Annotated in this window: 53 protein-coding genes and 1 pseudogene (2 of these 54 running past the window's edge); 30 read left to right on the top strand and 24 right to left on the bottom strand. The window is 72.9% G+C overall.

From position 1 onward, the window contains the following. Positions 1-1057: the 5' portion of a pitrilysin family protein gene (locus IRY44_RS13255; protein WP_194800680.1), read on the bottom strand. It extends 233 nt beyond the left edge of the window; only the first 1057 of its 1290 coding nucleotides appear in the window; it begins with the start codon at positions 1055-1057; its stop codon lies beyond the left edge, outside the window. Positions 1058-1142: 85 nt separating this feature from the next. Here IRY44_RS13255 and IRY44_RS13250 point away from each other — a divergent pair, with 85 nt between their 5' ends. Beyond that, positions 1143-1856 carry a phosphodiesterase gene (locus IRY44_RS13250; protein WP_194800679.1) on the top strand — a complete coding sequence of 238 codons (714 nt, stop codon included), beginning with the start codon at positions 1143-1145 and terminating at the stop codon, positions 1854-1856. Here the strand turns inward: IRY44_RS13250 and IRY44_RS13245 are convergent. After that, positions 1831-2052 (bottom strand): hypothetical protein, encoded by a 222-nt coding sequence (locus IRY44_RS13245; RefSeq protein WP_013288141.1) that lies wholly within the window; start codon positions 2050-2052, stop codon positions 1831-1833. The genes IRY44_RS13250 and IRY44_RS13245 overlap by 26 nt on opposite strands. Positions 2053-2307: 255 nt before the next feature. On the opposite strand from IRY44_RS13245, the gene IRY44_RS13240 reads away from it, so the two are divergent. Genes IRY44_RS13240 through IRY44_RS13230 form a run of 3 tightly spaced genes read left to right on the top strand, consistent with a single transcriptional unit; the run spans position 2308 to position 3915 of the window. Continuing rightward, entirely contained in the window at positions 2308-3405 is a 1098-nt protein-coding gene (locus IRY44_RS13240) for a 3-deoxy-7-phosphoheptulonate synthase (RefSeq protein WP_194800736.1), read from the top strand. A gap of 40 nt (positions 3406-3445) precedes the next feature. After that, positions 3446-3679 (top strand): hypothetical protein, encoded by a 234-nt coding sequence (locus tag IRY44_RS13235; protein ID WP_018786980.1) that lies wholly within the window; start codon positions 3446-3448, stop codon positions 3677-3679. Between the two features lie 26 nt (positions 3680-3705). Then, positions 3706-3915, top strand: a complete 210-nt coding sequence (locus tag IRY44_RS13230) for a hypothetical protein (RefSeq protein WP_194800678.1) — start codon at positions 3706-3708, stop codon at positions 3913-3915. Between the two features lie 60 nt (positions 3916-3975). Here the strand turns inward: IRY44_RS13230 and IRY44_RS13225 are convergent, their stop codons facing one another. Genes IRY44_RS13225 through IRY44_RS13215 form a run of 3 tightly spaced genes read right to left on the bottom strand, consistent with a single transcriptional unit; the run spans position 3976 to position 5160 of the window. Beyond that, complete coding sequence (locus tag IRY44_RS13225; protein WP_013288145.1) at positions 3976-4515, bottom strand: DUF1360 domain-containing protein; 540 nt, start codon at positions 4513-4515, stop codon at positions 3976-3978. A 34-nt stretch (positions 4516-4549) separates the two neighbouring features. After that, complete coding sequence (locus IRY44_RS13220) at positions 4550-4867, bottom strand: SRPBCC family protein (RefSeq protein ID WP_030502250.1); 318 nt, start codon at positions 4865-4867, stop codon at positions 4550-4552. After that, positions 4867-5160: a DUF6158 family protein gene (locus IRY44_RS13215; protein WP_135241715.1), complete on the bottom strand. Its 294-nt coding sequence runs from the start codon at positions 5158-5160 to the stop codon at positions 4867-4869. Before IRY44_RS13215 ends, IRY44_RS13220 begins: the two co-directional genes overlap by 1 nt. A 124-nt stretch (positions 5161-5284) precedes the next feature. Here IRY44_RS13215 and IRY44_RS13210 point away from each other — a divergent pair, with 124 nt between their 5' ends. Together IRY44_RS13210 and IRY44_RS13205 are read left to right on the top strand one after the other, a co-directional pair. Then, the gene (locus IRY44_RS13210; protein WP_194800677.1) at positions 5285-5716 is read left to right on the top strand and encodes a hypothetical protein; all 432 of its coding nucleotides are present in this window, start codon (positions 5285-5287) and stop codon (positions 5714-5716) included. 25 nt (positions 5717-5741) lie between these two features. Beyond that, entirely contained in the window at positions 5742-6071 is a 330-nt protein-coding gene (locus IRY44_RS13205) for a DUF3817 domain-containing protein (RefSeq protein ID WP_194800676.1), read from the top strand. Positions 6072-6078: 7 nt separating this feature from the next. Here the strand turns inward: IRY44_RS13205 and IRY44_RS13200 are convergent, their stop codons facing one another. Beyond that, complete coding sequence (locus IRY44_RS13200) at positions 6079-6597, bottom strand: DUF6232 family protein (RefSeq protein ID WP_194800675.1); 519 nt, start codon at positions 6595-6597, stop codon at positions 6079-6081. A 414-nt stretch (positions 6598-7011) separates the two neighbouring features. On the opposite strand from IRY44_RS13200, the gene IRY44_RS13195 reads away from it, so the two are divergent. Next, positions 7012-7977, top strand: coding sequence for a C40 family peptidase (locus IRY44_RS13195; RefSeq protein WP_194800674.1), 966 nt, complete (start codon positions 7012-7014; stop codon positions 7975-7977). 72 nt (positions 7978-8049) lie between these two features. On the opposite strand, the gene IRY44_RS13190 is transcribed toward IRY44_RS13195, so the two are convergent. From IRY44_RS13190 to IRY44_RS13180, 3 genes are all read right to left on the bottom strand, one after another. Next, positions 8050-9039: an RNA polymerase sigma factor RpoD/SigA gene (locus tag IRY44_RS13190; protein WP_194800735.1), complete on the bottom strand. Its 990-nt coding sequence runs from the start codon at positions 9037-9039 to the stop codon at positions 8050-8052. A gap of 503 nt (positions 9040-9542) precedes the next feature. Then, entirely contained in the window at positions 9543-10490 is a 948-nt protein-coding gene (murQ, locus tag IRY44_RS13185) for an N-acetylmuramic acid 6-phosphate etherase (RefSeq protein WP_135241720.1), read from the bottom strand. Beyond that, positions 10487-11401 (bottom strand): MurR/RpiR family transcriptional regulator, encoded by a 915-nt coding sequence (locus tag IRY44_RS13180; RefSeq protein ID WP_194800673.1) that lies wholly within the window; start codon positions 11399-11401, stop codon positions 10487-10489. The genes murQ and IRY44_RS13180 overlap by 4 nt, the downstream gene beginning before the upstream one ends. A gap of 268 nt (positions 11402-11669) precedes the next feature. Between IRY44_RS13180 and IRY44_RS13175 the strand changes: the two genes are divergently transcribed. Further along, on the top strand, positions 11670-12347 hold the full coding sequence (locus IRY44_RS13175) for an SDR family NAD(P)-dependent oxidoreductase (protein ID WP_194800672.1): 678 nt from the start codon (positions 11670-11672) through the stop codon (positions 12345-12347). Here IRY44_RS13175 and IRY44_RS13170 read toward each other — a convergent pair. Next, complete coding sequence (locus IRY44_RS13170; RefSeq protein WP_194800671.1) at positions 12332-13045, bottom strand: dTMP kinase; 714 nt, start codon at positions 13043-13045, stop codon at positions 12332-12334. The genes IRY44_RS13175 and IRY44_RS13170 overlap by 16 nt on opposite strands. Positions 13046-13194: 149 nt before the next feature. On the opposite strand from IRY44_RS13170, the gene IRY44_RS13165 reads away from it, so the two are divergent. From IRY44_RS13165 to IRY44_RS13145, 5 genes and pseudogenes are all read left to right on the top strand, one after another. Then, the gene (locus IRY44_RS13165; protein WP_194800670.1) at positions 13195-13776 is read left to right on the top strand and encodes a nucleotidyltransferase; all 582 of its coding nucleotides are present in this window, start codon (positions 13195-13197) and stop codon (positions 13774-13776) included. A 56-nt stretch (positions 13777-13832) separates the two neighbouring features. Further along, positions 13833-14042, top strand: a complete 210-nt coding sequence (locus IRY44_RS13160; protein WP_225853111.1) for a hypothetical protein — start codon at positions 13833-13835, stop codon at positions 14040-14042. A 10-nt stretch (positions 14043-14052) separates the two neighbouring features. After that, positions 14053-14833: pseudogene (locus tag IRY44_RS13155) on the top strand (metallophosphoesterase). Continuing rightward, positions 14824-14970 carry a GPGG-motif small membrane protein gene (locus tag IRY44_RS13150; protein WP_013288160.1) on the top strand — a complete coding sequence of 49 codons (147 nt, stop codon included), beginning with the start codon at positions 14824-14826 and terminating at the stop codon, positions 14968-14970. Before IRY44_RS13155 ends, IRY44_RS13150 begins: the two are co-directional and overlap by 10 nt. Positions 14971-15115: 145 nt before the next feature. Continuing rightward, positions 15116-15613 (top strand): TspO/MBR family protein, encoded by a 498-nt coding sequence (locus tag IRY44_RS13145; RefSeq protein WP_194800667.1) that lies wholly within the window; start codon positions 15116-15118, stop codon positions 15611-15613. Between the two features lie 43 nt (positions 15614-15656). On the opposite strand, the gene IRY44_RS13140 is transcribed toward IRY44_RS13145, so the two are convergent. Then, positions 15657-16433, bottom strand: a complete 777-nt coding sequence (locus IRY44_RS13140; RefSeq protein WP_194800666.1) for a M23 family metallopeptidase — start codon at positions 16431-16433, stop codon at positions 15657-15659. A gap of 237 nt (positions 16434-16670) precedes the next feature. On the opposite strand from IRY44_RS13140, the gene IRY44_RS13135 reads away from it, so the two are divergent. From IRY44_RS13135 to IRY44_RS13115, 5 genes are all read left to right on the top strand, one after another. Then, positions 16671-18011, top strand: a complete 1341-nt coding sequence (locus tag IRY44_RS13135) for an ABC transporter substrate-binding protein (RefSeq protein ID WP_194800665.1) — start codon at positions 16671-16673, stop codon at positions 18009-18011. A gap of 71 nt (positions 18012-18082) precedes the next feature. Continuing rightward, positions 18083-19129, top strand: coding sequence for a carbohydrate ABC transporter permease (locus IRY44_RS13130; protein ID WP_194800664.1), 1047 nt, complete (start codon positions 18083-18085; stop codon positions 19127-19129). A gap of 1 nt (position 19130) precedes the next feature. Then, on the top strand, positions 19131-20090 hold the full coding sequence (locus IRY44_RS13125; RefSeq protein ID WP_194800663.1) for a carbohydrate ABC transporter permease: 960 nt from the start codon (positions 19131-19133) through the stop codon (positions 20088-20090). Between the two features lie 61 nt (positions 20091-20151). Next, the gene (locus IRY44_RS13120; RefSeq protein ID WP_194800662.1) at positions 20152-21222 is read left to right on the top strand and encodes a LacI family DNA-binding transcriptional regulator; all 1071 of its coding nucleotides are present in this window, start codon (positions 20152-20154) and stop codon (positions 21220-21222) included. A 41-nt stretch (positions 21223-21263) separates the two neighbouring features. Further along, positions 21264-22907, top strand: a complete 1644-nt coding sequence (locus tag IRY44_RS13115) for an alpha-amylase family glycosyl hydrolase (protein WP_194800734.1) — start codon at positions 21264-21266, stop codon at positions 22905-22907. 21 nt (positions 22908-22928) lie between these two features. Here the strand turns inward: IRY44_RS13115 and IRY44_RS13110 are convergent, their stop codons facing one another. Genes IRY44_RS13110 through xylA form a run of 3 tightly spaced genes read right to left on the bottom strand, consistent with a single transcriptional unit; the run spans position 22929 to position 27042 of the window. Next, positions 22929-24365 (bottom strand): MFS transporter, encoded by a 1437-nt coding sequence (locus IRY44_RS13110; RefSeq protein WP_194800661.1) that lies wholly within the window; start codon positions 24363-24365, stop codon positions 22929-22931. A gap of 56 nt (positions 24366-24421) precedes the next feature. Further along, entirely contained in the window at positions 24422-25843 is a 1422-nt protein-coding gene (gene xylB / locus IRY44_RS13105; protein WP_194800660.1) for a xylulokinase, read from the bottom strand. 11 nt (positions 25844-25854) lie between these two features. Then, positions 25855-27042, bottom strand: coding sequence for a xylose isomerase (xylA, locus tag IRY44_RS13100; RefSeq protein WP_194800659.1), 1188 nt, complete (start codon positions 27040-27042; stop codon positions 25855-25857). A gap of 53 nt (positions 27043-27095) precedes the next feature. On the opposite strand from xylA, the gene IRY44_RS13095 reads away from it, so the two are divergent. From IRY44_RS13095 to IRY44_RS13085, 3 genes are all read left to right on the top strand, one after another. Continuing rightward, the gene (locus IRY44_RS13095; RefSeq protein WP_194800658.1) at positions 27096-28355 is read left to right on the top strand and encodes an ROK family protein; all 1260 of its coding nucleotides are present in this window, start codon (positions 27096-27098) and stop codon (positions 28353-28355) included. A gap of 139 nt (positions 28356-28494) precedes the next feature. Continuing rightward, positions 28495-30162 (top strand): PP2C family protein-serine/threonine phosphatase, encoded by a 1668-nt coding sequence (locus tag IRY44_RS13090; RefSeq protein ID WP_281600022.1) that lies wholly within the window; start codon positions 28495-28497, stop codon positions 30160-30162. Beyond that, positions 30159-31196 (top strand): B12-binding domain-containing protein, encoded by a 1038-nt coding sequence (locus IRY44_RS13085; RefSeq protein WP_194800657.1) that lies wholly within the window; start codon positions 30159-30161, stop codon positions 31194-31196. Before IRY44_RS13090 ends, IRY44_RS13085 begins: the two co-directional genes overlap by 4 nt. A 1-nt stretch (position 31197) precedes the next feature. Here IRY44_RS13085 and IRY44_RS13080 read toward each other — a convergent pair whose 3' ends face one another. Further along, a complete protein-coding gene (locus IRY44_RS13080) occupies positions 31198-31713 on the bottom strand; it encodes a MarR family winged helix-turn-helix transcriptional regulator (protein ID WP_194800656.1) in 516 nt (171 codons plus the stop codon). Positions 31714-31808: 95 nt separating this feature from the next. On the opposite strand from IRY44_RS13080, the gene IRY44_RS13075 reads away from it, so the two are divergent. Continuing rightward, positions 31809-32939 (top strand): PP2C family protein-serine/threonine phosphatase, encoded by a 1131-nt coding sequence (locus IRY44_RS13075; RefSeq protein ID WP_194800655.1) that lies wholly within the window; start codon positions 31809-31811, stop codon positions 32937-32939. 9 nt (positions 32940-32948) lie between these two features. Here the strand turns inward: IRY44_RS13075 and IRY44_RS13070 are convergent, their stop codons facing one another. The 7 genes from IRY44_RS13070 to IRY44_RS13040 form a co-directional block, all read right to left on the bottom strand. Next, the gene (locus IRY44_RS13070) at positions 32949-34430 is read right to left on the bottom strand and encodes a sugar transferase (protein ID WP_135241737.1); all 1482 of its coding nucleotides are present in this window, start codon (positions 34428-34430) and stop codon (positions 32949-32951) included. 212 nt (positions 34431-34642) lie between these two features. Then, positions 34643-36397 carry a substrate-binding domain-containing protein gene (locus IRY44_RS13065; RefSeq protein ID WP_194800654.1) on the bottom strand — a complete coding sequence of 585 codons (1755 nt, stop codon included), beginning with the start codon at positions 36395-36397 and terminating at the stop codon, positions 34643-34645. Positions 36398-36574: 177 nt separating this feature from the next. Further along, positions 36575-37609: a lactonase family protein gene (locus IRY44_RS13060; RefSeq protein ID WP_194800653.1), complete on the bottom strand. Its 1035-nt coding sequence runs from the start codon at positions 37607-37609 to the stop codon at positions 36575-36577. 101 nt (positions 37610-37710) lie between these two features. Continuing rightward, entirely contained in the window at positions 37711-38313 is a 603-nt protein-coding gene (locus IRY44_RS13055; protein ID WP_194800652.1) for an ATP/GTP-binding protein, read from the bottom strand. After that, positions 38294-38683 (bottom strand): DUF742 domain-containing protein, encoded by a 390-nt coding sequence (locus tag IRY44_RS13050; protein ID WP_194800651.1) that lies wholly within the window; start codon positions 38681-38683, stop codon positions 38294-38296. Before IRY44_RS13050 ends, IRY44_RS13055 begins: the two co-directional genes overlap by 20 nt. Beyond that, positions 38673-39095, bottom strand: coding sequence for a roadblock/LC7 domain-containing protein (locus tag IRY44_RS13045; protein ID WP_013288181.1), 423 nt, complete (start codon positions 39093-39095; stop codon positions 38673-38675). Before IRY44_RS13045 ends, IRY44_RS13050 begins: the two co-directional genes overlap by 11 nt. After that, positions 39095-41443, bottom strand: coding sequence for a nitrate- and nitrite sensing domain-containing protein (locus IRY44_RS13040; RefSeq protein WP_194800650.1), 2349 nt, complete (start codon positions 41441-41443; stop codon positions 39095-39097). Before IRY44_RS13040 ends, IRY44_RS13045 begins: the two co-directional genes overlap by 1 nt. Before the next feature lie 305 nt (positions 41444-41748). Here IRY44_RS13040 and IRY44_RS13035 point away from each other — a divergent pair, with 305 nt between their 5' ends. The 5 genes from IRY44_RS13035 (at position 41749) to IRY44_RS13015 (ending at position 46042) form a co-directional block, all read left to right on the top strand. Next, positions 41749-42354, top strand: coding sequence for a hypothetical protein (locus IRY44_RS13035; RefSeq protein ID WP_194800649.1), 606 nt, complete (start codon positions 41749-41751; stop codon positions 42352-42354). Between the two features lie 13 nt (positions 42355-42367). Further along, positions 42368-43456 carry a hypothetical protein gene (locus tag IRY44_RS13030; RefSeq protein ID WP_194800648.1) on the top strand — a complete coding sequence of 363 codons (1089 nt, stop codon included), beginning with the start codon at positions 42368-42370 and terminating at the stop codon, positions 43454-43456. A gap of 126 nt (positions 43457-43582) precedes the next feature. Further along, entirely contained in the window at positions 43583-45241 is a 1659-nt protein-coding gene (locus IRY44_RS13025; RefSeq protein ID WP_194800647.1) for a sodium:solute symporter family protein, read from the top strand. A 17-nt stretch (positions 45242-45258) separates the two neighbouring features. Next, positions 45259-45582 carry a hypothetical protein gene (locus tag IRY44_RS13020; protein WP_194800646.1) on the top strand — a complete coding sequence of 108 codons (324 nt, stop codon included), beginning with the start codon at positions 45259-45261 and terminating at the stop codon, positions 45580-45582. A 76-nt stretch (positions 45583-45658) separates the two neighbouring features. Beyond that, positions 45659-46042: a hypothetical protein gene (locus IRY44_RS13015; protein WP_194800645.1), complete on the top strand. Its 384-nt coding sequence runs from the start codon at positions 45659-45661 to the stop codon at positions 46040-46042. Between the two features lie 108 nt (positions 46043-46150). Here the strand turns inward: IRY44_RS13015 and IRY44_RS13010 are convergent, their stop codons facing one another. Further along, positions 46151-47962, bottom strand: a complete 1812-nt coding sequence (locus tag IRY44_RS13010) for a glycoside hydrolase family 6 protein (RefSeq protein WP_194800644.1) — start codon at positions 47960-47962, stop codon at positions 46151-46153. 593 nt (positions 47963-48555) lie between these two features. Here IRY44_RS13010 and IRY44_RS13005 point away from each other — a divergent pair. Together IRY44_RS13005 and IRY44_RS13000 are read left to right on the top strand one after the other, a co-directional pair. Continuing rightward, entirely contained in the window at positions 48556-49716 is a 1161-nt protein-coding gene (locus IRY44_RS13005; RefSeq protein WP_228531968.1) for a hypothetical protein, read from the top strand. A 79-nt stretch (positions 49717-49795) separates the two neighbouring features. Further along, positions 49796-50596 (top strand): class F sortase, encoded by an 801-nt coding sequence (locus IRY44_RS13000; protein WP_228532043.1) that lies wholly within the window; start codon positions 49796-49798, stop codon positions 50594-50596. A 63-nt stretch (positions 50597-50659) separates the two neighbouring features. Here IRY44_RS13000 and IRY44_RS12995 read toward each other — a convergent pair whose 3' ends face one another. Further along, positions 50660-55723 (bottom strand): NAD-glutamate dehydrogenase, encoded by a 5064-nt coding sequence (locus IRY44_RS12995; RefSeq protein ID WP_194800641.1) that lies wholly within the window; start codon positions 55721-55723, stop codon positions 50660-50662. Positions 55724-56011: 288 nt separating this feature from the next. Here IRY44_RS12995 and IRY44_RS12990 point away from each other — a divergent pair, with 288 nt between their 5' ends. Continuing rightward, positions 56012-56272: the start of a penicillin-binding transpeptidase domain-containing protein gene (locus tag IRY44_RS12990; RefSeq protein ID WP_194800640.1), read on the top strand. The gene runs 1707 nt beyond the window's last position; the window shows 261 of its 1968 coding nt (coding positions 1-261); it begins with the start codon at positions 56012-56014; its stop codon lies beyond the right edge, outside the window.

Genomic DNA, 56272 nt, shown 5'->3' with positions numbered 1-56272 from the left:
GCTCGGCGGCGGTCACCGGCACGGTGGCCAGTTCGTCGACCACGTCGGCGAGCCCGTCGCGCAGCCGCTCGGCGCTCACCCCGGGCCGGGCCGTGGCGGTGGCGATCAGCGGGGCGGGCGCGTGCGCCAGGTCCACCCCGTACGCGCCGACCAGGTCCGGCTGGGCGATCCGCTCACCGTCGGCGAGTCGCTGGTAGAGCCGGCTGCCCCGGCCGCTGCCGAGCACCGTGGCCAGCACCGTCGTCACGTCGTACCCCTGGGTGCCGAACGGGTGGGTGCGGTGCGCGACGTAGACGCGGGGGGCGGGCACGTCGGCGGTGACCATCTCCACCGCCGGGCTGCCGGTGGCGGGCACGGTGCGGCCGTCCGGCGCGGCCGGGATGTCGGCCCGCGCGGCCAGGCCGCCGAAGTACTTGTCGGCGAGCCCGAACACCTCCGCCGCCTCGGTGTCGCCGACCACGGTGAGGACCGCGTTGTTCGGCGCGTAGTAGGTGCTGTGGAACTCCTGGAAGGTGGCCAGGTCGGCGGCGTTCAGGTCGGCCATCGACCCGATCGTGGCGTGGTGGTACGGGTGGCCCGGCGGGTAGAGCAGCGGCAGCAGGCGCAGCCACGCGTCGCCGTACGGCACGTTCTCGTAGCGCTGGCGGCGCTCGTTCTTCACCACGTCGCGCTGGTTGTCCAGCGTCTCCTGGGTCAGCGCCGGCACCAGCCCGCCCATCCGGTCGGCCTCCAGCCAGAGCGCCAGTTCCAGGTGCTCGGCCGGGACCGTCTCGAAGTAGTTGGTCCGGTCCGGGTTGGTGGTCGCGTTGAGCGAGCCGCCCGCGCCCTGGATCAGCTTCATGTGCTCGGTCTTCGCCACGTTCACCGAGCCCTCGAACATGAGGTGCTCGAAGAGGTGGGCGAAGCCGGTCTGTCCCGCCGGCTCGTGGCGTGAGCCCACGTCGTACCAGAGGTTGACCGCCACGGCCGGGGCGGTGCGGTCCTCGCTCACCACCACGCGCAGGCCGTTGTCCAGTCGGGTCGTCTCGATCGGCCAGGGGAAACCGCTGTCGGGCATGAGACGACGCTATCCGATCCCGGCGGCGGAAAGGTGACACGCGCGCCGGAGCATCGTCGGTGCGCGCCGGGGTACCCGTGCGGGCATGGCCGCCACCACACCCTCCGCCGTCGAGCGCGCCGCCGCCGCGCTGGCCCGGCTCCGGCACGCCCGGCTGCTGCACCCGGCCGGGCGCACGTTCGCCGGCGAGACCCGGATCTGGGGTACGCCGGGACCGCCGACCGGGGTGCCGCTGCTCGACCTGCCGGGCCGGTGGCCGGCCACGATCCGCCTGTCCAAGGGCGTGCCGACGCCGGGTGGCTGGCCGGACGTGCTGGGCGTGGCGGTACGGCTGCACCGCGACCCGGAGCCGCCGGTGGACCTGCTGTGGAGTTCCAGCGGCGCCGCGCCGGTGCTGCGGAACCTGCCGCTGCCCCGGCGGCGCTTCACCGGGACGTACACGTCGATCATGCCGTTCCGGGCCGGCGGGCGGCGGCTGTTCCTGGCCGTGCTGGCCGACCCGGAGTCACCCGACCTGGGTCGCGGCCTGGCCGGGGTGGGCGCGGCGGTCGCGGCAGACGAGCCCCGGCTGGTGCTGGCGGTCGCCTCGGCGGTGGGCCGGTGGCGGCCGTTCGGCGAGGTACGCCTCGACGACGAGCGCGGCGCCGCCGAGGACGCCGCGCTCGCGTTCGACCCGATCGGCAACGTGCCGCCGGGATTGCGTCTGGCCGGCCCGCTGGCCCGGCTGCGGGACGACAGTTACCGGGGTTCCCGCCGGGCCCGGGGCGCCGGGCTCAGTCGGGCGGCTCGACGGGGGTGACGGTCTGCTCGGAGGTGCGGTGCTCCAGCACCGTGTCGGGGGCGGCGTTCTGGTCCGCCTCGCGGATGTCGGACTCGGTGAGGATCGCGTCGGCCTGCGCCTCGGCGTCGTCGCTGCCCGCCGCCGCCTCCTCCGGCAGCAGATGCGCTCGGGACTCGATCCGTTCCTGGTCGCTCGGGTCATGGCTCGTGGTCATGCCGATCACATACCCCGCGTTCCGCACTTCGGAACGACAGCGGGCTTTCCGCCGCGCGTCGGGTACGCTGGCCGACGTGACGCGGTCGTATCGATGGTTTAGGCAGCCGGCTGGAGGAGCCGGTGACTCGACCATGAGCTGACGTCACTTACCTCTTCGAGCCGGCCGGGCAGGGATTCTTTTCCCTGCCCTTTCGTATGCGAGCAGCCGGCTCGATCCCCCGGACCCGGCACGGGGGCACGGTCGGCGGAAGGAATCCCCACCGTGACCACGTCCCAGGACGCCCATCGGGTCATCGACCAGCGCATCGACCGTGTGGTGCCGCTGACCACCCCGGCCCTGCTGCACCACCACCTGCCGCTCGAGACCCCGCTGGCCGAGGCCGTCGTGGCGGGCCGCCGTGCCGTCGGCCGGGTGCTGGACCGCGCCGACGACCGGCTGCTCGTCGTCGTCGGCCCCTGCTCCGTGCACGACCCGGCCGCCGCCCTGGAGTACGCGGGCCGGCTGCGCGAGGCCGCCGCCCGGGTCGCCGACGACCTGCTCGTGGTGATGCGTGTCTACTTCGAGAAGCCGCGTTCGACTGTGGGCTGGAAGGGCCTGATCAACGATCCGGCGCTGGACGGCTCCGGCGACGTGAACACCGGTCTGCGTACCGCGCGGGCGCTCCTGCTCGACGTGCTGCGGCTGGGCCTGCCGGTGGGCTGCGAGTTCCTCGACCCGATCACCCCGCAGTACATCGCGGACACGGTGGCCTGGGGCGCGATCGGCGCGCGGACGGTGGAGAGCCAGGTGCACCGGCAGCTCGCCTCCGGGCTGTCCATGCCGATCGGCATGAAGAACCGCCCGGACGGCAGCATCGCCACCGCCGTGGACGCGATCCGGGCAGCAGGGGTGCCGCACGTGTTCCCCGGCATCGACGTCTCCGGCACCCCGGCGATCATGCACACCCGGGGCAACGCGGACGGGCACCTGGTGCTGCGCGGCGGGGGCGGCCGGCCGAACTACGACGCGGAGTCGGTGGCCGGGGCGCTGGAGCTGCTGCGGGCGGCGGGCCTGCCGGAGCGGGTGGTGGTCGACGCCAGCCACGCCAACAGCGGCAAGGACCACCGCAACCAGCCGCTGGTCGCCGCCGACGTGGCCGCCCAGCTCGCCGCCGGTCAGCGCGGGATCGCCGGCATCATGCTGGAGAGCTTCCTGGTGCCCGGCCGGCAGGACCTGGACCCGACCCGGGAGCTGACGTACGGCCAGTCGGTCACCGACGCCTGCATCGGCTGGGACACCACGGCCGAGGTGCTGGAGCACCTGGCCCAGGCCGTCCGGGCCCGCCGGGCCACGCTCCCGGCCCGGGCCTGAGCGGGGTTGGGGCGAGTTTGACCGGTTCGGTGCCGGGTAGGTGGTCGGCGTGACCGATGACGCGCCCGTGACCGAGCAGCCCGACACGCGGCCGCTCGACGACCTGCTCGACGACATCTACCACGGCCAGGAGCGAATCACCCAGGCGGACATCTACCGCCGGGCGGTGGCCGCCGAACTCCCCGCGGAGCTGCTCACCCGGATCGCCGCGCTCCCCCAGGGCGAGTACGCGGCGGACGAGGCGGCCGATCTGCTGGGCGGCACGGTCGCCTGAGCCCCCCGCCGACGAGAGGACGCGAGATGACCCACCACGACCGCGAGCACGAGCACCTGGCGGCGCTCGGCCAGCCCCCGGAGGGCGTCGACACGCTGCCGGAGCCGGACTTCGCCAACGAGCACGACCGGACCGCCGTGGACCGGGACGTCGTCACCGGCGAGGACGAGGACGAGCGGGAGCCGGAGGCGTCGCGCGGCTGGGCCGGCGAGGACCACGGCACCACCCCCACCTGACGGTGGAGACAGACGAAAGGGGGCCGGCGCCCGCGCGCCGGCCCCCTTCGTGTCCGCGTGTCACGCCTCGTGGCGACCGCCCTCGGCCGCCTGCTGGGCGACCGCGTACCCCATCTGGAGGAAGTCGGAGGCGGCCACCGCGGTCAGCGCGGTGGCGACCAGCCGGGTCAGCCGGGGCGCCAGGACCAGGCCGCCGGTGAGCCCGGTGGCCACCCAGACCGCCAGGCAGAACGGGCAGCTCACCAGCTCGCCGAGCGCGTGCCGGGTCGGGCTGCCCTCGTCGCGGACCTGCTCCATCACCTCGCCGCTGCCGATCGGGTGGTCGTAGCGGGTGAACGGCGCCCGCAGCGGGCTGGTGATCGCATCCTTGGACAGCAGCCGGCTGAGCTTGTGCGTGGCGATCGAGAGCAGCACCACGTCCGCCGGCGTGGGCCGCTCGGGCACCGGCCGGCCGGTCGCCCGGACCAGGCCGACGAGCGCGGCCGTCACCCCCGCGTACGTGCCCATCGCCTTCAGGTAGCCCTCCAGCGGCCGATGCTCGTGCGGCGCGTACGCCTGGCGCAGGCGCGCCACCTTCTGCTTCAGGCCACTCCCGGTCAACCCGGCCTCCTCGTGCTCGTCGTGCGGGCCGGGCTCAGCCGGCGGTCAGGTTGTCGGCCACCTCGCGGTCGAGGTTGGCCAGGATCTCGTCGGCCAGGTCGTGGTCCGGCCCGGCCAGGTCCAGCCGCACCCGGGCGCCGCCCGCGCCGGCCGGCTCCACGTCGATCTCGGCGGACCAGTCCGCGGCGCTCCACCGGGCCCGCATGTCGTCGGCGTCGACGACCTCCACCCGGCAGGTGCCGGAGTTGCGCAGCCGCTCGGGCAGCCAGGCCGAGGAGCGGTCCGGATCAGTGGCGGTGTTGAACACCACCTCCGGCGGCGCGGACATGCCGCGCTCGGCGTGGCTGGCCATCAGGCGTCCCGCAGCCGGCTCGGGTCGACCTCCCGGCCGGGGTGCCGGGCCAGGTACTCCGTCTCCAGTTCGGCGGTGCGCCGCAGGTGGTTGGCGAGCGCCGAGTCGGTGGCGTGGCGCAGCGTGTCCAGCCGGGTGCGGTGCAGGCTCTGCATCTCCCGGACCAGGTCCTCGTCGCCCAGCTCCACCGGGTCCACCCCGAGCTGATCGCCGTCGACGGTGCGGGCGTGATCGCCGTCCCACTCCGCGACCCGCTGTTCCGGGCTCGCGTCCCGGCGTACCGATTCGGTCATCGTCGCCCCCTCGTCTCGTTCGGGTTGGCACCTGTTCGGATGCCCACCGGGCGTGTCACCAAACCACCGCCCGGACTACGACGCCGTGTCGGAGACACCCGGGAGTCCCGGTACTCTCGTCGGCATGGAACGGCTCTGGACACCGGCGTGGATCGTCCGCCACGTGGCCATGGTCGTGCTGGTGGCGGGTTGCCTCGGCATGGGCTGGTGGCAGGTCACCCGCGCCGCCGGGGGAAACGCGATCAGCTTCGGTTACGCGATCGAGTGGCCGGTGTTCGCCGGTTTCGTGATCTTCGTCTGGTGGCGTGAGGTCCGCCAGACGCTGCGGGCGACGCCGCCGGGCGACGCGCAGCCGGCGGCCGATCCGGCACCGTCGGCGGCCGCCGGCGCCGCGCCGGTCGCCACCACCCCTGCGGTACGCCGGCCGGTGCGCGTCGTGCGGGCGCCGGCCGCCCCGGCCGACGGGGCGGACGACGCGGAGCTCGCCGCGTACAACAGCTACCTATCCTGGTTGAACGCCAATCCGGGCGCCCGGCCCGGCGACTATCCCGGCTGAGGCCGGTGCGGAAGGACGGACGACGGTGGGCGGAGCCCTTACCCGGTACCGCGTGATCGCCTGGATCGTGGGCGTGGCGCTCGTGGTGCTGGTCCTGATCGGCATGCCGCTGAAGTACGGCTTCGACAACCCGAGCGTGGTGGGCGTGGTCGGCGTGGCGCACGGTTGGCTGTACATGCTCTATCTGGCGCTCACGTTCGACCTGTCCCGCCGGGCGAACTGGCCGCTGAAGCGGATGCTGCTGGTGATGCTCGCCGGCACCGTGCCGTTCGTCTCGTTCTACGCCGAGCGCCGGGTGAGCCACTGGGTGGCCGCCGAGGCCCGGCCGCGTACGCCGGAGCCGGTAGCGGGCTGACCGCCCGTCACCGGGCCGGCCGCCACGGCTCGGCCGCCGGCGGGTCGGCCCAGCCGCCCAGCCGCGCCGCCTCCCGGGCCCGCCCCAGCGCGCGGGCGACCTGGCCGAACTGCCGCTCGTCGTCGCTGCTGAACAGCAGCACCTCGGTGCCCCGCACCCGGCCCCACAGCTCGTGCGCCGGGGGCCGTACGCGGTCGCCGATCAGCACCAGCAGCATCGGCACCAGCCCGACGGCGCCGAGCAGGAGGTACGCCCCGGCGGTGAGCCGGTGCAGGCCGCCGGTGAAGCCGAGCAGCAGGCCGACCGCGGCGATCATCGCGGCGGACACGGCGACGGCCCGGATCGCGAGCCGGTCGTGCGGCCCGCGGTCGATCCGGAGCTGGGTGATCTCGGCCACCGGCCAGGTGTTGCGGCCGACGGTGAAGCGCTCGGCGGTGACCACGATGCCGGGCCGGGCGTAGAGCAGCCTGGGTCCGGCCGGTCGCGGCGAGCGGGGCGGCTGGGTGGCGGAGCGGTCGGTCTGCACGGCGGCCTCCCGGGAGCAGGGATCCCGTGGTGGGATTTCCCGTCCGGGCTTCATTGTGTTTGCCTCGCGCCACCTGACCTCGGGGTTTCGCCTGTCGCGGGTTGACCGGCCCGCGCGCGCCCGCCGGAAACAGAGAATGATTTCCGTCTTTGTCATGACTTCGCCTGGCGTGGCCTGGCGACATCCGCCCAGAACGACGAATCGGGCGAGTCGCCTCATCCACCCACCGGCTCCCCCTCATCACTTTCCGCCACTTTGCCAACTTTCGCCCCTGCTTGAACTCCCGGCTACTGCGATCACGGGTTAGGTTGTCCAGGTCGGCCCGGTCGACAGCCGTCCACCCGGACGGCCCCGGGCCGGTGTCGCCGGGTCGCGAACGCGCCCGGCGACCGGTGGGAGAGGAGCTTTCCGCTCTTGTCGTCCTTACGGATGCTGCTCCGCTCGCTGGCGGTGGCCGGCCTATCGGCCGCGCTGCTCGCCCCGGCGCAGGTGGCCCGGGCCGAGCCGACCCCCGCCGAGCTGACGAAGCAGATCGAGAAGTCCTCGACTGAGCTGGAGCGAATCGTCGAGTCCTACAACAAGCTCAACGAGGACATCAAGGCCAACAAGGCCACCGCGGCCAAGTTGGAGGCCCGCATCGGGCCGCTGCAGGAACAGGCCGAACGCAGCCGCGCCGATGTGGCCGTACTGGCCGCGACGGCGTACAAGACCGGTGGCATGCGCACCGCGGCGGCCCTGCTGGACCCGGGCGGCCAGGCCACCCTGCCGGAGCGGCTGGGCACGCTCGACCAGCTCACCCGCCAGCGGCAGCGCACCATCAACAGCTTCACCGCCGACCAGAAGCGGCTGATCGACCAGAAGACCGCGCTGGACGTCACGCTCGCCCGGGAGGCGGCGCAGGCCAAGCAGCTCAAGTCCGCGAAGACGCGGATCGAGGCGGACCTGTCCGACCTCTACGAGATGCGGCGCAAGGCGTACGGGCGGGCCACGGAGGCACCCGGCAACCCCAGCTCGGCGGGCAAGCCGCCGGCCGTCTCCGGCGACGCCGGCACGGCGGTGCGATACGCCTACGGTGCGGTCGGCAAGCCCTACGGCTACGGCCAGGACGGCCCCGGCAGCTACGACTGCTCCGGTCTGACGCTCGCCGCCTGGCGGGCCGCCGGGAAGTCGTTGCCGCACAGCGCGGCGCAGCAGTGGGGGGCCACCACGCGGATCAGCCGCAGCCAGCTGCAACCGGGTGACCTGGTGTTCTACTCCGGGCTCGGGCACGTGGCGCTCTACGTCGGCAACGGCCAGATCATCGACGCGCCCAGCGCCGGACGCAACGTCAGCAAGCGCGGCATGAACATCATGACGATCGCCGGCTACGGCCGGGTCTGAGCACCGCGAAGACGGCGAACGGCCGGCGTCCCCCTGTCGGACGCCGGCCGTTCGCCGTTCATTGTTACCAGGTCAGGCCGCCTGGAGCCCCTCCGCGCGAGCCAGCTCACGCAGCCGGCCGAGAGCCTGGATCTCCAGCTGGCGGATGCGCTCCCGGGAGAGCGAGAACCGCGACGCGACCTCGGTCAGCGAGTGCTCGCGCCCGTCCTCCAGGCCGTACCGGGCCCGCATGATGCCGGCGGAACGGTCGTCGAGGTGGTTGAGCAGACCCTCGATCCGCTGCCGCTCCAGGCCGGTGAGCACAATCTCCTCCGGCGACGGCGCGTCGCTGTCGGCGACCAGGTCACCGAGGTTGGTGTCGCCGTCGTCGCCCACCGGGGTGTCCAGCGAGACGGTGTCCTGCGACCAGCGGACCAGCTCGTTCACCCGCTCGACGGTGACGCCGAGCGCGGTCGCGATCTGCTCCGGCTCCGGGTCGCTGCCCAGCTCACGGGTGAGCTGGCGGGCCACGTTGCGCATCCGGTTGACGTCCTCGACCAGGTGCACGGGCAGCCGTACGGTCCGCTCCTGCTGGGCGATCGCCCGGCTGATGGCCTGACGGATCCACCAGGTCGCGTAGGTGGAGAACTTGAATCCGCGCTCGTAGTCGAACTTCTCGACCGCCCGGACCAGGCCGGTGTTGCCCTCCTGGATCAGGTCCAGCATGGGCATCCCGGAGCGCACGTAGCGCCGGGCGATCGACACGACCAGTCGCAGGTTCGCGCGGATGAACAGGTCCTTCGCGCGCTCACCCTCGACGACCAGCCGCTCCAGGTCCTCCCGGTCGGCGCCCTCGGGGATCCGGTCCTCGTCGAGCAGGTGCTCGGCGTAGAGGCCGGCCTCGATCGCCTTGGAGAGGTCGACCTCCCGGGCGGCGTCGAGCAGCGGCGTCCGGGAGATCTCGTGCAGGTAGACGCCGACCAGGTCCCGCTCCTCGGCGACCTCGTCGGTACGCATGCCGATGTTCTTGTCCACGATTGCCACGGTCCCCTCGCTCGCGCCGGTTGCCCGGTTCCTTGCCATCCCCACGTTCATCAGCCCTCCCCGTAACCTCCGCTGTGCCCGTAGGTGCTGACACCTACACAACAGATGTGACGCGTCGGGGATTCCATGTCGTGAGTCGAAACTGTCACGAATGCCTGAGTAGTAGCTGAGAGCCCGGTCCATGTTTCCTGTTACCGGCCCGGTTCGGGCGGCTCGTGGGCGCCGTTTTCGGCGCATACCGGAGCTGCGAAATCGCCGTTCGCCCATGGAATGGCACCATTGCCTGTTCCATGAACACAGCGAGCCGCGTCACCGAGTCGTTGCGATCCTGGTCACTGCGAGATACGCGCCTGGGGACCGGTCGGTTCAGCCATGCTCAAGGATTACCCTCCGCCTCGTTGAACAATCCGTGCCGGAGGAGTCGTCCCCCTCCCGCACGTGATACGCGTCGCACCCGCCGGGCGGATGCGCCGGGCGGGTGGATCGGGCGGACGGGGCGGGACGGACCGGGACGGGCCGGGCTCGCGGCGAGGCCGGAGACGTCAGGAGGCGAGCAGGGCGAGCGCGCCGCGTACCTGGTGGGCGGAGCGGGCCAGCGCGGCCCGGGCGGCGGGCACCTCGGCGCCGGACACCAGAGCCACGAGCGCGGTCTTGAGGTCGCCGTCGGCCTCCCGCAGGGCGACCCGGCACACCTCCTCGGCGCAGCCGGTGGCCTCCACGAGAATCGAGATCATGCGGCCGCGCAGTTTGGCGTTCGTCGCCACCATGTCGATCATGAGGTTCGAGTAGACCCGGCCCAGACGCACCATCACGGCCGTGGAGAACGTGTTGAGCACCAGCTTCTGCGCCGTGCCGGCCTTCATCCGGGTCGACCCGGTGACCACCTCCGGTCCGGTGTCCACACCGATGAAGACGTCCACCGACGCGGCGGCCTCGGCCTCCGGATTCGCGCAGAGCAGCACCGTACCGGCCCCCTGCGCCCGGGACGCGGCGAGCGCCCCGAGGACGTACGGGGTGCGCCCGCTGGCCGCGAGGCCCACCACGAGGTCGCCGGGGCGTACGCACTCGGCGGCGTCGGCGGCGCCACCGCGCTCGTCGTCCTCGGCGTCCTCGACGGCGCGCCACATCGCCTCCGGGCCGCCCGCGAGGTGCGAGCAGAACCAGTGCCGCGGCGAGTTGAACGTGGGCGCCAGCTCGGCGGCGTCGAGCACGCCGAGGCGCCCGGAGGTGCCGGCGCCGAAGTAGTGCACGCGGTGCCCGTCGCGCAGCGCGGCCACGGCCAGGTCGACCGTCTCGGCGATCTCGTCCAGCACCGCGGCGACGGCGGCCGGTACGCGCCGGTCCGCCTCGTTGATGACCGTGAGCACGTCCCGGGTGGACATCAGGTCGAGGTCGACGCTGTGCGGGTTGCGCCGCTCGGTCGGCGCGCCGACGCGCACCACCGGCCGTACCGCCGCCACGCCGTCCCGCTCCACCCGACCCGCCGTCATCCCCGCCTCCGCCCGGGACCGACCCGGTGCGACTGGACCGCCTCGGCGGTGGCCTCCAGGGCCTTCTTCGTGCGGGCCCGGCTGCGGGCGGCCACCCCGACGAAGAGGCAGTCGACCACTGTGAGCTGGGCCAGCCGGCTCGCTGTCGCGCCGGAGCGGTAGGTCGTCTCCCGGGCGGCGGTGGTGAGCACGTGGTCCGCGACCTCGGTGATCGGCGAGCGCGGGAAGTTGGTGAGCGCCACTGTGGTGGCGCCGCGCGCCCGCGCCTGCTCCAGCACCTCGATGACGTCGGAGGTGGTGCCGGTGTGCGAGATGCCGACCGCGACGTCGCCGCGGCCCAGCAGGGCGGCGGAGGTGAGCGCGGTGTGCACGTCCGGGAAGTAGAACGCGATGCGGCCGATGCGGTGCAGCTTCTGCTGGAAGTCGGAGGCGACGAAACCGCTGGCGCCCGCGCCGTAGACGTCGATCCGGCCGGCCGCGGTGATCGCCTCGACCACCTGCTCGCAGACCGCCGGGTCGAGCTGCTCGGCGGTCTCCTCGACGGCCCGGGCGTCGTTGAACGCGATCGTGGCGATGATCTGGGCGAGATCCGCGCCCGGCGGGATGTCGCCGCCGACCACCCGCGCGTCCGGCGGCTCGACCCGGCGGGCGGCCTCGGCGGCGAGCCGGATCCGCAGCTGCGGGTAGCCGTCCATGCCGACCGAGCGGCAGAAGCGGATCACCGTCGCCTCGGACGTCTCGGCGGCGGTGGCGAGGTCGGTGATCGTGCGCCGGGCCGCATCCGCCGGATCGGCGACGACCAGCCGGGCCACCCGCTGTTCGGCCGGGGACAGCGAGGGCAGCAGGCCGCTGATGTGGACGATCAGTCCACCGGGCTCGTGACTCGCAGAAATCTTCGGACTCTTCGCCACGGATGAAACTTACTTTCACGAGGCGTGAGCGTCAACCATGACACCGCGTATCGGGAAATTTACTGTCTTCCGTACCCGCCCCCGGGCCAAGGATCCCATTGTCGCAGCCCCACTGCCTCATCCGGTCCGGTCGAGTCACTCCTGCCGCCCGACGTGCCGGTCCGCCGTCGCGCGGCAGGTCCTGCCTGGTCGGCCTCGGCCGGGCGGGCCGGACGGCCCGTGCGGGTCACCGGTCGGTCGGCGCGACGGTTGGCTAGCGTGTGTGTCCATGACGGAACGCACGGTGCTGGTGACCGGAGGCACGGGTGGGCTCGGCGGCGCGGTCACCGCCGCCTTCCTCGACGCGGGTTGGCGGGTGGTCGTACCCCAGCGGGAGCCCGGGGCGGACGACGGCCCGGTCCGGGTCGTGGCCGACCTGCTGACGCCCGAGGGGGCCGCGCGGGCGGTCGAGGCGGCGACCGCCGAGCCGGCCGCGCCGCTGCGCGCGGTGGTCAACCTCGTCGGCGGGTACGCCGCCGGCGGCCTGGTGCACGAGACCCCGGTCGAGGACTTCGAACGGATGCTGCGGCTCAACCTGCGCCCCACGTACCTGGTCACCCGGGCCGCGCTGCCGCACCTCGTGGCGTCCGGCGACGGCGCGGTGGTCTGCGTCTCGGCCCGGGCGGCGCTCTCGCCGTTCCCCGGCGCCTCCGGCTACGCCACCGCCAAGGCGGCGGTACGGGCGTTCGCCGAGACGGTGGCGGTCGAGTACCGGCAGCGCGGCGTGCGGTGCAACACGGTACTGCCGAGCGTCATCGACACCCCGGCCAACCGCGCCGCCCAGCCCGACGCCGACCATGCACGCTGGGTGCCGCCGGCCGAGATCGCCGCGGTGATCCGCTTCCTGGCCTCCCCCGAGTCCGCGCCCACCAGCGGCGCGAGCATCCCGGTCTACGGGCGGGCCTGAACCGGCACCGGCCCGTCTCGCCCGGGGCCACCGGCCGGCGTCGGACCGGGACCGGCGGACGGGTCGTCGGGCAGCCACTCGCTCAGGTGCGCCCGGATCCGGCGGGCCACCTCCTCCGGCGGGCCGTTGCCGTCCACCACCACGAAGCCGCCGTACTCCGGCAGCTCGCGGTAGGCGGCGTCCGCGGCGGTGAGCCACGCCATCGTCTCGTGGTCGGTGCCGCGCCGTTCGATCCGCCGGTACGCCTCGGCGGGGTCGACGGTGAGCAGGAACGTCACCCTCGGCGCCGGGAAGATCCGGTACCCGGCCCGGGCCAGCCGCTCCCACCGCTGTCCGCCGTGCGCCCGGATGCTGGCGTACTGGCAGGCCGACCACCTGTCCATCACCGCGGTCCGGCCGGTCACCAGGCAGCTGAGCAGCGCGAGCGCGATGGCCAGCCAGCGCAGCACCGACTCGACCACGAGCAGGCCGTCGCGCCCGACGAGCCGCTGCGCGTCCGGACGGCCGAGCCGCTGCGCGATGCGGCCGAGCCAGCGCCGGCCACCGGCGTTGCGGTGGTACGTGGCCGGAAGGCCGGCGGCGGTGAGCGCCTCGGCGAGCCGGTGGGCCTGAGTGGTCTTACCCGAGCCGTCGATGCCGATCAGGGCGACGGCACGCAGTCGGGCCCTGCCCCGCCGCGTCCGCAGTGAGCTGGCCACCCTCCCGAGGTTATCCGACCGATGCTCACACCGGCCCGTATGTCGCTTTCCTGCCCTGACGGGCCGATCGCGCCGCAACAGGTGTGACCGGAGCGTCCGCCGGGTACGCATCGTGGTCCCACCGCCCAATGACGACGAGGGAGCCGCAGATGGCCGAGCGCGGGGACGAGACCCTGGTGCACACGCTGAAGAAGGTCGCCGCCGTGCTCAAACAGTCCGACATCCCGTTCGCACTCGGTGGCAGCTTCGCGGTGTACGCGCACGGCGGCCACTCCAGCGACCACGACGTGGACTTCCTGCTCCGCGAGGCGGACGTGGAACGGGCGCTGGAGGCGCTGGTCGAGGCCGGCTTCACCGCCGAGCGCCCGCCGGAGGACTGGCTGGTCAAGGTCTACGACGAGGACCGGATGGTGGACCTGATCCACCGGCCGGTGGAGACCCCGGTCACCGAGGAGACGTTCGCCGACACGATCGTGCGCCCGGTCGACGCGATCCACATGCCGGTGCTCTCGGCCAGCCAGCTCATGGTGCACAAGCTGCTCAGCTTCTCCCAGCACTACTGCGACTTCGCCCGGGCCCTGCCGCTGGCCCGCTCGCTGCGGGAACAGATCGACTGGGAACGGGTACGGAAGGAGACGCAGCACTCGCCGTACGCCGAGGCGTTCCTGGTGCTGCTCGACCGGCTGGACGTGCTGCCCGGCGGCGCGCCCGGAGGAAGGGAGACCCTGTGACCGGACTGTCCGGCGACATTCCCCCCGACGAGTACGTCGAGGCGGAGATCCAGAGCATGCTGGCCGAGGACCCGACGGTGGCCGAGCAGGGCATCACCGTGGTGCGGCGGGAGAACGGGCTGGTGCTCTACGGCGAGGTGGAGAGCCCGCACCGGCGGGAGGAGATCCTGCGCCGGGTGGCCGAGCGCTTCCCGGACACGCCCGTGACCAGCGACATCGGGGTGATCCGCACGCAGGCGCCCACCCAGGTCGAGGAGTTGCCGTGAGGGAGGTTCGATGGTGATCCGGATCGCCGCCGTGGGCGACGTGCATCTGGACCAGGACGTGGTGGGCCGGTTCCGTCCGGCGCTGGAGGAGCTGCCCGGCTGCGCCGACGTGCTGCTGCTCGCCGGTGACCTGACCCGGCACGGCACCGAGGCCGAGGCGCGGTGCGTGGCCCAGGAGTTCGGCGACCTCGGCGTACCGGTGATCACCGTGCTCGGCAACCACGACCACCAGTGCGACGAGGTGCCGCAGGTGGTGAAGGTGCTGGAGGACGCCGGGATCACGGTGCTGGAGGGCACCGGCACGGTGGTGGAGACCCCCGGCGGGCGGCTCGGGGTGGCCGGCGTGAAGGGGTTCGGCGGCGGGTTCGCCGGGCGGTGCGCCAGCGACTTCGGCGAGCCGGAGATGAAGGCGTTCGTACGGACCACCCGGGAGAGCGCCGACGCACTCACCGGCGCGCTGCTCTCGCTGGAGTGCGACGCGCTCGTCGCGCTCACCCACTACTCCCCCGTGCCGGACACGCTCGCCGGCGAGCCGCTGGAGATCTACCCGTTCCTCGGCTGCTACCAGCTCGGCCAGGCGATCGACTCCGCCCCCACCGCGCTGGCGCTGCACGGGCACGCCCACCACGGCACCGAGCGCGGTACCACACCGGGCGGGGTACGGGTCCGCAACGTGGCCCACCCGGTGATCAAACAGGCGTACAGCGTCTTCCACCTGGGCGGTGATCAGCTCGACTGACCGGGAGGTTTCCGGTATCGGGCGGCCGGGTATTCAGCCGACATGGAGCTGATTCTCTGGATTCTCGCAGTCGTACTGGTGGTCGCCGGAATTCTCGCCCTGTTCCGCCGGCAGATCCTCTGGGGCATCGTCCTCATCGTCGTCGGCCTGCTGGTCGGCCCGGGTGGCGTCAGCATCTTCAACACGTAACAGCGGTTCCCGTACCCGCCGGGGTCACCCGGCCCGGGTGTTCCGTCCTGCCGGACCGGAACACCCGGGCCGGGTGACCCCGGCTTTTCCGCGCCCGGCGGCTCCCGGGCGTTTGCCGGGCCGGTCGAGCGGAAACATCTCGACCATGGAGATGTCGCAGAGTGCCGCCCGGCGTACCACAGGCGCCCGCACGTGGTTGGCGCTGCTCGCCTTCGGCGCCGCCACCTTCACCGCCGCCGCGATCGGCGGGCTGGGTGTCCAGGGCACCTCCGCCGAGTACCAGAGCCTGGAGCAGCCCGCCTGGGCGCCGCCGTCGTGGCTGTTCGGCCCGGTCTGGACCGTGCTCTACGTGCTCATCGCGATCGCCGGCTGGCTGGTCTGGCGCCGGGCCGGGTTCGGCCCCGCGGTCTGGGCCTGGGTGGTGCAGCTCGTGCTGAACGCGATCTGGACCCCGCTGTTCTTCGGCGCCGGGGCGTACGGGCTGGCGTTCGCCGAGATCGTGCTGATGTGGCTGGCGATCGGGGTGACGGTGGCCCTGTTCCGGCGGATCTCCCGGCCGGCCACGCTGCTGATGCTGCCGTACTGGGCCTGGGTGACGTTCGCGTCCGCGCTGAACTTCGCGGTCTGGCGGCTGAACTCCTGACCGGTACGGGCGCGGGGGCCGCTCGCCTCCGCGCCCGCCGGGTTCAGCAGCGGGGTACGCCCGGGATGTAGCCGTCGTACCCGGTGTAGACGTAGGCGTCGGAGATGAACCGGCCGGAGCCGATCCGGTCCCAGATCGAGCTGGTGCCGTACGTGCCGGTGACGCTGGTGCCGCTGGTCTGACACTGGATGGTCACCTTCGCCCCGTCGGCGACCGTGCCGACCGAGCTGTAGCCGGTGCCGGGGCCGGAGCGGACCGTCAGCGGGGAGCCGGCCGTGTTGACGGTGCCCTCGCCGGTGTTCGTCCCGCCGCAGCCGTTGTCACTGGTGTAGGTCTTGGTGCCCCAGTAGAGCGCCTGGACGCCGTTGAACTTGATCTTCACAGAGCTGCCGTCGATGCGCTGCTCGTAGTGCAGGTGCGGGCCGGTGGAGCCGCCTGTCGTGCCGACGTACCCGATCACCCGGCCGTAGCCGACGGTCTGCCCGACGGAGACGTTGAAGGCGTTCAGGTGGGCGTAGTAGGTGGTGTGACCGCCACCGTGGTTGATCCGGACGTACTTGCCGTAGCTGGTGTCGCCGAGGTTGGTGACCACGTCGACGGTGCCGGGCGCGCTGGCGACCACCGGGTCGCCCAGGTCGTCGATGCGGTTGAAGTCGATGGCGTTGGCCGGGCTGTGGTTGGTCCGGGTCTGACCGGACCAGGACTGGTTGCACGGGAACGGGACCTTGAACGTCGGGGCGGCCATCGCCGGCGCGGCCGGCACGAGCGTCGCCGCCAGGACCGCGGCGCTCGCCCCGAGGGCGAGCCATCGCTTACGCATCCACTGCCTCCAATGTTGAAAGTCTTCAATGTGATGCGGACATCCTGACAGAAAGTTCCGTTCCCGGGAAGTTTCGTGGGAGCGCACCCACCGCCGGTGGCCAGGGTTTCGGGATTGTTACCGGGCCGTGTCCGGCCAGGGGTGGACCCGACACGATGCAAGCGCTTACATGTGAGGACGACCATCGGACCGGCGCGGGTTCGATCCCCCCACGCGCCGGCAAGGAAGGAGATCGGCATGGCGTTTGCCAGATCGCGCCAGGCGCTCGCGGTCGCCGGCGTCCTGGGGCTGGCGCTCGGCGTCGCCGCCTGCGGCACCGGCAACGACAAGAAGAGCAGCAACGCGGGCTCGGCCGAGTGCGGCGCATACGAGAAGTACGAGGGTCACGACGGCAAGAAGGTGACCATCTACTCCTCGATCCGTGACATCGAGGACGAGCGCCTCCAGCAGTCCTGGAAGCAGTTCGAGGACTGCACCGGCATCGAGATCGACCACGAGGGCTCCGGCGAGTTCGAGGCCCAGCTGCCGGTGCGGGTCGACGGCGGCAACGCCCCCGACCTCGCCTTCATCCCGCAGCCGGGTCTGCTGAAGCGGTTCGTCGACTCGGGCAAGCTCAAGCCGGTCGGCGCCGACACCAAGGCGATGGCCGAGCAGAACTACTCCGCCGACTGGCTGAAGTACAGCACCGTCAACGGCCAGCTCTACGGCGCCCCGCTCGGCTCCAACGTGAAGTCCTTCGTGTGGTATTCGCCGAAGACCTTCAAGGAGAAGGGCTGGACGGTCCCCACCACGTGGGACGACATGATCAAGCTCTCCGACCAGATCGCGGCGAGCGGCACCAAGCCGTGGTGCGCGGGCATCGAGTCCGGTGACGCCACCGGCTGGCCGGCCACCGACTGGATCGAGGACGTGCTGCTGCGCACCGGCGGCCCGGAGGTCTACGACAAGTGGACCACCCACGAGATCCCGTTCAACGACCCGCAGGTGGCTGACGCCCTCAACCGGGCCGGCACCATCCTGAAGAACGAGAAGTACGTCAACGGCGGCTTCGGCGGCGTGAAGAGCATCGCCACCACCTCCTTCCAGGAGGGCGGCACGCCGATCACCGCCGGCAAGTGCGCGCTGCACCGCCAGGCGTCCTTCTACGCCAACCAGTGGCCCGAGGGCACCAAGGTGGCCGAGGACGGCGACGTCTTCGCGTTCTACTTCCCGGCCATCGACCCGTCGAAGGGCAAGCCGGTTCTGGGTGGTGGCGAGTTCGTCGCGGCCTTCGCCGACCGTCCCGAGGTCCAGGCGGTGCAGACCTACCTGGCCTCCGGCGAGTACGCCAACAGCCGCGCCAAGATCGGTGACTGGGTCTCCGCGAACAAGAAGCTGGACCTGAACAACGTCCCGAACCCGGTGGACAAGCTCTCCGTGGGCATCCTCCAGGACGAGAAGACGGTCTTCCGCTTCGACGGCTCGGACCTGATGCCGGCCGCGGTCGGCGCCGGCACCTTCTGGAAGGGCATGGTGGCCTGGATCAACGGCAAGGACACCACCGCCGTCCTGAACGACATCGAGGGCAGCTGGAAGTGATCTGGCAGGTGGCCCGGTCCGGTTCTCCGGACCGGGCCACCTCTGCTAGCCGAACCCTTGAAGGAGGGTCGATGGAGTTCGACTTCGCGGCGGAGCAGCCGAAGTTCCTCATGCTGATGTACGGCTTGATCGCCTTCGTCGCGGTGGTGGGCGGGCTGCTCCTGCTCCTCGACGTGGTGCCGTCGTACTTCGCCCGGCGCCGGGAGGCGCAGCTCGTCGCGGCCTCGGCCAGCGGCGCGCCGCTGGCCCGGCCGCGCAAGCGGGGCGAGGGCGCGTTCGCGTTCTTCTTCCTGTTGCCGACGCTGCTGCTGCTCGCCGTCGGGCTGGTGGTCCCCGCCGTCCGCACCACGCTGCTCTCCTTCATGGACTCCGGCAGCAACAACTGGGTGGGCCTGGACAACTACCGCTGGATGTTCGCCGAGGACTCGATCGTCCGGGTCCTGATCAACACGCTGATCTGGGTGCTCCTGGTGCCGCTGGTGGCCACCGCGTTCGGCCTGATCTACGCGGTCCTGGTGGACAAGGCCCGGTTCGAGGCGGTCGCCAAGTCCCTGATCTTCCTGCCGATGGCGATCTCGTTCGTCGGCGCCTCCATCATCTGGAAGTTCGTCTACGCCTACCGGGGCGAGGGCGACCAGATCGGCCTGCTCAACCAGATCGTGGTGAGCCTCGGCGGCGAGCCGAAGCAGTGGCTGCTGGACTCGCCGCTGAACACGTTCCTGCTCATCGCGATCATGGTGTGGATCCAGGCCGGTTTCGCGATGGTGGTGCTCTCCGCGGCGATCAAGGCCATCCCGGCCGACATCGTCGAGGCGGCCCGGCTCGACGGCACCACCCCGTGGCAGATGTTCTGGCGGATCACCATTCCGAGCATCCGGCCGGCCCTGATCGTCGTGGTGGTGACGATCTCCATCGCCACGCTCAAGGTCTTCGACATCGTCCGGACCGCCACCAACGGCAACTACGACACGAACGTGATCGCGACCGAGATGTACAACCAGGCGTTCCGCTACCAGGAGAACGGTCAGGGCTCGGCGCTGGCGGTGTTCCTGTTCGTCCTGGTGATCCCGATCGTGATCTACCAGATCCGCAACCTGCGCAAGCAGCGGGAGGGCTGAGATGACCACCGCCACGCCCACCGTCGGAGTCGGCGCCCAGGCCACCGGACCGACCACCCGGGGCGCCCGGGTGCGCAAGCGCCTGAACAGCCGTACCGCCACGCTCGTGTCGATCGTCATCGCGATGCTCTGGACGATCCCGACCTTCGGCCTGTTCATCTCCTCGCTCCGGCCGGAGAACGAGATCAAGACCACCGGGTGGTGGACGTTCTTCACCAACCCGCAGATCACGCTGGAGAACTACCAGGAGGTGCTGTTCAGCCGCGGCTCGTCCGGGCAGCTGGCCAGCTACTTCATCAACTCGCTGGCGATCACCATCCCCTCGGTGCTCTTCCCCCTGGCCTTCGCGTCGCTCGCCGCGTACGCGCTGGCGTGGATGAACTTCAAGGGGCGGGACTGGGTCTACATCGGGATCTTCGCGCTCCAGATCGTGCCGCTGCAGATGGCCCTGGTGCCGCTGCTGCGGTTCTTCTCCACCGGTGTCACAGTCGCCGGCGTGCAGATCATGCCCGCGTGGGACCTGGTCGACGAACAGAAGTTCGCCCAGGTGTGGTTCGCGCACACCTGCTTCGCGCTTCCGTTCGCCGTGTTCCTGCTGCACAACTTCATCTCGCAGCTGCCCGGCGACCTGATGGAGGCGGCTCGGGTCGACGGCGCCACCCACCCGAAGATCTTCCGCACCATCGTGCTGCCGCTGATCATGCCCGCGCTGGCGGCGTTCGGCATCTTCCAGTTCCTCTGGGTCTGGAACGACCTGCTGGTCGCGCTGATCTTCGCCGGTGGCGGCGACGAGACCGCCCCGATGACCGTCCGGCTCGCGGAACTGGCCGGTACCCGGGGCAACGAGTGGCAGCGGCTGACGGCCGGCGCGTTCGTGTCGATCGTCGTACCGCTGATCGTGTTCCTGTCCCTTCAGCGCTTCTTCGTGCGAGGTCTGCTCGCCGGCAGCGTCAAGGGTTGATCCGGTGCCCCGCCGCCGGCACGGCCGGCGGCGGGGTCCGGGTCACAGCGGGGAGATCACGATGACCAGGATTGACGACGTCGCCCGGCTGGCCGGGGTCTCCACGGCCACCGTCTCGCGGGCGCTGCGGGGCCTGCCGACGGTCTCGGCCGCGACCCGCCGCCGGGTGCTCGCCGCCGCCGAACAACTCCAGTACGCGGTGTCGCCCAGCGCGAGCCGGCTGGCCGGCGGCCGGACCGGCACCGTGGCGGTGGTGGTGCCCCGGATCACCAGATGGTTCTTCGGCACCGTGGTCGAGGCGGTCGAGGAGTTCCTCCAGGACAGCGGCTACGACCTGCTGCTCTACAACCTCGGTGGCCGGGAACGGACCCGGCAGCGCGTGCTGCGCACGGCGAGCCTGCACAAGCGGGTGGACGCGATCATCCTGGTCGCCACCCCGCTGCGGGCCGCCGACGTGCACGCGCTGACGAAGCTGGACCTGCCGGGCGTGACGATCAGCTCCGGCAGCGAGGTGCCCGGGTGGCCCTGCGTCCGGATCGACGACGTGGCCGCCGCCCGCACCGCCACCCGCCACCTGCTCGACCTCGGCCACACCCGGATCGCGCACATCTCCGGCGACCCGGACGACGAACTGGCCTTCACCACCCACCTGGACCGGCGGCGCGGCTACCAGGAGGCGCTGCGGGCCGCCGGTCTGCGGCCCGACCCGAGCCTCGACGTCGAGTCGCGGTTCACCATCGACGGCGGCACCCGGGCCACCGCGGAACTGCTGGCCCGGGGCGAGCCGCCGACAGCCATCTTCGCCGCCTGCGACGAGATGGCGATGGGCGCGGTCACCGCGCTGCGCGACGCCGGGCTGCGGGTGCCGCAGGACGTGAGCGTGATGGGCATCGACGACCACGACCTCGCCGGTGTGCTCGGGCTCTCCACGATCGCCCAGCCCGCCGCAGACCAGGGCCTGCTCGCCGCCCGCATCCTGCTCGACCCGCTCGGCGTACGGGCCTCCGAGCCGTACCCCGGCCTGGTGCCCGCCCCGCGCGGCCCCGACACCGACGGCGGTACGCCGTCGCCGGTGATCCTGCCCACTCGCCTGGTGGTGCGCGAATCGACAGCGCCGCCCCGGGCACACTGAAGAACTCGCTGGTCCCGCACCACCCAGACAGGAGTAAGGCGCTGAACACCGACGCGACGCAGCAGACCCCGGGCACCGGCTGGTGGACCGAGGCGGTGATCTACCAGGTCTACCCGCGCTCGTTCGCCGACTCCGACGGCGACGGCATCGGTGACCTGCCGGGCATCACGTCCCGGCTCGACCACCTCGCCGAGCTGGGCGTCGACGCGCTCTGGCTGTCCCCGTTCTACCCGTCCCCGCAGGCAGACGCCGGGTACGACGTGTCCGACTACCGCGACGTCGACCCGCTGTTCGGCACGCTCGCCGACGCCGACAAGCTGATCGCCGAGGCGAAGGCGCGCGGGCTGCGGGTGATCGTCGACCTGGTGCCCAACCACACCTCCTCCGCGCACCGCTGGTTCACCGCGGCCGTGGCCGCCGCGCCGGGCAGCCCGGAGCGGCAGCGCTACGTCATCCGCGACGGCAAGGGCCCGGACGGCGCCGAGCCGCCGAACGACTGGGTGAGCGTGTTCGGCGGCCCCGCCTGGACCCGGCTGCCCGACGGGCAGTGGTACCTGCACCTGTTCGACTCCGGCCAGCCCGACCTCAACTGGGACAACCCGGAGGTGCGCGCGGAGTTCCTCGACGTGCTGCGTTTCTGGCTGGACCGGGGCGTCGACGGCTTCCGGGTGGACGTGGCGCACGGCCTGATCAAGCAGGCCGACCTGGCCGACTGGCAGGAGCCGCAGGAGATCCTCTCCGGCAGCGAGGTGGACAAGCCGCGCCCGCCGATGTGGGACCAGGACGGCGTGCACGAGATCTACCGGGAGTGGCGGCGGGTGCTCGACTCGTACCCCGGTGAGCGGATCCTCGTCGCCGAGGCGTGGGTGGAGCCGGCCGAGCGGCTGGCCCGGTACGTGCGCCCGGACGAGATGCACCAGGCGTTCAACTTCGAGTACCTGCTGGCCGCCTGGACCGCGCCGGCCCAGTACGCGGTGATCACCCGCTCGCTGGAGGCCACCGACTCCGTCGGCGCGCCCACCACCTGGGTGCTGTCCAACCACGACGTGGTCCGGCACGCCTCCCGGCTCGGGCTCGGCACCGGCGGCGGCCGGGCCAACGGCGTCGGCGTGGACGACCCGCAGCCGGACGCCGCGCTGGGCCTGCGCCGGGCCCGGGCGGCCAGCCTGCTGATGCTCGCGCTGCCCGGCTCCGCCTACCTCTACCAGGGTGAGGAACTGGGGCTGCCGGAGCACACCACGCTGCCCGACGAGGCCCGGCAGGACCCGACCTGGAAGCGCAGCGGGCACACCGAGCGCGGCCGGGACGGCTGCCGGGTGCCGATCCCGTGGGAGGCCGACGCCCCGTCGTACGGCTTCGGGCCGACCGACGCGAGCTGGCTGCCCCAGCCGCCGGTGTGGGCCGAGTACGCACTGGACCGGCAGCGCGGCGTTCCCGGCTCGACGTACGAGCTGTACCGGACCGCGCTTCGGTTGCGCCGCGAGCACGCGCTGGCCCGGGGGCCGCTGCGGTTCCTGTCCTCCGGCGACGAGGTGCTCACGTTCACCAACGGCGACCTCACCGTGCTGACCAACTTCGGCGCCGACCCGGCACCGCTGCCGGCCGGCGCGCAGGTGCTGGTGTCGAGCGCGCCGCTCGACGGCGACGTCGTGCCGACCGACGTGACGGTCTGGTTCCGGAGCTGAGGCAGTGGCCCCGCCGGACGGTCACCGTCCGGCGGGGCCCTCGCTCTCCAGCCGACCGGCGCGGGCGTGCAGCAGGTCGTGCACCTGCGCGATGTCCCGGGGTGAGGTGCGGGCCGCGAGCCAGTACATGATCCCGGTCGGGATGAAGAAGAGCTGGAAAGCGGCCAGCCCGACCGCGTAGTTCAGCGGCGGCGGGAACGCCGCCCGCAACCCGGCGAACGCCACCCCGACCAGCCCGTTGCCCGCCGCCCGGCCGACGCCGTTGACCAGGTTGCCCAGGCTGTAGACGGTGCCCCGGTGCTCGGGCGGGTTGACGTCGGCGATCAGGGCGAACCAGTTCGGCGAGTTCGCCGAGGTCAGCGCCAGCGCCACCACGGCGGTGAGCAGGCTCAGCCCCACCGACGGTTCGGTCAGCACGCTGGACAGCACGGCCGTGACCACCGCGCCGGAGCCGGCGCCGTCCGGCACGTCGATGCGGATCGGCACGAAGAACAGGACCAGGTAGAACGGCAGCGCCGCGAGGATGCCGACGGCCGCGACCACGGCCCGGCCACTCGGCGTACGCCGTTGCAGCGCGTCGCCCACCAGTCCGCCCACGATGGACAGCACGCCGCCGAGCTGGAACAGGGTGGCGAAGACGCTGCCCACCACCACGGCCGTGGCCGGTGAGTAGCCCTGCGCCTCGGCCCGCTGACTGAACAGCACCGGCAGCCAGACCAGCGAGCCGAACGCGGCCTGAGCGGTCAGCCCCTGCAGGATCAGCCAGCGGTTGGTCCGGCGGGCCAGGATCCGGGGCAGGTCGGCGCGGCTGATCCGGTAGTCGTACTCGTTCCCGGCGTCGATCGCCCCGGCCAGCTCCGGTTCGCTCTGCCCGCGCCGGATGTCGTAGGTGAACAGGTACGCCACTGTGGCGGCCAGGCCCACACCGGTCAGCAGCAGGAACGGCCGCCGCCAGTCGGTCGCGCCGAGGACGCCGCCGAGCAGCGTTCCGGCCAGCGTGCCGACGCCCTGCGACAGCCCCCAGAAGCTCATCACCAGGCCGCGGCGGCGCGGTGAGATCAGGTCGGTGACCACGGAGAAACCGACCGAGCCCACCGCGCCGAGCCCGACCGCGCCGACGAACTGCGCGATCAGGAACGTCGCGTACCCCCCGGCGAGCGCGCTGCCGGCGGTGCCGGCGGCCCACAGCAGCGTGCCGACCATGAGCAGCGGCTTGCGGTTGGTGCGGTCCCCCACGTACGCCCAGCCCACCGCCGCCACCGCGCTGACCAGGAAGCTGACGGCGGTGACCAGGCCGAGCATCCGCTGGGGTACGTCGAGGGCGGCGGAGATCGGCCCGTACAGCGGGGGCACCAGGCCGATCGCCACGTTGTCCAGCGAGGCGAGCACCACGAAGACCACGACGCTGTAGAACCGGTGTGCCGCGTTCCCGCGCCGGGAGATCCTGGTGCCCGTCATGCCGGGCAGCAAATCAGGTGCGGGTCACCTGCGCAGCACGACCCCCCGTACCGGCGTCATCCCCGCGCCTCGGCGTAGCGCTCGCGGATGGCGGGGACCGCCTCGCCCGTGTACTCCTCGGTGTCGCCGATGGACCAGGCGGGCGGGGTGTCGCCACCGAGCGCCACCCAGGCGGCCTGCCGGGCCGCGCCGTCCGCCACGTACTCGCCGGGCGGCGGCACCACCACCGGGCGGCCGAAGACCTGCGGCGCGATCCGGCGTACCGCAGCGGACCGGGCGCCGCCGCCGACCAGGATGATCCGGTCGGCGCGGGCGCCCTGCGCGATCAGCGCGTCCAGGCCGTCGGCCAGCCCGCAGAGCATGCCCTCCACCGCGGCCCGGGCCAGGTGCGCCGGGGTCGAGGTGCGCAGCGTCAGGCCCTTCAGCTCGCCGGTGGCGTGCGGCCGGTCCGGTGTCCGCTCCCCTTCCAGGTACGGCACCAGCACCAGCCCGTCCGCGCCGGGCGGGGCGGACAGGGCCAGTTCGCCGAGCGTGTCGAGGTCGACGCCGAGCAGCGTCGCGGCGGCGTCCAGCACCCGGGCCGCGTTGAGCGTGCACACGAGCGGCAGGAACCGGCCGGTGGCGTCGGCGAATCCGGCCACCGCGCCGCTGGGATCGGCGGCCGGCGTGTCCGCCACCGCGAACACGGTGCCGGAGGTGCCGATCGAGACGATCACGTCGCCCGGGCCGGCTCCGGCACCGAACGCCGCGGCGGCGTTGTCCCCGGTGCCCGGCCCGAGCAGGACCGGGCCGGACGCCGCGCCGTCGCCGAGCACGGCCGGGTCGAGGTGCCCGGCCGCCTCGGCCGGGCCGAGCACGACAGGCACCGTCACGCGCCGGCCGAAGGCCCGTTCCAGCAGGTCCAGCCGGTACTCGCCGGTGCGCGGCGACCAGTAGCCGGTGCCGCTGGCGTCGCCCCGGTCGGTGCGCAGCGCGTCCAGGCCGGGAGCACCGGCGAGCCGCCAGGTGAGCCAGTCGTGCGGCAGGCAGACGGCGGCGACCCGGTCGGCGTTGTCCGGCTCGTGCCGGGCCAGCCACCGCAGCTTCGTCGCGGTGAAGCTCGCCACCGGCACCGCGCCGGTCGCCTCGGCCCAGAACCGGCGGCCGGTCTCCCCGCCGCCGGCCTCCTCGACCAGGTCCCGGGCCGCGTCGGCGGACCGGGTGTCGTTCCACAGCAGCGCCGGCCGGACCACCTCACCGGAGGCGTCCAGGCAGACCATGCCGTGCTGCTGGCCGCCGACCGAGACGGCAGCCACGTCGGCCAGGCCGCCGGCCTCGGTCACCGCCGCCCGCAGGGCCTCCCACCAGGCGTACGGGTCGACCTCGGTGCCGGGCGGGTGCGGCGCGCGGCCCTGCCGGACCAGCGCGCCGGTCTCCGCGTCCCGGACGACCACCTTGCAGGACTGGGTCGACGAGTCGACCCCCGCGACGAGCGGCATGGCGGCCCGCCTCAGCGCGCGCCGAGCACGTGCTCGACGGCGAGCTGGTTGAGCCGGACGAAGCCGAAGCCCTTCGCCCCGGCGGCCTCCGGGTCGAACTCCTCGAACGCGGTCCGGTCGGCCAGCAGCTCGCGGTAGCCCTCACCGGGGTTGAGCGTCGGGGTGGCCAGCTCAGCCACCCGGGCGGCGGCGAGCGCCTCGATCACCTCCGGGTCGGCGCGGAACGCCGCGGCCCGCTCCTTGAGCAGCAGGTACGTGCGCATGTTCGCCTCGGCGGAGGCCCACACGCCGGTCATGTCCTCGGTGCGGGACGGCTTGTAGTCGAAGTGGCGCGGGCCGTCGTAGGCCGGGCCGCCGTTCGGGCCGCCGTGCTCCAGCAGGTCGACCAGGGCGAACGCGTTGAGCAGGTCGCCGTGGCCGAAGACCAGGTCCTGGTCGTACTTGATGCCGCGCTGGCCGTTGAGGTCGATGTGGAACAGCTTGCCCTGCCAGAGCGCCTGGGCGATGCCGTGGGCGAAGTTCAGCCCGGCCATCTGCTCGTGCCCGACCTCCGGGTTGAGCCCGACCATCTCCGGGCGGGCCAGGGTGGAGATGAAGCCGAGCGCGTGGCCGACGGTGGGCAGCAGGATGTCGCCGCGCGGCTCGTTCGGCTTGGGCTCCAGGGCGAAGCGCAGGTCGTAGCCGTTGTCGACGACGTACTCGCAGAGCAGGTCGACGGCTTCGCGGTAGCGGTCCAGCGCTGCCTGGACGTCCTTGGCGACGTCGTACTCGGCGCCCTCCCGGCCGCCCCACATGACGAACGTCTTGGCGCCCATCTCGGCGGCCAGGTCGATGTTGCGCAGCACCTTGCGCAGCGCGTACCGGCGCACGTCGCGGTCGTTGCTGGTGAAGCCGCCGTCCTTGAACACCGGGTGGTTGAACAGGTTGGTGGTGACCATCGGCACGACCAGGCCGGTCTCGTCGAGGGCCTTGCGGAAGCGGCTCAGCCGGGCGTCGCGGGTGGCGGCGTCCGCGCCGAACGGGACCAGGTCGTCGTCGTGGAAGGTGATGCCGTACGCGCCCAGCTCGGCGAGCCGGTGCACCGCCTCGACGGCGTCCAGCTCCGGGCGGGTGGCGTCGCCGAACGGGTCACGGGCCGGCCAGCCCACCGTCCAGAGACCGAAGGAGAACTTGTCCGCGGGGGTGGGGCGGGGTGCCATGGCAGACCTCCAGGTGGTGGTGTCGTCCGCGATTTGTTCAGCGGTTGAATTAAATGGCGGCGATGTGGCAGTGTCAAGAGGTGACAAGCACCAGCACCGCCGGGGCGGTCCGGCAGGGCAGCCTGCGCGAGTTGAACCTCGCGGTGGTGCTGCGGCGGATCGCCGCCGCCGACCGGCCGCCCTCGCGCGCCGGAATCGCCGCCGACACCGGCCTGACCCGGGCCACCGTCTCCGCCGTGGTGGACGACCTGATCGCCGGCCGGCTGGTCGCCGAGGCGGAGCCGGAGCCGCGTACCGGGGCGGGCCGCCCGGCCCGGGGCCTGGTGCTCGCCTCCGACGGCCCGGCCGGGCTCGGCCTCGAGGTGAACGTCGACTACCTGGCGGCCTGCGTGGTCGACCTGACCGGCGCGGTCCGGCACCACCTGGTCCGCCGCGCCGACCTGCGCCCGGTCTCCCCCGCCGACGCGCTCGCCCGGCTCGCCGCGCTGGCCGCCGAGGCGCGCGCCGCCGCCGTACGCGACGGGCTGACCCTGGCCGGCGCGGCGCTCGCCGTGCCGGGCCTGGTGGGCGACGGCGGCCTGGTCCGGCTCGCGCCGAACCTCGGCTGGCGGGACGTGGACGTGCCGGCCCTGCTCGCCGGGCACCCGCTGGCCGAGCCGGTCGACGGGGTGCCGCCGCTGGTGGTCGACAACGAGGCCAACCTGGCCGCCCTCGGCGAGTTGTACGCGGGCCCGGCCGGCCCGCGCAGCTTCCTGCATGTCACCGGCGAGATCGGCATCGGCGCCGGGATCGTGCTCGACGGCGCGCTCTACCGGGGCGCGCGCGGCTGGAGCGGAGAGATCGGTCACTTCCCGGTGCAGCCGCAGGGGCGGCCGTGCCGCTGCGGCGGCCAGGGCTGCCTGGAGCGGTACGCGGGCCAGGAGGCGATCCTCGCCGCCGCCGGGCTGCCCGGCGCGGAACTGCCTGCTGACACCGCCGCCACCCGGCTCGCCGACCTGGCCGAGGCCGGTGACCCGGCCACGCTGACCGCCCTGACCGACGCCGGCACCGCCCTCGGGGTGGCGGTGGCGGGCGTGGTGAACCTGCTGGATCTGGACACCGTGGTGCTCGGGGGCGGATACGCCCGGCTCGCGCCCTGGCTGCGGCCGACGGTGGAGGCGGAGGTCTCGCGGCGGGTGCTCACCGCCGCCTGGGCACCGGTGACGGTGCGCCCGGCAGTGCTCGGGGCGCAGTCCGCCGCGGTCGGCGGAGCCGGCTCGGTGGTCCGCCGGATCGTCGACCGGCCGGTGGGCTGGCTGGCCCGGGCCGGCTGACCGGATGACCGGATGATCCTCGACGGGCATTCCGTGCCTGCGCTCGGTACGCTTGCCGCCAGGCAACCTGTCCGCCGAGTGAGGGGTGCACCGACAGCATGCGCACGGGTCGACCGACCGAAGCGCCCGGCCACCGGAGGTGACCGCCGCGCGCCGGGGCGGTGTCGCGGGGCCGGTCAGCGGCGGTGGACACGCTTCGCGGAGACGGCCCCGGCGGATTGCCGAGGCCGCGCTACCGGCTGACGACCATCTGGCCCGGGAACTGCTCGACGGGCTCGCCGAGGCGGTCGTGACAGTCGACCACGCGGGCGTGGTGACGCTCGTCAACGCGATGGCCGCCGACCTGCTCCCCGAGGTGGCGCCCGGCGTCGACCTGGCCGCGTGCCGGGTGCCGGCGCTGGCCGACGCGGCCACCGCCGGATCGGACGCGTTCGAGACCGACCACCACGGCCGGCGGCTGCGCGGCGTGCGGCGGCCCCTGGCCGACGACCGCAGCGCCTGGTACGTCCGCGATGTCACCGAGGAACACGCGCGTACCGACGCACTGCTGGCCGAACGGTCGCGCACCGCGTTCCTCGCCGAGGCGGGCAGCCGGCTCGGGCTGTCCCTGCACCGCGAGCAGACGCTGCGTACCGCGGTGACGCTGCCGGTGCCCTACCTGGCCGACGTCGCGGTGGTGGTGCACCGCCCGCCGCCGCCCGCCGAGGACCAGCCGCACTGGATCCGGTACGCCACCGGCGATTCCGGCCCGGTCACCGGCCTGGCCGGCTGGCCGACTGTGGAGTCCGTACCCGGCCTGGTCGAGGCGCTCGACGGCGACCTCACCGAACCGAGTCCCTGGCTGGACGCCGAGCTGGCCGACCTGGCCGAGGTGCTGCCCGCCGGGTTCGGCCGTCCGGGCACCGTGTTGATCAGCCCGATGCCGAGCGCCGGTGGGCCGGCCGGCGCGCTGGTGCTGGCCCGGCGCCCGGAGCGGCCCGGTTTCGACAGGCGGGAGATCGGCCTGGCCCGGGAGTTCGCCGGGCGGGCCGGCGCCGCGCTGGCCGCCGCCGAGCTGTACGGCGAGCAGGCCCACCTGGCCCGGGTGCTGCAGAACAGCCTGCTCCCGCCGGAGCTGCCGCGCCTGCGCGGGATGACGCTGGCCGGCGGTTATCGCGCCGCCGGGGACAGCCTGCGCATCGGAGGCGACTTCTACGACCTGTTCCCCACCGGCGACGGCGGCCTGTTCGCGCTCGGTGACGTCTGCGGCAAGGGTGTCGGCGCGGCAGTGCTGACCGGCCGGGTCCGCCAGTCGCTGCAGACCCTGCGCCTGGTCGAGCAGCGCCCCCGGGAGCTGCTGGAGCTGCTCAACCGGGCGCTGCTGGACGCCCCCGACGCGGCCCGCCGGGCCCAGTTCACCACACTCCTGCTGGGCGCGCTGCGCCGCGAGCCGGACGGCGGGCTGCTGGTACGGCTCGCCGGTGGCGGGCACCCGTCACCGCTCGTCGTCCGCGCCGGCGGCGAGGTGGAGACGGTCCGGGTGGGCGGCATGCCGGTGGGCGCGCTCACCGACGCCCGGTTCACCGGCACCGAGGTACGGCTGGCGCCGGGTGACCTGCTGCTGGCGTACACCGACGGGGTGACCGAGGCCCGCGGCGGCCCCACCGAGCCGGCCATGTTCGGCGACGCCCGGCTGCGTCAGGCGCTCGCCACCGGCACCGGGCTTCCGCCCGCCGCGCTCGTCGAGCGGGTGCTCCAGCTCGTCGACGAGTGGCTGGACGGGCAGCCCCACGACGACATCGCCATGCTCGCCGTGGCGGCCGGGTGACACCGCCGCCGCCGGACCGCCCCACCCCCGCGGCCGGGCGCCGGATCGGGCCGGACACGCTCGTCGCGTACCTCGATCACCTGGACGCCGCCGACCGGGCCGGCGCGGTCACGCTGGCGCTCAGCCTGCTCGCGGACGGGTTCTCGGTCGCGGACGTCCTGGTCGACCTGGTCGCGGTGGCGCAGCGGGAGGTCGGCCGGCGCTGGCTCACCGGCTCGTGGAGCATCGCCCAGGAGCACGCCGCCACCCACGTCAGCGAGCAGGTGGTGGACGCGCTGGGCGCGACGGTCGGCCCACCGCGACGCGGGCACGTGGTGATGGCGTGCGTGGAGGGCGAGTGGCACGCGCTTGCCGCCCGCATCGTCACCGAGGTGGTCCGGGCGGCCGGCTGGCGGGTGACGTTCCTCGGCGCCAGCGTGCCGGCCCGGCACCTGGTCTCCTACCTGCACCAGACCGGTCCGGACGCGGTGCTGCTGAGCTGCGTGCAGCCGAACCGGCTGGTCCGGGCGGCGCGGATGGTGGAGGCCAGCCGGGCGGCCGGGGTGCCGGTGCTCGCCGGTGGTCCCGGCTTCGGCCCGGACGGCCGGTGGGCCACCGCGATCGGCGCGGCGGGCTGGGGCGCCAGCGCCCGGGACGCGGTGGAGCTGCTGGAGCGGCCGCTGTCTACCGAGCACACCGGCGCGCCGCCGCCCCCGCCCGACGACGCGTACGTGGCGGTGCTGCACCGGCGACGTGAGCTGGTGCGGCTCGCGCTCGCCGCGGTGGACCCGCCGCCGGAGAACGCCGAGGACGTCGCCGCCGGTATCGCGCACCTGGTGGACGCGCTGATCGCGGCCGTGCGGGTGGACGACGACCGGCTGCTGCGTGACTTCGTCGGATGGCAGGAGGAGGCGCTGACCTCCCGCGGCGGCCGGGCCCTGCTGGACCGGGTGCTCGACACGCTGGAACGGGCGCTGACCGAGCATCCCCGGGTGGTGGCACGGCTGCGGGCCGCCCGCGAAGCGGTGCCGGACGATCCAGGCCACGCCGGCTGAGTCAGGCGGTACGGGCCACCGGAGTTTCGCCGGACGGCCGGGCCGGGTCGCCGATCCGTTCCCCGGAGGGTTGCAGCATCGGCCAGCCCTCCGCCACGGTGGCCTCCCCGCGCCGGCCCACCTCGTCGAACTCGCGCATGCCGCGTACCAGCGCGGCCCGGCCCTCCGGGCTCATCCCGGCCAGGATCCGCTCCAGCCGGTGCCGCCGGTCGGCACGCAGCTCGGCGAGGAGCCGGAGGGCGGCGGGCGTGAGGTGCAGCGAGATCTCCCGCCGGTCGTAGCGGCCCGGCTCGCGCTCCAGCATCCCGGCCGCGACCAGCCGGTCGCACAGCCGGCTGGCGGAGGAGAGCAACATGTCGGTGAGCGTGGCGAGACGGCGGAGGTTGATGCCGTCATACTGCTCGACGACCATGATCGCGCGTAGCTGGGCACTCGACAGCCGGCTGGTGGTGCGCTCCCGGGCCGCCTCCCAGACGGCGAGCAAGGTGCCTGCCGCCTCGTCCAGGGCGGCGGACATACTCGTTACAGGTTCCCGGGTACTGCGCTCTTCGGTCATGGTGGGGCCGAGACTACTCCCCGGATCTGCCCGGCGACCTGTGCAAAGGAGCAAAGATGAGCGGAGCGGAGGGCCGCGCTCGCCGGGTCCTGACCGAGGCGCCGACGGATCTCATCGTGGACCGGCTCGCCGCCGAGCTCGCGCGCACGTACGGCGTCACCCACACCGAGCTCTACCAGGTCGACTACCGGCTCGCCGAGCTGCTGCCGCTGGACGACGGGCCGTCGGTCACCGGGCCCGGCCACCCGGCCTGGCGCGCCTTCGACCACCAGGAGCCGGTGATCGCCGACGGCGTCGGCTGGTTCCCGGTGGGCATGCGCGGCGAACGCCGGGGCGTGCTGAAGGTCTCGCCGGTGCCCGCCGACCCGGACGCCCGCCGGGAGCTGGACACCATCGCCACGGTGCTCGGGCACGAACTGAGCGCGGTCATGGCAACCACCGACATCTACCGGACCGCCCGGCGCAGCCGGCGGCTCACGCTGGCCGCCGAGATGCAGTGGGAGCTGCTGCCCGGGCGCAGCCGGATCCGGCAGTCGTTCAGCCTGGCCGGGCAGCTGGAGCCGGCGTACGCGGTGCGCGGGGACAGCTTCGACTGGTCCGACGACGGGCACCGGCTCTGGCTGGCGGTGCTGAACGGCTACGGCGAGGGGGTGGCGGCGGCGCTGCTCGCCTCGCTGGCCACGTACGCGCTGCGTAACGCACGCCGGGCCGGGCTGGACCTGGCCGACCAGGCCGCGCTGGCCGACCAGGCCATCTACGCCCAGCACCGGGGCGAACAGCACGTCTCGGTGCTCCTGATCGAGCTGGACCTGGCCTCCGGCGAGATGACAGTGGTGGACGCCGGTTCGCCGCGGCTGCTGCGGCTGCGGAACGGCGAGGTGACCGAGCAGGAACTGGAGAAGCAGTTCCCGCTCGGCATGTTCGAGGGCACCGACTACCGCCCGCAGCGGTTCCGGCTGGAGCGCGAGGACCGGCTCTTCGTGGTCAGCGACGGCGTGATCGATGCCGCCACCGAGCAGGTGCGCTACGGCGAGGTGGCGCTGGACCGGTTCCTGCGCCGGACCGGCCCGATGGAGCCGCTGGACGCGGTCCGGTCGCTGATCGGCGACCTGCGCGCGTTCGTCGCCGGGGACCTGGTCGACGACGCGGTGGTGGTCTGCCTGGACTGGCTGGGGCCGCAGCCCTGACCCGCCCGGTCAGTACGCGCCGCGGCTGTTGACCACCGCGCCGAACGTCTTCCACAGGATGGTCAGGTCGGCGGCCAGCGACCAGTTCTCCACGTAGTAGAGGTCGAGCCGGATGCCGTCCTCCCAGCTCAGGTCGGACCGGCCGCTGACCTGCCAGAGGCCGGTCATGCCGGGCTTGACCAGCAGCCGGCGTGCCACGTCGCCGTCGTAGCGGGCCACCTCGGACGGCAGCGGCGGGCGCGGGCCGACCAGGCTCATCTGGCCGAGCAGGACGTTTGCGAGCTGGGGCAGCTCGTCCAGCGACCACTTGCGCAGCAGCCGGCCGACCCGGGTGACGCGCGGGTCGTCGCGCATCTTGAACATCAGGCCGTCGGTCTCGTTGCGCGCGGCAAGCTCGGCGAGCAGGGCGTCGGCGTTCACCACCATGGTGCGGAACTTGAAGACGCCGAACTCCTCGCCGCCCTGGCCGACGCGGGTCTGCCGGAACAGCACCGGACCACGGCTGTCGATCTTGATGGCGAGCGCGATCACGATCAGCAGCGGCGCCAGCACGAGCAGCGCGATCGACGAGATCGACCTGTCGACGAAGCCCTTTACCAGCTTGCGGGCGCCGCGGAACTCGGGTGCCTCGACGTGGATCAGCGGCAGGCCGGCGACCGGGCGGGTGTGGATGCGGGGGCCGGCCACGTCGGTGAGCGCCGGCGCCACCACCAGGTCGACGCCGGTGCCCTCCAGCTGCCAGCCGAGGCGGCGCAGCCGCGTCGCGGTCAGCTCGCCGGAGGCGGTGACCGCCACGGTGTCGGCGCCGATCGCGGTGGCCGCCTCCGGGATGCCGCGGAAGCTGCCGACCACGGGCACGTCGCCCAGGCGTTGCGGCACCGGGGCGAGCAGCGCGTCCGGGATGCACGCGCCGACCACCTGGTAGCCGGCGTACGGTTCCCGGCGCAGCGTGTGCACCAGCTCCAGCACGTGTGCGGTGTCGCCCACCACGAGCACCTTGCGGGACCAGCCGGCGCCCCGGTCGCGGGCCCGGTGCAGCCGCTTGCGGGCCGCGAACCGCGCCACCTCCAGGCCGATCGTGCCGACCGCGAAGGAGATGGCCAGGAAGCCCCGGGAGACGCCGACGTCGGCGATGTACCCGGCGATGGCGATGCCGCCGGCGAGTCGCATGCTGGCCGCGCTGACCCGCCGGTACTCGTCGGCGCCGTAGCCGAGCACCTGGTCGTCGTAGCACCGCATCGCCTTGAGCGAGACGAGCCAGACCAGCAGCAGCGCCGGGGCGACCACCACGTACGGGATCTCGGAGCCGGTCGGTTCCTCGTCGCCGAACCGAGCCAGGTAACCGACCAGGATGGCCACCGCGAGCACGGCGGTGTCCAGCACCACCAGGACCCGGATGTAGGCCCGCTCCGCCGCTCGCGTCGTCTTGCCCGGGCGTTCACCACCGGGTCGCGACGACGTGGCAGGGGTCAACAGCGTCGCCGAGGTCACCGGCCCTCCCCACTTCGCTCAGGACCGCCCCGTCCCCGCCCGGCTCCGGTGTGGAGCCCGCGGTCGAGGCACCCGGTCATCATGCCTGGACAATTATGGTTACCGATTGATTCGGACGCATTACCGTCAGTTCTCATCCCGTGTCTTGACCCGGGAAGCCTTCCGCCGTACCGGATTTCCGGTACGGCGGAAGACTAGCGCTGAGCTTCAGGTCAGCGGGGAGCGGGCGGCCGCAGCGCGATCGCCCGGAGGAAGATCTCGCCGATCTTGCTGGGGTCGGTGGTGACGAACGCGCCGCCGCCGGTGACCTTGGTGATCGACTCCAGCTCGGCCCGGTTCACCTCGGTGCCGATGCCGATGATGACGACCTGGACCGGCTGCTCGTCGTCCTTCAGCTTCTTCAGCTGGTCCAGCAGTTCCTTCTGCGAGATGCCGTTGTCGTCCTCGTTCTTGCCGTCGGTGAACAGCACGATCGAGTTGACCTTGCCCGGCTCCCAGTCCTGCTGCACCTTCTTGTACGCCGCGAGCATCGTGTCGTACAGGCCGGTGTCGCCGCTGGAGGGCTTGATCGAGGCCAGGCCGCGCTGGAGGGCGCCCCGGTTGCTGGACAGAGGCTTTATTCCGACCAACTCGCTCCAGTCCTGTGAGCCCTGCAGGTTGGTGGAGAACGTCCAGAGGCCGATCGACCAGGAGTCGTCGAACAGCCCGAGGCCCTGGCTCGCGGCGGCCACCGTGACCTGCTCCCGGCTGGCGCCGTTGGCGGTCGCGACCGGCTTCTTCATCGAGCCGGAGACGTCGATGACGCAGAGCATCCGGCCGGACTGGGTGGCCACCGACCAGGTGGTGGTGGCGGTCGAGATGGCACCGGGGTCGAGGTCGGCCGCGCCGCCCTGGCCCGACGGCGGCACCTGACGCTCGCCGCCGTTGGCCGGGCTCGGCGCGCCGGTCGGCGCCTGGAAACCCCGGCCCCAGTTGCCGTCCGGCGCGCGCAGCGCCTGCGCGGCGAGCCGGTCCTTGAAGCCCGGCGTACGCAGCACCTCGAAGAGCACCTTGGCGGCGGACGCCTTGGCCGGCTCGATGCCGGGCAGCACCGCGAACGGGTAGTCCAGCGAGATCGGCGGCGGCTGCAGGTACAGCGCGGCGAGCCGGATCGGCGGCTTGGTGCTGTTGTAGGCGATCACGTCCTCCTCGGACAGCGCCGCCGCCCCCAGCCCGTTGGCGATCGCCGTCGGGTCGGAGGAGCGCGGGAACCGCGCGAGGAGGTCCTGCCGCAGCGAGGACCGGTTGGTGGCAAGGGCCCGCAGCGCGCCGACCATCGCCTCCTGTGCCTTCGGCGAGCCGGACTCGCCGGCGGAACTGGCCGCGGCGGTCAGCGACAGCAGGCCGGACAGGCCGGCCGCGTCCTGGGTCGGCTCGACGATCCCGGCCCGCAGCGGCTTGCTGGCGGTGACCTGGGTGAGCAGGTCGGACCAGCGGAGTTCCTTGTCCGGCCACCCTATGCGGGAGGCCACCGGCTCGGGCAGCGCCACCACGACCGGGCTGCGTGCGATGGACGCGCCGTTGGTCGGCGCGAACGCGCTGGCCCCGCCGCTCTTGAGCCGGACCAGCCAGGTCGAGGAGTCCGGCACCCAGACGTCGGGGGTGACGGCGGTGCCGCTGGCCTGCCCGACGCCGGCGAGCGTGGCACCGTGCTTGCTCGCCACCGCGGCGGCCACCTCGACCGGCTCGGCCGAGGAGACGTTGACCGCGATGCAGGTTCCGCCCACCGCGGCGCCGTCGGAGACCCACTGGTCGGCGGCGGCGCGCACCGCGGGGGCGATCTCCGGGGCGGTCGCCACCGACAGCTCGATGCGGCCCGAACAGTTCGGGCCGGCCAGCTGCTGGTAACCGAACCAGGAGCCGGCTACGACGGCGACCAGGGCGGCCGCCACGGCGGCGGCACCTGCTCCGCGGAGGTGAGAACGCATGCGATGGCGGCCAGACACGGTGACCATCTTGCGTACCTCGTGGGGTTACCACCACAACCGTTCGGACGAAAGTTACGCAGCAGAAACAGTTGATCAGCTAACCCATACGCTAAGTTACCAGTCAGTCATTTATGGTGATGTCAATCCACTTCGGACTTTCACTTGGTGACCGTCCGGTCACGGCCGGACGCACGTCGGGCTCGCCATCGGCACCGGTTCCCCCACCGGCTCCGGCACCCCGCCGTCCGGATCGACCCGGAAGATCCTGATCATGTCGGCCCGCTCGTCGGCCACGTACAGGTGCTCCCCGGCGAACGCGAAGTGCCGCGGCCACTCGCCGCCGGTGTCGACCTCGGCCACCAGCTCCGGCGCCGGGCCGTCGAGCGCGAAGACAGCGATCGTGCCCACGCCGCGGTTGCCCACGTAGAGGAAACGCCCGCCCGGTCCGACAGTCACCTCGGAGGGCTGGACGTGCCCGGTCCGGCCGCTGGCGTCGACACGCGTCCGCTGCCGCGGCCCGTCCGGCGTCAGCTCGTACGCGGTGACGGTGGCGTCCAGCTCGCCGACCAGCCAGCAGCGCCGCCCGTCCGGGTGCCGGGCCAGGTGCCGGGGACCGGTTCCGGGCGCCGTCCGCAGCCTCGGCTCCCGCTCGGCCAGCCGGCCGGTGGCGTCGTCGACGTCGTACCGGTAGACCGAGTCGGTGCCCAGGTCGACGGCGAGCAGCCCGCCGCCGGCCGGGTCGGGCGAGACCATGTGGCAGTGCGCGTGCTCCTGCCGCTGCGGGTCGGCTCCCTGGCCGGAGTGCCGGACCAGGTCGGCGCGCTCCCCCGGCACGCCGTCGGCGTCCAGGCCGAACACCGCCACGCTGCCGCCGCCGTAGTTCGCCACGAACAGGTGCCGCCCGTCCGGGGCGACGGACACGTGGCACGGCTCCGCGCCGCCGGTCTCGCGGACGCCCAGCGGTGCGAGGTCGCCGTCCGGGGCCACCCGGAACGCGCTCACCTGACCGTCGGGCAGCTCGTTGCACGCGTACAGCACCGGCAGCGCCGGATGCCGCACCAGGAACGACGGCGACGGGGTGACCGCCACGACGCCCAGCGGGGTCAGTTCCCCGGTCGCCCGGTCCCGCCGGGCCGCCACGACGCCCTCGGCCCGCCCGCCCGTCTCCGCCGTGTAGCCGCCGATGTGGACGATCTCGTCCTGCCCGGTCACCGCACCCACCTCTCGTCGGTCCTGCCTGCGATCCAACCAGAGGCTTCCCGGTGGCGCGCCCGGTCAGTCCCACCAGGCCCGACGGATCGGGTACGGCGTGCTCAGCCCACCGGCACCGGCTCGCCGCGCTGCCGCGCCACGTGCTCGACGAGCGAGATCAGCACCAGCTTGCCGGACTGCCGGTCCCGGGCGTCGCAGAGCACCAGCGGGACGTCCGGGTCCAGGTCCAGCGCGTCGCGGACCGCCTCCATGCCGAACCGGCGGGAACCCTCAAAGCAGTTGACGCCCACCACGAACGGGATGCCCCGCTGCTCGAAGTAGTCGATCGAGGGGAAGCAGTCGGCCAGCCGCCGGGTGTCGGCGAGCACCACCGCACCGAGCGCGCCGAACGCCAGCTCGTCCCAGAGGAACCAGAACCGGTCCTGGCCCGGGGTGCCGAACAGGTAGACCTGAAGGTCGTCGTTGATGGTGATCCGGCCGAAGTCCATCGCCACCGTCGTGGTCGACTTCTGCTCGACCCCGGAGACGTCGTCGGTGCCGAGCCCGGCCCCGGTCAGGACCTCCTCGGTCTGCAACGGCCGGACCTCACTCAACGCGCTGACCAGCGTCGTCTTTCCGGCGCCGAAGCCACCGGCGATGAGGATCTTCAAAGCCAGCGGCACTCGTGGCGCCCCCGGCTCCCGGTCATAGCGCACGGAGTCCACTGACCACCGCCTTGAGGATGTTGTCGTCGGGCAGGTACGCGGTGGCCGGTGGCCGGTGCACCGCGACGAGCTCATGGGCGAGGAGGTCGCCGAGCAGCACCCGGACCACGCCGACGGCGAGGTCCAGGTCGGCGGCGAGGTCGGCCACGGCCTTCGGCCGCCGGGCCAGCTCGATCAGGCGGCGGTGCTCCGGCTGGAGACCGGGCGTGCCGGCCGGGTCCGCGCCGCTGGTGGCGAGCACGAACGCCAGCAGGTCGAAGCCGTCGACCGGCGGGCGCACCCGGCCGCCGGTGAGCGTGTACGGGCGCACCACCGGTCCGGCGTCGGCGTCCAGCCACTCGTGCTGCGGTCCCGGCGACTCAGCGCGCATCGGTCCGCTCCCCCGCCACCCGGCTCGGCGCGGCCAGGTTCTCCCCGACCCGGATGACGAGCATCGCCATCTCGTACGCCACCAGGCCGATGTCGGCGTCGGCGTCGCTCGCCACGGCGAGGCAGGCGCCCTGCCCGGCGGCGGTCACGAACAGGTAGGCCGACTCCATCTCCACCACGGTCTGACGGACCGCGCCGCCGCCCAGGTGCCGGGTGGCGCCCTTGGCCAGCCCGGAGAAGCCGGACGCCAGCGCGCACAGGTGTTCCGCGTCGGTGCGGTCCTGGTCGGTGGAGGCGCCGAGCAGGAGCCCGTCCGCCGAGAGCACCACCGCCTGACGGGCGGCGGGAACGCGCTCCACCAGGTCGTCGAGCAGCCAGTCGAGATCGGCGTTCTGCCGCGTCGTGTGCACCACTAGGCGTCCCTCTCAGTCGCGGTTCGTTGGTCCGGCGCCGGCGGGGCGGGCTGAACGGCCGGCCCCGCGGTGGTGGACGGCGTACCGGTGTCACGCGTTTCGGTGGCGGGGGTGGCCGGATCGGTTCCGGCGGCGCGGGAGCCGTCCCGGCGCCCGCGCGCGGTGCCGGCCTGCAACGCCGACATGGCCCGGCGGGCCTCCTCCGGGGTGCGGTGGGCCGGGGTGTCGGCGACGGCGGCGCGAGGACGCGCGGTCGCGCCGCGGCGCCGGATCCGGCGGGGCAGGCCGTCGTCGTCGGCGGGTGGCTCCACCGTCGAGGCCCGTGCCGACTGCAGCGGGACGACTGTGCTCTCCGACCGGTCCCGGCCCGGCCGGACCGGCCGCCCCGGCCGCGGCACGGTGGTCAGCCGGGTCACCTTGGCCAGGCGCCGCCGTTCCGGCCCGGCGGAGGCGTCCGCGCCCACCGGCGGCTCGTCGGTGATCAGTTCCGACGGTACGAACACCGCGGCCACGATCCCGGCCGGGCGGGACGGCCGCAGCTCCACCCGGACGCCGTGCCGGGCGGCCAGGCGCGCCACCACGAACAGCCCCAGCCGGGCGCTGCCGGCCGGGTCGAACTCCGGTGGCTCGGCCAGCTTGCGGTTGGCCTCGGCCAGGGCCGGCGCGGACATGCCCAGCCCTCGGTCGAGGATCTCGACGGTGTAGCCGCCCGGGACGCTCCGGCCGGTGACGTCCACCCGGGTGCCGGGCGGGGAGAACGTGGTCGCGTTCTCGATCAGCTCGGCGAGCAGGTGGATCACGTCGCCGACGGCGCGGCCCAGCACCCCGGCCGGTGCCACCTCGCCCACGTCGACCCGGTCGTACGCCTCGACCTCGGAGATCGCGCCGCGCATCACGTCGACGGCGGCGACCGGCCGGCGCCAGCCGCGTCCGGGCGCGGCCCCGGCGAGGATTACCAGGTCCTCGGCGTGCCGCCGCAGCCGCGTCGCCAGGTGGTCGACCTGGAACAGCCCGGCCAGCTCGTCCGGATCCTCGGTACGCCGTTCCAGCCGGTCCAGCAGCGCCAGTTGCCGGTGCACCAGCCCCTGGCTGCGCCGGGCCAGGTTGAGGATCACCTCGTTGAAGCCCCGGCGCAGCGTCACCTCGTCGACAGCGGCCCGGACCGCGGTCCGGCGTACCTCGTTGAAGGCGCGCGCCACCTGGCCGATCTCGTCGCCGCCGTGGTCCAGCTCGGGCGCCTCCCGGGCCACGTCGACCTCCTCGCCCCGGCGCAGCCGCGCGACCACGTCGGGCAGCCGGCGTTCGGCCACCTCGGTCGCGGCCGCCCGTACGCCGCTCAGCCGCTGCGCCAGCGACCGGCCGACCCGCAGCGCCACCAGCACGCACACCACGATCGCGACCAGGCCCAGCACACCGGCGGCGGCGAGCTGGACGAGGATCCGGGTGGCCATCGGCACCGACCGCTCGGCGAGGGCGTCCGCGCCGCGCAGCTCGAAGTCGCGCAGGCTCTGCCACACCTCGGCGTGGCCGGTCTCCCACGCCCGCATGTCGAACCGGGCGGGCAGCCCGGGCGAGCGGATCAGGCTGTCCTGGAGCGCGCGCAGCCGGAGGAACCCGGCGCCCTCGGTCATCCGCTGGTAGGCGGTCCGCTCCCCGGCCGGCAGGTCGGCGACCGCCGTCTCGGCCAGGAAACGCTGGTTCTCCACTGTGCGTACCAGTTGCTCGTGCTCGCCGTCGGCGTACCGCCCGGCCGTGACGGCGCCGGCCAGCAGCGCGTCGGCCTGCCCGAGCAGCTCCCGGGAGCGGCCCAGCGCGGTCAGCGCGGTGGCCTCCCGGTTGAGCTGCGCGTCGGGCAGCGCGGCCATCGCGCCGAACGCCTGGAACGCCGAGCCGATCATCCCGCTGTAGAGGCCGACGGCGCCGGCCCGGTCCACCTTGCGGTCGTCGATGAACGCGCGTCCGGCGGGCAGCGCGTCGAGCGCCGAGACGAGTTGGTCGAGCCGGTTGTCGAGCTGGGCGTCGGCGACGTCGCGCAGGTCGCCGCCGTCGACCTTGCGGCGCAGCTCGACGATCGCGTCGTCGGTGCGTACCCGCTGCTCGGTCAGCTCGGGGAGGGCGCGGTCGCCGGCGAGCTGGACCACCGACAGCCGCCGCTCGCGTTGCAGCTCGGCCACCACGGCCTCGCCGGGACGGCCCAGGTCGTAGAGGAGGGTACGCGCGGAGAGCAGATCGAGCGCGGGCCCGAAGGTGAGCGTGGTGGCGAAGATCCACAGGGCCAGCAGCCCGGTCACCGGGCCGATGACCAGCGCGGTCAGCTTGGCGCGGATCGGCCAGTCACGGGTGTTCAATCAGACCTCGCCCGGGAAGGTGTCGCTCGGTGGCGCCGGCAGCGGCCGTCACGTTCGCCGGCCACGACGCCGGGCCCCGGCCCGGACGCCTTGGGCAGGATACGTAATCCGGGGCGGATGCACTACCGGCCGTCTCGGCTCTCACTACGGTCCGAGACGGGCACGGCGGGCGCAGTCGGACACCGGTCCGGCACCGGACGGCGGTCGCGACACCGCGCCTATTTCCAGAAGCGGGGCGGAAAGTGCCGCACAACGGGATTGGCGATCACCCGCACGAGGGAATACCAGCGTGCGAAGGAGGAGCCATGTCGTCCACCCAGGTAGTCGTCATAGTCATCGTCGTCGCCGTCATCGCCGCGCTCGTCGCGGTCGCCGTGGTCGCCAGCCGCCGCCGGGCGCTGCGCGAGCGCTTCGGCCCCGAGTACGACCGGGTCGTCGCCGAGCAGGACAGCCGCAGCGCCGCCGAGCGCGAGCTGCGGGAACGCGAACGCCGGCACGCCGAGCTGGAGCTGACCCCGCTGAGCCCCGAGTCCCGGGCCCGCTACGCCGCCGCCTGGGAGGAACTCCAGGTGCGCTTCGTCGACTCCCCCGCGGAGACCGTCGGCGAGGCCGACGAGCTGGTCAGCCGTCTGATTGCCGAGCGCGGTTACCCCACCGGGGACTTCTCGGACCAGATCGCCCACCTCTCCGTCGAGCACGCCCGCACCCTCACCCACTACCGCGACGCCCACGAGATCCGGCAGCGCAACGAGCGCGGTGAGGCCGGCACCGAGGACCTCCGGCAGGCGCTCGTGCACTACCGGGCCCTCTTCGCCGACCTGCTCGGCGAGGAGCCGGTGCCCATGTCCACGCAGCAGCCGGAGCAGCGCCACCCCGACCACGACCACGACCACGACGTCCCGAGCCGCTGAGGAGGCCGCCGCCATGCGCCAGGATGAACAGCAGGTCACGCAGGACCACCCCGAGGCCGTCCGGTCCGCACCGGTGCCGGTGCCGCAGCCGGGCGAGCACGCCGACACCGACCGCCGCGACACCGACCGGGCCGACGTGCCCGAGGACGCGCTGGACGACCGCGGCACCTTCGACGACCCGGCGGTCACCGACGAGCGGCGCGACGCCGAGGTGGACGAGACCCGCGCCTACGACGCCGGGGAGCTGCGCGACGCGGCCGACCGGACCGACGACGACGGGCGTGCCCCGTACGCCGAGCCGGCGCCGCTGCCGACGGCGTTCGGCGCGGCCACTGTGGGCGACGCGGTGGCCGCCTCGGCCCTGGCCGGCGGCCGTCCGCAGGACGAGCGCGACGCGCGCGACGAGGACACGGCGGCGCCGGGCGACGGCGCGCCGGGACGCACCGACCCGCTGGACGACGAGCGGGCCGACCCGACCGCCGGGGACCGCCTGCACGACCGGGACCGCTGGGACGCCGAGCACCCCGGCGCCGGCGACCGTGACGTGGACGGCGACGGCCGGGACGACCGCACGGTGGACACCGACGCCCGGGACGACCGCATCGACGGCGTCGTCCGGGACGACGCGGCCGCCGACGGCGCGGTCGGGTACGGCAGCGCTGAGCCCGGCCTGGTCGACCCGGACGCCGAGCCGGTCCCCGCCACCGACGACGCCGACCGGCGGCACGACCGGGTGGACACCGCCACCGCGGCGGCGGGCGCGGCAGCCGCCGGCACGGCCGGCGCGAGCCTGGGCGGCGCGGACCGGCCCACGCCCGGCGCGGTACCCGCCGACGCGGCGACGCTGTTCGCGCCGGAGGCCGCCCAGGGCTTCCGGGACCGCTGGCGCGACGTGCAGCTGCGCTTCGTGGACGACCCGCGCGCCGCGGTCGGCGAGGCCGAGTCGCTGGTCGAGGAGGCGATCGAGGCGCTCTCCACGGCCCTGCGCGAGCAGCGCACCCGGCTCGGTGCCTGGCAGGAGTCCGGCTCCACGGACACCGAGCAGCTCCGGGTCGCCGTGCGCGGCTACCGCGACTTCCTGGACCGCGTGCTGGGCCGCTGAGAAACCGCCACGAAGCCCCGGCCGGTGACCCGGCCGGGGCTTCCGCACGTCCGGACCGAACAGCAGGTATGAAACTTCCCAATCGGGGTACGTGCGGTCAGCGGTGCACACGAGGGGAGCACGGTCATGGGCGGTGGCGGCCTGCGATTGAACATGAACGCCCTGGACTATCTGATTCTGGCGCTCTACTTCGTCACGGTGCTCGGCGTCGGTTTCGCCGCCCGGCGCGCGATCCGCACCAGCGTGGACTTCTTCCTCTCCGGCCGCTCGCTGCCCGCCTGGGTCACCGGCCTGGCGTTCGTCTCGGCGAACCTGGGCGCCCTGGAGATCATCGGCATGGCCGCCAACGGTGCCCAGTACGGCATCATGACCGTGCACTACTACTGGATCGGCGCCGTGCCGGCGATGGTCTTCCTCGGCATCGTGATGATGCCGTTCTACTACGGCTCCAAGGTCCGCAGCGTCCCCGAGTACCTGCGGCTGCGCTTCAACCGCCCCACCCACCTGCTCAACGCGATCAGTTTCGCGGTCGCGCAGGTGCTCATCGCGGGCGTGAACCTCTACGCGCTGGCCCTGATCATGCAGGCGCTGCTCGGCTGGCCGCTCTGGTTCGCGATCATCGTCGGTGCGGTGATCGTGCTGGCGTACATCACCGTCGGCGGGCTCTCCGGCGCGATCTACAACGAGGTGCTCCAGTTCTTCGTGATCATCGCCGGTCTGGTGCCGATCACGGTGATCGGGCTGGTCAAGGTCGGCGGCGTGAGCGGCCTGATGGACGCGGTCCGCGACTCCAGACTCGGCGAGGCCGGCCTGCACGCCTGGGAGGGCACCGGCAGCACCGGCAACCCGCTCGGCGCGCACTGGCTGGGCATCGTGTTCGGCCTCGGCTTCGTGCTCTCCTTCGGCTACTGGACCACGAACTTCGCCGAGGTGCAGCGCGCCCTGTCCGCGCGGAACATGAGCGCCGCCCGGCGTACGCCGATCATCGCCGCGTACCCGAAGCTGCTCATCCCGGCGGTCACCGTGATCCCCGGCCTGATCGCCCTGGTCACCGTGAAAGGGCTGGGCGCCGACGAGGGCGACCTGGTCTACAACAACGCGATCCCGCTGCTCATGCGCGACCTGCTGCCAAACGGCGTGCTCGGTATCGCGGTCACCGGCCTGGTGGCCTCGTTCATGGCCGGCATGGCGGCGAACGTCAGCGGCTTCAACACCGTGTTCACGTACGACATCTGGCAGGCGTACTTCCGGCGGGACATGCCGGACGAGCACTACGTGAAGGTGGGCCGGCTCGCCACCGTCGGCGCCGTGGTGATCGGCATCGGCACCGCGTTCATCGCGGCCGGATTCAGCAACATCATGAACTACATCCAGGCGCTGTTCTCGGTGTTCAACGCGCCGCTGTTCGGCACGTTCATCATCGGCATGTTCTGGCGGCGGATGACGCCGCTGGCCGGGTTCTGGTCGCTGCTGTCCGGCACCGTCGTCGCCACCGCCACGTACCTGCTCTACAAGGGCGGCGTGATCAGCTTCAACTCGGACCTGGAGGAGAGCTTCTGGGGCGCGGGCCTGGCCTTCGCCACCGTCGCGGTGGTGGCCGCGATCGTCACGCCGCTGACCCGGCCGAAGACCGACGACCAGCTGACCGGGCTGGTGTACGGCCTCAGCGACACCACGCTCGCCGACGACACACTGGCCGGCGACGCCGCCTGGTACCGCTCCCCGGTGCTGCTCGGCGTCGTCGCGGTGATCCTCGCCGCCCTGTTCTACATCCCGGTCTTCTGAAGGAGGGGACGCACACCATGCCAGACGACGCGGACCGCCACTACCAGGGCGGCGAGGCGCACGACCCGCTGGTCGACGAGACCGAGGACGCCCGGGAGGAACGCTCCGCCGCGGCCCGGCTCTTCGACATCCGCCGGGTCATCGGTGGCCTGTTCGTGGTGTACGGGCTGATCGTCGGGCTGATGGGGCTGTTCGACACGTCCGCCGAGATCGACAAGGCGCAGGGCGTCCGGATCAACCTGTGGGCGGGCGCGGCGATGCTGGTGTTCGGCCTGCTGATGCTGCTGTGGCTGCGGCTGCGCCCGACCGAGACGCCGGAGCCGCACCGCGACGAGTCCTGATCCCCGCCGCCCGCATGGCGCGGCCCGCACCGGGTACGCCTCGGGGATCAGGCGGAAGGGACAGGAGGGCAGCAGCATGACCGATCGTGACCGCGGTGGCGAGCGGCCGCTGGAGGAGACCCCCGAGGTGGCCGCGGCGGTGGACGACGACAGCACGGTGCCCCAGTTGCGCGGCGGCGGCACCGACCCGGACAACCCCGTCTTCACCGAGCCCGACGGGGCGGTGCCCGACACCGGGTCGCCGAACCTCATCGGTGACCCGTACGCGGCCGGTACCGGCGCGACAGGCACCGGCACCGGTGCCGCACCGGACGACATCCGCACCGGAGCCGAGCAGCCCTGGGATCCGGAGGACCTGGTGCAGGCCCGGGGTCAGGACGTGACGCCGGAGAACCTGGAGCGGGCCCGCCGCGACCTGGCCGAGCTGGGCCGGGCGGCGATCGAGCGCACCGTGCCCTGACACCGGCACGGCCGAGGGCCCCTGGCCGACGTGGGCGTCGACCAGGGGCCCGGGGAACCCGCGCGGCGGTGCCTCACTCCCGCCGCCGCGGGTGGCCCGTACCGCGGCTCAGGAGAGCGGCGGGTACGCGTTCTGCATGAGCTGCTGGAACTGGGCGGCGAACCAGGCGCCGGAGATCGGCGCGTCCGGCAGGGCACCGGACATGCTGTTGCCGTTGCGGGCGTTACCGGTGTAGGTCGGGTCGCACATCCGGTCGAAGCCCTTGCCCTCGTTGTTCGGGATCTCCTTGCTGGAGCCGTCCGACTCACCCGGAGGCTTCACCCAGACGTAGGCGTCGATCCCGGGCTCCGGGTTGGCCTGCGGCCGCTCGCCGAGACCCGCGCCGGCCTGGTTGCACCAGTTGCCGGTGTGGAAGCGGCGGTCGACCCGGCCGCCGTCGACGTACGCGTCCACGCTGGTCGACGGGCCGGGGCCGGTCGGCCGGGCGGCGCCGCCCCAACCGTTGCGGGAGGTGTCGATCAGCATGCCGATGTTGCTGTCGAAGCCGATCGAGACCAGCTTCTGCCGGAACGCCTGGGCGAACGACAGCTCGTCGAGGTACTGGTTCCAGTCGGCCCACTTGGACTGCCGGACGGTCTGGCCGTTCACCGTGTCGGTGATCTTGACGTACGGCTCCTTCAGCGCGGAGTAGTTCGCCGTGTTGACGATGAAGCCCTGCACGTTGGCGACGGTGCTGCCGGACGCCACAGCGGCGGCCTTGAGCTGGTCGGCGACCGGGCCGAAGTTGCTGTCCCAGCCGATCCAGCCGTGGTGGGCGGCGTCGATGTAGTTGTAGACGTTGCCGATCGCGCCCAGCTTCGCCAGGGCGTAGCCGACACCGTTCACGTACGCGCCGTTGGCCTTCACCGTGTCACACATGACGGTGCCACCCGCGTTGCCCGAGGTGTTGGTCACCAGGTTGGGCAGCGAGTCGATCTCGATGATGTTGACGATGCGCAGGTTCCGGTACTTCGCGTCGCCCTGGATCGCGGCGATCGGGTCGATGTACTCGGCCTTGTAGCGGGGCAGCTCGTCCGGGCCCAGCTCACCGTTCGAGGCGAGCGCGGAGCAGTCCCGGCCGGGCAGGTTGTAGATGACGAACTGGATGTAGCCGGCGCCCTGGGCGAGCGCGGCGTCCAGGTGGTCACGGACGCCCATCGCCCCGTTGGAGCTGCTGTCCGGCGTGCCGTTGATGGCGGCGATCCGGTCGATCCAGACGGCGGTCGGGTTGTTCGACACCCGGTTGCCGCCGGACACCGACTCGGCCTTGGCCTTCCACTCGGGGTTCACGTACCCCTTCACACCGGCGTACGGGTTGTCGACCCGCTGCCCGGGCGGCGGCGGAGTGGTCGTCGGCGGCGTCGAGGTCGGCGGGGTCGACGTCGGCGGGGTGCTCGTGGGGGGCGTGCTGGTCGGCGGCGTGCTCGTCGGCGGGGTGCTGGTGGTCGGCGTGCCGCCGTTGCACACGGTGCCGTTGAGCGTGAACTGGGTCGGCTTGGGGTTGCTGCCGCTCCAGGAGCCGTTGAAGCCGATGGTGGTGCTGGCGCCGCTGGCGAGCGACCCGTTGTACGACTCGTTCTGCGCGGTGACGTTCTGGCCGCTCTGGGACCACCGCGCGGACCAGCCGTTCACCACCCGCTGCGAGCTGTTCGGGAAGGTGAAGCCGAGGTTCCACGAGCTGAGCGCGTCACCGATGTTCTTGATGGTCACGGTGCCGGTGAATCCACCGGGCCAGTCGCTGGTCGTGTAGGTCACGCTGCACTGCGTGGCGGCCTGCGCCGCGGTGACCGGGAGGGTCACCAGTCCACCGGCTACCAGGACGCCGGCGCTGGTGAGCGCAAGCGTCCGGTTCCGGCCGGACAGCCTTCTCCACAGATTCATGCCACTGATCTCCTTGGGCGAGACCGGATCCGCGTACGGCCCGGCGCAATGGCGGCTGCGGGCGTCCTGCGGGAACGACCGTGCGCGCCACGGGTTACTTCGGGGGACGCCCGACCCGGACGGGCGTTGTGGGGGTGGTGGTGCCGACCGGTCCGCAGGACCGGCCGATGGAGCCGGACGTCGGCCGGTGGTGCCGGCTGCCCTCGACGTCTGAGCTCGCGGTGTGGCTCCCCGAACCGCGTGGAACGATTCTTGCATGGGAGCGCTTCCATGACAATGGCTCGATGCGCCTCGCCCCACCGTACCGCCCGCCCCCACTCGCGCCGCCCCACCGACGCCCCTCAGCTCGGGTGGAACACCACGGGTGTCAAAACGGCCCGGAGACACCCATGACGTTCCACTCGGCGCGCGGACCGCGGTCGCGGCGAAGGGCATTCGATCCGCGCGCGACGTCGGACAGGGCACGCATCCGCCCCAACGTCAGCAAATCCCTAAAAGCGAATCTTTCCCCGAATAACTCGCGAAAAGGTCTAACGTCGGTCTTAGCTCGACTGACGTCGGGCTCAGGACGAACAGGGATGGAGACGCTGGTCATGGCTAAGAAGATGCTCGGGAAGGTGGTCGCGGGCGCCGCTCTCGGCGGAGCGGGCCTTCTCGCGTTCACCCCGGGAATGGCCTACGCGGGCGGGCACGACGAGGGCAAGGTCATCGCCAAGCCGCACGTGGTGAAGGCGGGGGACACCGTCGAACTGCTCGCGATCTGCTCCGAGCCGCAGAAGCACGCCACCGTCTGGTCGAAGGTCACCGGCAAGGTCGACCTGCACCCGGCCCGCGACGGCGAGCACGGCGACTGGGCCGACCGCGGCGGCGACTGGGGCGGCGACAAGGACTGGGGCTGGGACGACAAGGGCCCGGACGGCAAGGACGACCACGGCAAGGGCCCGGACGGCCGCGGCGAGCCGGGCGGGGACGGGCACGGCCCGGACGGCAACGGCCCCGGTGGCAACGGGCCCGGCGGGAACGGCCCGGGTGGCGACGGCATGCCGCAGCCTCCGGCGAACCAGCCCCAGCCGCCGGCCGGCCAGCCGGAAGGGCAGCCGCAGCCGGGTGGCGCGGGCGCCGGCGCGGCCGTCGACCCCGGCGACTGGCAGGGGCACGACGAGTACGGCCAGGACGCCGAGCCGGGCTGGGAGAAGGAGAAGCCGGGCGGGCCGGACTGGACCAAGGACGAGCACGGCCCCGACGGCAAGGGCCGGCACGGCAAGGACGCCAAGGACGAGCACGGCAAGGACGACCGTGGCGCCCGGCCGGACGACAAGGGCAAGGACGGCAAGGACGAGCACGGCTCCTGGCAGGACGGCAAGGACGACTGGCAGGGCGGCAAGGACTGGCAGGGCGGCAAGGACGACTGGCAGGCGAGCGGAGGCGCCTGGCAGGAGGACAAGGGCGACTACGGCAAGGACGCCGAGCGCGACTACGGCAAAGACGAGTGGGAGCACGGGAAGGACTTCGTCTACTACGGCGAGGCCACCGTGTCGCACGACGCCCGGCCGGGCCGGTACGAGCTGCGGGGCACCTGCGGTGAGGGCGAACTGGTGGTCCTGCCGCACGGTGGGGTCGACGGCGGCGACGGCGGCATGACGACCACCGGCGTGGACCGCAACCTCGCCACCGGCGGCGCGGGCATGATCGGCGCCGCCGCGCTGGGCGGCCTGGTGCTGCTGCGCCGGCGGCGGGCCGGTGGCCTGGTCTGACCGGACGACGACCCGGGCCGGCGGCCGCCACGGAAGTCCGTGGCGTGCCGCCGGCACGGCCGTCGTCGTCCTGCTCGCCATGGCCGGGGCCGGTCTGATCGGCGCGTCCGTCCGGACCGTCCCGCCACCGTCACCGCCGCAGCCGCTCGGTCAGGCGGCCCCGGTCACCACCGGCCCGCAGAGCGATCCGGGTGGCGCCTACGCCGACCCGGACGCCGAGGGCCAACCCGCACCGGGCGCCGAGAGCCAACCGGCACCGGGCATCGGGCAGTCCACACCGGGTGGCACCGGCCGGCCGGCAGCGGGCCCCGCCGGGGGCGGCCCGGCGACGCCGGGCCCACCGAACGCCGCACCCGGCGCCACTCCGGGCGCCGCAGCCGTCCCGGGCGTCCCGAACACGACGGGCGCCGCCCCGGCCCCGCTGCCCCGGTCGGCGCCGGTCACCATCTCGATCCCCCGCATCGGGGTGCAGGCGCCGATCATGTCGCTCGGCACGAACCCGGACGGCACGGTCCAGGTGCCCCCGCTGGACCAGGCCATGAACGCCGGCTGGTACTCCCCCGGCGCCAGCCCGGGCGAGGCCGGCAACGCGGTGATAGTGGGTCACGTCGACTCCGCCCAGCTCGGCCCAGCGGTGTTCTTCAACCTCGGCGCGCTGGTGGCGGGCGACACGATAGTGGTCGCCCGGCAGGACGGCTCGTCCGCCACGTTCACGGTGCGGGAGGTCGCGTCGTACCCGAAGACCGCCTTTCCCGCCGCGCAGGTCTACGGCCCGTCGGACGTGCCCGCCCTGCGGGTGGTGACCTGCGGCGGGGTGTTCGACAAGACGGCCGGGAGCTACCTGAACAACATCGTCGTCTACGCCCCGATGACGAGCTGAGGGGCGGAAACGGCAGTGGCCCGGCGGTCGGGAACCGACCACCGGGCCACTCGCGTCGAGCGGTCAGGCCGCCGCCGAGGTCCGGACCAGGGTACGGATCTGTCGCAGCAGCACCGACAGCGCGGACAGGTCGGCGCGGGACTCGTCGAACTCCCCCATCGCCCGGTGCGCCCGGTGGATCGAGGTGGCGTTCGCCTGCTCCCACTCCTGCACCCGCTCCACCGGCGGCACGTCCTCCGGTGTGGACCCGAGCACCTCCGCGGTGAGCGCGGCCAGCGCGGCGTACAGGTCGTAGCGCAGCGCCATCCGGGCCAGGGTCTGCCACCTGTCCTCGCGGGGCAGCAGGGAGATCTTCGACAGCAGCGCGTCGACCCGGAACCGGTCGGAGAGCACGAAGTAGACCGAGGCCACCTCGCTCACGTCCCGCCCGGTCGCCTGCGCCGTCTCGACGATGTCCAGCAGGCCGAAGCTGTACATCAGGCGAGTCGCCTGCTCGGCCAGGTCACGCGGCAGTCCGCGCTCGACAAGCGACTCGATGTGCGCCGCGATGGCCTCCCGCTCGGTGCCCCAGAACCGGTTCTCCAGGTCCGGCAGGAGCCGGGCCACACCGTCGCGCAGCCGGGCGATCTCCGCCGGCACGTCGATCGGCGAGCGCCGGTTGGTGACCAGCCAGCGCACCGCGCGGTCGAGCAGCCGCCGGGTGTCCAGGTAGACAGCGGTCTGCAACTCGGGCGAGACCTTGTTGTCGAGCGCCTCGACCGCGTCCCACAGGTCGCGCAGGCCGAACACCTCGCGGACCACCACGTACGCCCGGAGCACGTCGGCAGCGGACGCGGCCGTCTCCTCGACCACCCGGAAGACGAACGAGATGCCACCCCGGTTGATCGCCTCGTTGACCAGGACCGTGGTGACGATGTCCCGGCGCAGGCGGTGCCGGCCCATCCGCTCGGCGAAGCGCTGCCGCAGCGGCGTCGGGAAGTAGTTGACCAGGACCTCGGTCGTCCACTCCTCGTCCGCCAGGCCCTCGCCGACGATCTCGCGCTCCAGCACGATCTTGACGTACGCGAGCAGCACCGCGAACTCCGGCGCGGTCAGGCCGCTCTCGGTGCGGACCGCCAGTTCCTCGTCCGAGGGCAACGCCTCCAGCGACCGGTTCAACGCGCCGGACCGCTCCAGCTCGTTGATCATCCGCCGGTGCACCGGGAGCAACGAGGCGGCCTGGGCCTGGGCGTTGTTGAGCGCACGCGCCTGGTCGTAGTTGTCCCGCAGCACCAGATCGGCGACCTCGTCGGTCATCTGGGCCAGCAGCTCGTCGCGCTCCGGCCGGTCCAGCTCGCCGTCGGCCACCGCCGTGTTGAGCAGGATCTTGATGTTGACCTCGTGGTCGGAGCAGTCCACACCGGCCGCGTTGTCGATGAAGTCGGTGTAGATGCGGCCGCCGGTCGAGGCGTACTCGATCCGGCCCTGCTGGGTGAAGCCCAGGTTGCCGCCCTCGCCGACCACCCGGCAGCGCAGGCCCTTGCCGTCCACCCGGATGGCGTCGTTTGACTTGTCCCCCACCTCGGCGTTGGTCTGGCTGGACGCCTTGACGTAGGTGCCGATGCCGCCGTTCCAGAACAGGTCGACCGGCGCGGTGAGGATCGCCTTCATCAGCTCCTGCGGGCTGAGCTGCGTGACGTCCTCGTCGAGGCCGAGCACCGCGCGGACCTGCGGCGAGATCGGCACCGACTTCGCCGTACGCGAGTGGACGCCGCCGCCTTCGGAGATCAGCTCGCGGTCGTAGTCCTCCCACGACGAGCGCGGCATGTCGAACAGCCGCTTGCGTTCCTCCCAGGACCGGGCCGAGTCCGGATCCGGGTCCAGGAAGATGTGCCTGTGGTCGAACGCGGCCACCAGCCGGATGTGCTTCGACAGCAGCATCCCGTTGCCGAACACGTCGCCGGACATGTCGCCGACGCCGACCACAGTGAAGTCCTGCGTCTGGGTGTCGTGGCCCAGCTCCCGGAAGTGCCGCTTGACCGACTCCCAGGCGCCCCGGGCGGTGATGCCCATCTTCTTGTGGTCGTAGCCGGCCGAGCCGCCGGAGGCGAACGCGTCACCGAGCCAGAAGCTGTGCGCCTCGGAGATCTCGTTGGCGATGTCGGAGAACGTCGCCGTGCCCTTGTCGGCGGCCACGACCATGTACGGGTCGTCGCCGTCGTGCCGGACCACGTCGTCGGGCGGCACGATCTCGCCGCTGACGATGTTGTCGGTGACGTCGAGCAGCGCGGAGATGAACTCCTTGTAGCAGATCACCGCCTCGTCCCGGTCGCCCGGCTTCTGCTTCAGCACGAAGCCGCCCTTGGCGCCGACCGGCACGATCACCGCGTTCTTCACCATCTGCGCCTTGACCAGGCCGAGCACCTCGGTCCGGAAGTCCTCGCGCCGGTCGGACCAGCGCAGGCCGCCGCGGGCCACCGGCCCGTACCGCAGGTGCACGCCCTCGAACCGGGGCGAGTAGACGAAGATCTCGAACTTGGGCCGCGGCGCGGGCAGGTCCGGGATGGCCTGCGGGTCCAGCTTGAACGCCACGTACGCCTTGGGCCGCCCGCCCACCGGCTTCTGGTAGAAGCTGGTGCGCAGCGTGGCCTGGATCAGCGTCAGGTAGGCCCGCAGGATGCGATCCTGGTCGAGGCTGGCCACCTCGTCCAGCGCCTCACCGATCGCGTCGACCAGCTCGCCGCTGCGCTGCCGCCGCTCGTCGAGCGTGGTCGCGCCCGGGGCGAACCGGGTCTCGAACAGCTTCACCAGCAGTTCGGCGATCTGCGGGTACGCGATGAACGTCTGCTCCATGTACTCCTGGGAGAACACGGTGCCGGCCTGGCGCAGGTACTTCGCGTACGCGCGCAGCACGACGACCTGCCGCCAGGTGAGCCCGGCCCGCAGCACCAGCTCGTTGAAGCCGTCCACCTCGGCCTCGCCCCGCCAGGCGGCGGCGAAGGCGTTCTCCACGTGCGGACGCACCTCGGCCAGGTCCTGGTGCCGCTCGGGCAGCTCCAGACCGAAGTCGTAGAGCCAGATCCGGCCGTCGACGCGCTCCACCTCGTACGGGTGCTCGTCGACCACCTTCACGCCGAGCGAGTGCAGCACCGGCAGCACGGCGGAGAGCATCATCGGCTCGCCGTACCGGTAGACCTTGAACCGCACGTCCATCGTCTCGTCGGCGTCGGCGGCGCGGGCGGCGTACGGACGCGGCGGTGCCTGCTTGCGGAACAGGTGCATCTCCAGCTGGCCGGGCTCCTCCAGCAGCTCCAGCTTCGCCAGGTCCTTCATCGCCTCGTACGGCGTGTGCCCGTCCTTGTAGCCCTCCGGGAACGCGTCGGCGTACCTGGCGAACAGGTGCTTGGCCTGCTCGTCGCCGAGCTTGCGCTCCAGCACCAGCCGGTAGTCGTCGTCCCAGAGGCGGGTCGCGTCGGCCAGCTCCTCGGCGAGCAGGTCGGCGTCGATGTCGCCGGGCGGGTTGTTCGGGTCGGTACGCACGATGAAGTGCACCCGGGCCAGCATCGACTCGGTCACCCGCGTGGTGTAGTCGACGCCGACGCCGTTCAGCTCGCGCAGCAGGATGTCCTGCATGCGCAGCCGGTTCTGGGTGGTGAAGCGGTCCCGCGGCAGGTAGATCAGGCAGGAGATGAACCGCCCGTACGCGTCGCGGCGCAGGAACACCCGCAGCTGCCGTCGACCCGCCATCCGCAGCACGCCGATCACCGCGTGGTACAGGTCGTCGGTCTTGATCTGGAACAGCTCGTCGCGCGGGTAGGTCTCCAGGATCTGCAGCAGGTCCTTGCCGGAGTGGCTGCGCAGGCTCAGGCCCGAGCGGTCGAGCACCTCGGCGACCTTGCGCCGGACCACGGGCAGCTCCTGCACGCTGGTCCGGTACGCGGCGGTGGAGAACAGACCCAGGAAGCGCCGCTCCCCGACCACCTCGCCGGCCTCGTTGAAGATCTTGAAGCCGATGTAGTCGAGGTACGCCGAGCGGTGCACAGTGGCACGCGAGTTGGCCTTGGTGATGATGAGCAGGCGCTTCTCCAGCACCTTCTCGTGCGCCTCGGGCGTCATCGAGTTCAGCGACCGGGCCTCCGGCGAGTCGGAGCGCAGGATGCCAAGCCCGGTGCCGAGCACCGCCTCCAGGGCCTGCCCGCCGCGCGCGCCGTCGGTGTCGACCAGGCGGTACTCCCGGTAGCCGAGGAACGTGAAGTGGTCGTGCGCCAGCCAGCGCAGCAGCTCCACCGAGTCGGTGATGTCCTTCTCCGGCACCGGCGGGCGGTTGTCCGACGTCCGGGCGGCGGCCAGCTCGTCGGCGAGCGCGAGGGCCCGCTGCCGCATCTTCGGCCAGTCCTCGACCGCCTCGCGCACGTCGGTGAGCACCCGCTGCAACTCGCGCCGCAGCGTCTCCCGCTCGGCCGGGTCACGGACCGGGTCGATCTCGATCCGCATCCAGCTCTCGACCAGGTCACCGGCGATGGCGTCGTCCGGTTCCACGTCCGCCGACACCTCGGTGAGCCGGCCCAGCGGCTCGCGCCGCACCACGACCAGCGGGTGCACAAGCAGGTGCACGTCCAGGTGGTGGGAGTTCAACAGGGCGGTCACCGAGTCGACGAGGAACGGCATGTCGTCGGTGACGATCTCCACGACCGTGTGGTGCTGCTCGGCGTCCGGCTCGTGGATGCGGAGCTTCAGCTCGCCCGGCACCCGCTGCTGGGCCAGGTCCCGGTGCGCCCGGGCCGCCTCCAGCATCTCCTCGGCGGTGAAGCCGATCAGCTCCTCGTCCGGCGCGAACCGCCAGAAGCGGTCCACCAGTGTGGCCGCGTCGTGGTCGTCGCCGGCCAGCGCGACCGCCTGGGCGACCAGCCGCTCCGCGTTGGGAACGGGCTCGTCCAGCTCGGCGTCCTCCGACTCGTCGGCCAGCGCCTGCGCAGGCAGGCCCAGGTCGTAGAGGGTGTCGATGCTGGAACCGGTCATCCCGGTCACTCCTGTGTCGAGACGGCTGAAACCGTCCCCGTCGGTCGCCGAATCGAAGCTGTCGTCGTCCCGGCCGGTGTCAGCCTGCCGGAGGTCGGGTCCCGGTTTGATCGCCGGACGCCGGTCCATCGGTGCCACTCCCCTCGACCCACCGCGTTGTGGGTCACTCTGCCGCCCAGCCTAGGCCCTACCGCGCGGTACCTCCCGCGGCGGATCACTGGCCGGACGTCCGGATCGGGACTCTGTCCTTTCACCCGTTGCGGGTCCGAGGTCGGCCGCTCGCGGAGTACCCCGACTGGCGATGTTCATCACACTGCCACACGCTGCTTCTCGCGCTGCCGGAGGCCGTGGCGGGGCGGTGGGGAGCGCCGGGCCGTACTAGCGTGCAGGGCAGTTGAGCACCGGAGGGACCGCTTCATGCCCGTGTCGTACCCCGTCCGCCCCCACCGCCACACCCGTCACCGCGCCCTCGCGGCACTGGCCGCAGTCCTGGTCACGGCCGGTGCGCTGACCGGATGCTCCGGGGACGACGGCCCGGAGACGGCCGTCGAGGCGTTCCTCGGCGGCTGGCGCTCCGGCGACCTGCAGGCGGTCGGCTTCGTCCAGCCGGCCGGCGGGCGGGTGCCCGCCGGCGACGTGACCAAGCAGATCCAGGCGCTCGCCGGCGCGCTCGCGGCG

Origin of the sequence: Micromonospora sp. ANENR4 (genome assembly GCF_015354395.1) — a bacterium.
GTDB lineage: Bacteria > Actinomycetota > Actinomycetes > Mycobacteriales > Micromonosporaceae > Micromonospora > Micromonospora aurantiaca.
This window is presented reverse-complemented; position numbering and strand designations above follow the sequence as displayed.

Coding starts and splice junctions, on each gene's coding strand:
- IRY44_RS13080 (WP_194800656.1), bottom strand. CDS start 31,713: ATGTCCGCCGCCCTGGACGAGGCGGCAGGCACCTTGCTCGCCGTCTGG.
- IRY44_RS13230 (WP_194800678.1), top strand. CDS start 3,706: ATGACCCACCACGACCGCGAGCACGAGCACCTGGCGGCGCTCGGCCAG.
- IRY44_RS13145 (WP_194800667.1), top strand. CDS start 15,116: ATGGAGATGTCGCAGAGTGCCGCCCGGCGTACCACAGGCGCCCGCACG.
- IRY44_RS13125 (WP_194800663.1), top strand. CDS start 19,131: ATGACCACCGCCACGCCCACCGTCGGAGTCGGCGCCCAGGCCACCGGA.
- IRY44_RS13140 (WP_194800666.1), bottom strand. CDS start 16,433: ATGCGTAAGCGATGGCTCGCCCTCGGGGCGAGCGCCGCGGTCCTGGCG.
- IRY44_RS13130 (WP_194800664.1), top strand. CDS start 18,083: ATGGAGTTCGACTTCGCGGCGGAGCAGCCGAAGTTCCTCATGCTGATG.
- IRY44_RS13035 (WP_194800649.1), top strand. CDS start 41,749: ATGTCGTCCACCCAGGTAGTCGTCATAGTCATCGTCGTCGCCGTCATC.
- IRY44_RS13165 (WP_194800670.1), top strand. CDS start 13,195: ATGGCCGAGCGCGGGGACGAGACCCTGGTGCACACGCTGAAGAAGGTC.
- IRY44_RS13025 (WP_194800647.1), top strand. CDS start 43,583: ATGGGCGGTGGCGGCCTGCGATTGAACATGAACGCCCTGGACTATCTG.
- xylB (WP_194800660.1), bottom strand. CDS start 25,843: ATGCCGCTCGTCGCGGGGGTCGACTCGTCGACCCAGTCCTGCAAGGTG.
- IRY44_RS13020 (WP_194800646.1), top strand. CDS start 45,259: ATGCCAGACGACGCGGACCGCCACTACCAGGGCGGCGAGGCGCACGAC.
- IRY44_RS13215 (WP_135241715.1), bottom strand. CDS start 5,160: ATGACCGAATCGGTACGCCGGGACGCGAGCCCGGAACAGCGGGTCGCG.
- IRY44_RS13135 (WP_194800665.1), top strand. CDS start 16,671: ATGGCGTTTGCCAGATCGCGCCAGGCGCTCGCGGTCGCCGGCGTCCTG.
- IRY44_RS13190 (WP_194800735.1), bottom strand. CDS start 9,039: ATGGCAAGGAACCGGGCAACCGGCGCGAGCGAGGGGACCGTGGCAATC.
- IRY44_RS13150 (WP_013288160.1), top strand. CDS start 14,824: ATGGAGCTGATTCTCTGGATTCTCGCAGTCGTACTGGTGGTCGCCGGA.
- murQ (WP_135241720.1), bottom strand. CDS start 10,490: ATGACGGCGGGTCGGGTGGAGCGGGACGGCGTGGCGGCGGTACGGCCG.
- IRY44_RS13250 (WP_194800679.1), top strand. CDS start 1,143: ATGGCCGCCACCACACCCTCCGCCGTCGAGCGCGCCGCCGCCGCGCTG.
- IRY44_RS13030 (WP_194800648.1), top strand. CDS start 42,368: ATGCGCCAGGATGAACAGCAGGTCACGCAGGACCACCCCGAGGCCGTC.
- IRY44_RS13245 (WP_013288141.1), bottom strand. CDS start 2,052: ATGACCACGAGCCATGACCCGAGCGACCAGGAACGGATCGAGTCCCGA.
- IRY44_RS13120 (WP_194800662.1), top strand. CDS start 20,152: ATGACCAGGATTGACGACGTCGCCCGGCTGGCCGGGGTCTCCACGGCC.
- IRY44_RS13065 (WP_194800654.1), bottom strand. CDS start 36,397: ATGCGTTCTCACCTCCGCGGAGCAGGTGCCGCCGCCGTGGCGGCCGCC.
- IRY44_RS13010 (WP_194800644.1), bottom strand. CDS start 47,962: ATGAATCTGTGGAGAAGGCTGTCCGGCCGGAACCGGACGCTTGCGCTC.
- xylA (WP_194800659.1), bottom strand. CDS start 27,042: ATGGCACCCCGCCCCACCCCCGCGGACAAGTTCTCCTTCGGTCTCTGG.
- IRY44_RS13075 (WP_194800655.1), top strand. CDS start 31,809: ATGAGCGGAGCGGAGGGCCGCGCTCGCCGGGTCCTGACCGAGGCGCCG.
- IRY44_RS13160 (WP_225853111.1), top strand. CDS start 13,833: ATGCTGGCCGAGGACCCGACGGTGGCCGAGCAGGGCATCACCGTGGTG.
- IRY44_RS13050 (WP_194800651.1), bottom strand. CDS start 38,683: ATGCGCGCTGAGTCGCCGGGACCGCAGCACGAGTGGCTGGACGCCGAC.
- IRY44_RS13210 (WP_194800677.1), top strand. CDS start 5,285: ATGGAACGGCTCTGGACACCGGCGTGGATCGTCCGCCACGTGGCCATG.
- IRY44_RS13175 (WP_194800672.1), top strand. CDS start 11,670: ATGACGGAACGCACGGTGCTGGTGACCGGAGGCACGGGTGGGCTCGGC.
- IRY44_RS13015 (WP_194800645.1), top strand. CDS start 45,659: ATGACCGATCGTGACCGCGGTGGCGAGCGGCCGCTGGAGGAGACCCCC.
- IRY44_RS13000 (WP_228532043.1), top strand. CDS start 49,796: ATGGCCGGGGCCGGTCTGATCGGCGCGTCCGTCCGGACCGTCCCGCCA.
- IRY44_RS13005 (WP_228531968.1), top strand. CDS start 48,556: ATGGCTAAGAAGATGCTCGGGAAGGTGGTCGCGGGCGCCGCTCTCGGC.
- IRY44_RS13095 (WP_194800658.1), top strand. CDS start 27,096: ATGGCGGCGATGTGGCAGTGTCAAGAGGTGACAAGCACCAGCACCGCC.
- IRY44_RS12995 (WP_194800641.1), bottom strand. CDS start 55,723: ATGGACCGGCGTCCGGCGATCAAACCGGGACCCGACCTCCGGCAGGCT.
- IRY44_RS13110 (WP_194800661.1), bottom strand. CDS start 24,365: ATGACGGGCACCAGGATCTCCCGGCGCGGGAACGCGGCACACCGGTTC.
- IRY44_RS13220 (WP_030502250.1), bottom strand. CDS start 4,867: ATGGCCAGCCACGCCGAGCGCGGCATGTCCGCGCCGCCGGAGGTGGTG.